Below are 53,880 nucleotides of genomic sequence, written 5' to 3' on the forward strand. Positions count from 1 at the left end.
ATGTCGTTGCGCGAGCCGTGTAATCGCGTCCCTCGCGAACGTCGTCGTGCCGGTGAGCTTGACGAGCCCCTGCTCACCGCCGAGAGCGGGTGAGACCTCCATCCGAATCTGTGTCCTGCTTTGTCCCGGCACAGGAGATTCAACCACGACCACGTTCGACCCACTCTTACCGCGAAAGAGATTCCCAAGGATTCCCATGGTGCGATCTTGTCAGACATGCCCCGCAACATTGCTAGCTGCAACCGCTAGACACGGCAGCGTTCCCGCAGGTATAGCTGTCGGCGCCTCCCGATAGAGTCTCGACCATGACATTCATGGGGGAACGTCGACGGTCGCGAGGGTTCGCAACCATCGATTTCGAGACCACCGGGCTCGTCCCCGAGAAGCATGATCGAGCGATCGAGGTCGCGGTGGTCCATTCTGACCCGGACGGCACTATCACCGGGCGGTGGGACACTCTCATCAACCCGGGGCGAGACGTTGGGCGCACCGACATCCATGGCATCAGCGCGAAGGAAGTACTACGCGCGCCCATGTTCGAAGACATCGCCGGTGAACTCGTCGATCTGCTCTCCGAACGCGTGGTCGTCGCACACAACGCGTCTTTCGATATGCGCTTCCTGCGAGCGGAGCTCGGGCGGTGCAGCTATGTCGTCGACCCGCCCCACGTGTGCACCATGCGCCTCGCGCGTCGGATTCTCTCTGGTGGGTGCCGACTGGCCGACTGCTGTGCGGCATTCGACATCGAACTCACCGGCGCTCACCGCGCGTCGGTTGACGCCTGGGCGACCGCCGAGCTTCTCGGCGCCTTCCTGAACTCGCCGACGGATGCGGATTGGGACTCGCTCCATGCGGCTACCACTCCCCTGATGCCCATGCCTGGATACCGCTCGCCCTGGCTGCCACGCGAATCGTCGGCCGCGGCATCCGCCAGCTTCGTCGAGCGGATCATCGATCGCGTGCCGGACGTGTCTAACTCCGACGAGCAAGCCGAGTACATGGCGCTGGTTGAGATGTGCTTGCTCGATCGCTATCTGGCGGAGCACGAAAAGGATGCCCTGGTAGAGCTGACGGAACGTCTTGGCATGGGGCGGTCGACGGTTCGCGAGCTTCATCTGCGCTACTTCAACGCACTGGCGGCGGTCGCCTGGGGAGACGGCGTCATCACCGAAGTCGAACATGCCGACCTCGTGACCGTCGCTCGAATCCTCGAGCTTCCAGATCGAGCAGTCGACGAGGTTCTTGCTCAGGGCGTGCCGGTGAGTTCACCCGAAGTTGCCGCCACATCAGCATCGGAGAACCGCGCGTTCACGCTGGTTGCCGGGGACCGTATCGTTCTCACGGGCGACATGAGCCGGCCACGCTCAGAGTGGGAAGAGCACCTTCGGCGAAGCGGCTTCGAGCCGTGGTCGGCGGTCACAAAGAACGTTCGGCTCGTCGTCGCAGCCGACCCTGACTCACTCTCCGGGAAAGCGCGGAAGGCGCGGGACTACGGTATTCCGATTGTCGGAGAAGCTTGGCTCATCGACACGCTCGGGTGACACGTGTCGCAGAAAGCTCAGGATAATCGGCGAGGTAGACGGAGAACGAGTCGCCCGTTGGGAGCACACCGTGGAGTGGCCATTCGCGATCTTCACAGTCCGGTTCTTGTTCCATGACGCAGCCAAGACCATGGTCTGCGTGGGTTCTCTTCGCCGTGTTGCTTGACAACAACAACCGCGAGCCCGTCGCTCGACTGCACTTCAATGGTCGCCGGAAGTATCTCGGCCTTCTCGACGAGAACAGGGAAGGGACGCGGCATCCGATCGAGTCGCTCGACGAGATCTACGAGCACGCAGGAGAGATCCGTGACGCGGTGACGCGGTACGCCTAGTGTTACGAACGTGCTGAGTCGGGAGGCAGAGCAGGCGATCCGCGCGGACGTGTTCCGTTGGCTCGATGAGCAGTTCATCGGGCGCGGTGGCTACGAAATCCACCACACCGTGCTGCGCTCCTACACCTACCAAGGCGAGCGAATGCCGCTCCTGGATCCGCAGCGGGGCATCCGCAACCCTGCCGCCTTTTCGTCGACGCTCACCATCCGTACTGTCGGAAGCGCCAATCCGTATGACGACGCGGAGTCCGATGACGGCTGGGTCACTTACTCGTATCGGCAGGGCGACGGCGGCGATAACACCAAGCTGGTGCGAGCGTGGGCGAACGGCGACCCCGTCGTGTACTTCCGAGCGGTGCGCCAGGGGTATTACTTTCCCTACTACCCGATCGTGATCGCTGAAAACGATCCGGTTGCGCGGGCGGTGCGGTTCCCTCTCGAGCAGAGCCTGCAGTTCCTCGGGGATCCCGCAAGCTACACCGACGCGCAGCGGTCCTACGCCGAGACAGTAGTGCGCACTCGGCTGCATCAGCCGATCTTCCGCGCCCGCGTGCTGCACGCGTACGCATCGGCGTGCACGGTGTGCGATCTCAAGCATCCGGAGTTGCTGGATGCAGCGCACATCGTTCCGGATGCCGCTGAACACGGCATCCCGCACGTGACCAACGGGCTTGCGATGTGCAAGATCCATCACGCCGCCTACGACCGCTCGCTCATGGGCATCACTCCCGACGGTGAGGTGCGGATCGACCGCGAGCTACTCGATGAGGTCGATGGGCCGATGCTTCGCCATGGGCTTCAAGACATGCATGGACGCCTGATCCGGATGCCGGCATCTCCCAAGGCCAAGCCCGATCGGGAGCGGCTGGCGGAGCGGTTTGCCGTGTTCGCTGGGCGGTAGGGCAAAGGAACTGCCCTACCGACTCAGACCGTCTTTCTGAGAAATCGCTCCTCCATGTGCCACTCGAGGAACCGACGATTCGGGCGGTCAGCGGGACGGTCTGGCACGGCAATCTCAGTCCCTTCTCGCGCGTAGAACCAGTCACCGTTACCGAAGCGCTCTCGCAACGCCGGACTCACCCGCAGCCGGTACTTTTCGTCTACGCCGACATAGCCATGGTCAAAGAGCGTGTGAACGTCTGACCGAAGGAGAAGCCCATTGTCGACCCGGTGTTCGCCGCCCTCCGACACAGGAAGCACGTGCGCCGCTTGCAGAACGGGACGGACTCGGTCGCCCGTTACGGCGCAGCGGTGATGAAAGTTCTCTTCTATGACGGCCTTGAACGCTTGCTGCCCAATGCGCGGGATAGTGACGATTGGTTCGCCGCGAGTGTGGCCGTAGATGACGTGGGTCGCCGCATCCGTCAACTCGCTTCTGGCGCGGTGCTTCAGAACGGCCTCAACGACGGAGTGGCCGCCGCCGACCTCCCCGATGCTGTATGTGCGTCCGCGCACGATATTCATGGCGAAGTCGTTCGGCGCCGCCAGCAGCTGGTCCTGCGGGAAGAACTGCACGGAGTTGAGAAGTACACATCCGATCTCTGGATCCTCGAGTGGCTCGAACGGCTTGCGCCGATAGCGCTCAATGCGCGCTCGCAGCTCGTCGACGGAGCGCACGCCGTTCTCCGTACCGAGCAGGCTCCACGCCTGGCTCACGTGCATGCGGGCGAAGCCCGAGAAGAGTCCTACACCGACGATGCGGTTGCTTAGTCCGGGCACGGTGCGATCTAGGTGCGTTTTGAAGAGGAACGGCTCCCCAGCACGCAAGGCTCGAAACCCCTGTGTGGGACTGGGAAACCAGAAGTTGACCTCGTCGTGAGCGAGTGATTCCGCGCTCAGCTGCCGGTACCACTCGATGTCCGTGACTCCGACGTACGCCTTCATTCGCTTCTTGCCCCCAGTGAGAGGGAGCATAGCGCGACGGTGGCGCCCACAACTGGCTCTATGCATACAAGGCGGTCAAGAGAAGTACGCACCAATGCCGCGGCATCTGGCCGAATACCTCGACCTGGCCGCCGTCCCCGGAGTGGTCCCGTGTCGCGGGTTGCCGCCTAGCCCTACCGCCCGACGATGCCGGCTGTGCCGCCGAACACCTCGTAGGCTTGGTCGAAGATGAGGTCGACGATCGCGGTGATGTCGGCATCCGTCATGCTCGCTCGCTCGAAGGCGTATGACGGAGCTTCGGCGCCGCGTGGAACGAGCCAGACCGACCGCGAATCTACGAGCAGACCCGGAACGTCCATTTCGTCCATATAGGCGCGCACCTGGCGGAAGTCCGGTGACGTCATCCACTCGCCGCCGACGGGTCGCCGCAGCGAGAGCTTCACTTCGACAGCGCCGAGCGGGATCCCATCGCACAGGATGGCGTAGTCGACGATTCGGCGCGCCAGCCGGAACTGCCGCTCGGGCACCAGCCGCGGGAGCGGAACGCGGGCATCGCCTCTACGTTCGTTGACGAATCCGAGAAGCGGGTCGACGATGTAGTCCTCGACCCGTGCCTCGACCGCGAGCATGCCCGCGGGAATGCTCGACCACGTGGGGAGATCGATGTCGACGATCGCGGGAAGCTCCACAGGACCCTCGGGAACTTGGGTGATCCGGTCGACGAGTCCCTGCTCGTCGACCCTTGCCGCCGTGAAGGTGAGCCGCGCGATCGCGCGAGGCGAGAGGTACTTTCCCCCTTTGCCGCGAAGGAGCAGGTGGCCATCAGTTGCCGCCTTGAGCTCCTCGTAGGCGATCGGCTCGATCTCGACCAGCGGCGTCAGATAACACCACCACTGATTCGGGTCGAACTCGTCATCAGGTGAGCGCTCCACCCCTGTCTCGAGGAACGGGCGCGACGCGATACGAGCGACGAAACAGGCCGCCTTCCGCGGGGCGAGGAAGTACACGAGCGCGAGGTCACCGACGTCCGCGTTCTTCGGCGCGGTCCATTGCAGGTCGTAGAGCCCAACCCCTCCCTTCTGTCGGGAGTCGTCGAGTTCTTCGGGTTCCGGATAGGACGCCTCTGACCCGATGAAGATCCATGCTGCACGAGGTCGCTCGTCGGTCGGATCGCCGACGTCGAGGTACCCTGCACGCGGCGGCTCGGCAATGCCGCCGCTGTCCCAGGCATCCGCAAAGGCGCTCACATCGCTCGTGATGCCCATGAGCTGCAGGTTGTCCACCGAGCGCTCGAAACGAAGGCGCGGCCATACGGTGATCCCGTCCAGATCGTCGGCGGCATGGCCCAGGGCCAAGACACTGGCGTAAGGCAAGGGCTGACGGTTAAACCAGTCCTCGATCGAGGCGTCGCTGAGCGCATCCTCATGAGCCGGCTCATAGAACAGAACCGAGATCCGGACGCGCGATTCCCCCTCTTGCAGTCTCGCGACGAAGATACCGTCCCACCCGTCGAACACGACGGACGTGGCATCCCACTCGATATCGGCGTCGTCACGCGCGAAATTCGCGACTATACCTTCGAGCGCCGGATGTTGCTGCCCCTGAATCCACGTACTGGACACGCTCATGACAGTGCTCTCCTCCGACGATCGGTAACCTGCCTTCTTGCTATCGGGTCAGCGACGGAGTGTCTCTGTCAGTTTCGGGAACAGTCGGTAATCGCCGCGTTTCGCATCAATCCCGCGGCGTTGCATGGATGACGAACACATCGCGTGGAGCGACTCACGGAGCACTGACACTGGGAGGCGCTCCCACCGCACGCCGAAGCGCCTGACCGTACAGGGCCGGGTCGTCGCGGGTCATGGATGACACGACGAGATGCTGAGACGTGATCCTTCGGGAGAAGTCGATGCCGTAGGGAAGAACGATGATGGATTCGATGCCGTCGCGCCACGCTCCGATGAGATCGGAAAGGCCCCTTCGTTCGGGTGCCTCATCGAGTGGTCGGGGCAAATCGTGCAGGGTCTGCATCCATTGCCACAACGCATCGCGGTCGATGCCTTCGCTTCCGTACTGCGTCTCCCACATCGGCGGGAGGTGGGCGGCCAGATCGGCAAGCGCGGCCTGAGGATCAATCCGCGCGGCATCCCGGTATTGGATTCCTCCGCCATCCACGTACCACGCCCAAGCGGCGTGCCACGTCTCGACCCAGCGCTCAGACCAGACGTCCGGCGACGGCGATTCTGGCCTCATCGAGTTCCCGGGCGTGGGCGGCGGCGCCAGCGCGGGGATGTCCATATCTCGAGCGATGTCCCACACGTCGCGGACGAACAGCAGCGTGAGCAGGTTGTTGGGCTGATCGACGCTGATCACCATGTCGTGGGGCCAGGGCTCGCCCGACAGCTCGTGCACAGACCGCATGTCGCCTCCTTGATCACACCTGGGCGCTCTGAGCCCCGATGGAGACTGAGACTGAGACGCCGTCTACACAGTGTGACGGACTTAGAGACGCGAAGCTCGACCGCGTTCTCGGGAAGCTAGGCGAAGACCTCGACGCGTGCGGCCACGCCAGGAACGTTCCCGAGGCGGGCGTCACAGGTCACAAGCGTGGCATTCGTGAGTTCGGCAAGCGCGAGGTATCCAGCATCGTAGGTTGTCACGTTCGCCCGCAGCTGCCACGCCCGCGCCGACAGAAGGTGCCACGGCCAGAGGTCGATCGGAAACTGGGCGAAGAGGTCGCGCGCGGCATCCGTTTGCACTGTCGAGATCTTTCGGCCCCGCTCCAGGCCACGCAATGCACTGTCAACCTCGGTGGGCGAAAGGTGCGGCGCGAGCAGCGTCGCATCCGCGAGACGGGCCGCAATGCGGTCTCCAAGCTCGCCACCTGACGCGACCATGGCCACAACGGCTGATGCGTCGAGCACCACGAGCGCGGATGCCGCGCGGTCGGCATCCGTTGTCACCGACGCCCCTCGTTGACAGCGGCGACGATCTCGCCCGCTGTCAGGGCGGGATTCACACTGGCGCCCAGTCGCGCTCGCACCGCTGCGTCGGCCGCGCTGGGCGTGCTCGCGATGCGGACGAACTCCGCGCTCAGGAACTCCTGCAGCGACCTGCCCGACCGCGCCGCGCGGGCAGCGAGCTCGTCGCGCACCTCATCGGGCACGTTGCGGATCGTGATGTTCACCGGCATGGCATCAGGGTAGGCGCGGATGCCTGCATTCTGCATGCATTCCTCCCCCATCGCGTACTTGTTCTCTCGGATCCCCAACTCACTCCACCTGCGATCTTGCTACTTCGGTAGCATCCAAGAGTGGTGCATGTGAAAGTCAGCCTCAGTCTCAGCACCGATGACCTCGCGTTCCTCGACGACCAGACGCGGGCCGGCGTCTATTCCAGTCGATCCGCGGCGGTGCAAGACGCCGTGCGGGTGCTGCGCGAAGAACGACTCGCGGATGCCTACGCCGACGCCTTCGCCGAACCCGCCGACGACGCGTGGGATGCGGCATCCGGCGACGGACTTGCGCGGCCGTGACGGATCCTGTGCGCGCGTTGCGACGCGGTCACGTCGTGCTCGTCGATCTCGATCCAGCCGTCGGATCCGAAGCCGCGCGAACTCGCCCGGCCATCGTTGTGAGCAACGCGACAGCGAACCTCAGCGCTGCGCGCACCGGGCACGGGGTGATCACGGTCGTGCCGGTGACGTCGAACGTCTCGACGGTGCATCCGTTTCAGGTGTTTCTCTCGCCGGAAGAATCGGGACTCCCCCGGCCCAGCAAAGCCCAGGCCGAACAGGTGCGCGCAGTGTCGATTTCGCGTGTGAGCCGCGTCACTGGCCGCATCACCGCTGAATCGCTCGGCGCTCTCGACGACGCGTTGCGGCTGCACCTGTCTTTGTAACGGCGCTCAGCCCACCCACACCGTCGCGAGCACGAGCGCGGCGGGCGCCAGAGGGAGGACCCATCCGAGGAGCGCGTCGGTGCGGCATCCGTCTGTTCGCTCGAGGTCGCGGCGGGCGCGCCATCCGGTCACCACCCAGACGGATGCCGAGGCCGCCAGCACCAGCAGTGTCACGACGCGAACGGATGCCGTGACCTCGAAACCTGCGAGCAGTGTCGTGATCTGCGCGAAGGCGATGACACCCCACGGCACGATCGCGACGGCGGATCCGAGGGCGAACGCGGGACCGCCGAAGCGGCCGGTCGCGGCGCGGTGGTCGCGGACGATGAGGAAGAGCGCTCCGGCGGCGCCCAGCGCGTAGATCGGGACAAGACTCGTGACCTCGGTGATGCCGTTCAGCTGCGCTACCAGGAACGTTCCGACGCCGGCGAGTTGCGAGTACTCGATCCAGCGCCAGGTGTGGCGATCCGCTGCGGCATCCGTGGCGTGACGGCGGCGGACGACAGGGACGACCAGGAGGAGGCGCATCGCGGCGACGAAGAGCAGGAGCGTCGCGATCGCCGCGGCCATCTGGACGCCGGGCAACACGACGGGCGTCGGCGCGACGACGATGATCATCCCGCCGTCGGCCGGTGCGATTCCGGGTGGGGTGAGGGTGAGCGTGATGAGGGGCGCGAAGCCCGACTGCAGGTTCGAGGCGACGAGGGCAACGACGGCGAGGATGACGGCCACGGCCGCGACGGCGAGGTCAGCGCGCGGCACGGGCGGGGTGCCCGTCGGTGCGTCGTTGCGCGGGCGGGTGGGGTTGTTCATGCCGCTCCTTTTCCGGACCTGGGTGCACCGATGTCGGTCTGGCGTCGAGCTTAGGTCGGTGCGTTCGCGGGCGTCGGTTCCTCCCCAGGCGGCTTGGGAAATGACCTGTCCACAGGCTTTTTTCGGGTCGGTGCCGGCGGGCGATGAATGTCGGAGGTCGGTGAGAGAGTGAGCGTATGAACATCCTCACGGCGATGCGCGAGCGGCTTGACCGCCTTGCGGTTTTCGCTGAGCTGGATGTCGAGCCTTCGAGCCTTCCGTCGGGCGCCGCTGCGCTCAGTGATGCGTCGGTGCTGGAGGTGCTGCGCGAGGTCACGGGAATCGCGAACGATGCGGAACGTTTGCAGTCGGTGGTCGCAGGCGTCGCTGCGCAGCGATCGAAGCGCGAGAACGGACATTCCGGGCTTGCCGCTACGCAGGGGCACGCGTCACCCGTTTCGCTTGTGCAGTCGATCACCGGCGGCACGCGCGCTGACGCACTGCGGCAGGTTCGTGTCGGGCAGTCGTTGCTCGATGGTGCGGACGCGGGTGCGGGTGGCGCCTCGGGTGCTGAGCCGGCACCGGCGACGGATGACTCCCCCCACGCGACCCGCGCGCCGTGGCACGCGCCGTTGCAGGCCGCCCTGTGGGCTGGGCGGTTGACGACGGCCCAGCACGATGCGATTCGCAGTGGTCTGGGTGAGCCCGAGGCTGAGGGTGTAGACCCGGCATCCGCCGTGCTCGCGTGGTCGGTCGCAGCCGAGACCCTCATCGATGAGGCGGTGGCTGGGGCGTCCGTTGAAGAGCTGCGGTCGCGGGCCCGGCAGTTGCGAGACATCCTCGACCCGGTCGGCGCCGAGAACCGGTTCCAGGAGCGGTATGAGAAGCGGTCGCTGCGCACATGGATCGACCAACACGGACAGCACCACGGCCACATCGTTTTCGACGATGAGATGGCGCTCTGGTTGCGGTCGACCTTCGCCGCCGCGCTGCGCCCCCGGCGGGGTGGCCCCCGGTTCATCTCGGATGCCGACCGCGCCGCAGCGAAGGAACTCTCGGACGATCCGCGCAGCAACGAGCAACTCGAATACGACCTGTTCGTCGATCTCATCCGTGCCGGGGCACTCGCCAACGCCTCCGATGTCTTCGGGGCACGTCAACCCGGGGTGCGGATCGTCATGGTCGGCGATGCGACCGGGCCGCGGGATCCGATCGGGCGGCTCATCAAGACCGGGCACGCCGAAGACGGCGGCGACGCCCTTCCCGGATCGGTCGTCGACCGCAACATCTGCATGAACGGAACCGTGACCGTCACCGTCGATTCCGGCGGCAACCCGCTCGATGTCGGACACGAGCAGCGCCTGTTCACGACGAAACAGAAGATCGCGCTGGCCGTGCGCGACGGTGGATGCGCCGGTGAAGGATGCCCCGTGCCGGCCTCATACTGCGAAGCACACCACATCGACCACGTCGCCACAGAGAACGGCCGAACCGACATCGACCGCGGCATACTGCTCTGTCGGTTCCACCACATGCAGCTCCACAACAACAGGTGGAAGATCATCCGCGACGGCCACGGCGCGTTCATTCTCGTGCCGCCCGCGGGTCATCTGGGCCCCGGCGGCGAACCGGCGACGCCACGCGCACTGCGAACGAAAGCTCCCTGGGCATGGGCGTGGGATCCGCCGCCACCACCCGACAGACCACCCTGGCGGGAGGGAAGACCCCCGGCGAGTGGAGAGGTTGCGCTCGCCAGGCATACGGAGGCCACGCTCGCGGGGTGACCACACGGCATCGAACGACGCGGAGGGATATCGAGACGGGGATGCGTGCCTTCCGAGCCGTGAAAGACCCGCTCAGCGCACCCGCACGGGAGCCGCGAACTGGGTGACGAAGCCAGGATGATCCATTGGCATCGCCAGCACCGAATCCGGCCGGCGCGCTGCAAGGTCCTCGAATCCTCGGTCAGCGAGAAGCCCATCGCGGATGCCGAGCAGCTCCGCCCGCCGCAATGGCCACGGCTCGTGCGCATTGGCTGCCCAGATCGTCCGCCCCAGGTGCCGCTCGTGAAAGCCCCACCGCGCAGTGAGGAAGCGCGACAGCTCGTCATCCACAACCTCATCACCGACCCGCACACGCAGTCGCGTTCCCGGGCCGCGGGCCGCGCCATCCACCCGCCGGCGCCGACAGCGGTACTCGACTGTATGGGCATCCTGCGCGTCGGCATCCATCGAATCGACGCGATGGCCGATGCTCGCCCACCGGTACGGCAGCCCGAACAGCGCATTCGCCGCCAGCACCGGGATGAGGTGCTCAGCCTCCAGGGTCAGGAACACCACCCCACGCCGGCCCTCGTCGTCGATGCCGTACGTTCGCACGTTGATCTCGTTGAACGTTCCGAGAAAGCGCACCGGCGGGGCGGGCAGGAACTGGAACTTCGAGAGGACGAACGGAACAAGCCCGATCCACCCCGACCCGTCGAACACGTCCGGGCGCACCCCCGGCGGCAGCAGCGGCGCCAAGCGCGCGGCATCCACCCGCCAATGCAGGAAGATGGCGCGCGACCAGCGCTGCGCGATGACCGCCCGACCCGGCAGCGGCGGGGCATCGTGCGAGAAGGCCATGCCCCCATTCTTGCGTTGCGCCGTCGGCGCGGCTCCATCCGCTCGCGGCGGCGACGGAATCAGCGGACCATCCGCACCGAGCTCAGCAGCGGACGGTGTTCATCTTCACGACGAAGGCCGTCGAGCGCGAAGCCATTGCGCTCGTAGAACCGGATCGCGCGGGGGTTGCGCTCGGCGACCCACAACATCGCACGGGCGTCGCCGAGGACAGCATCCAGCAGCGCCTGAGCCAGCCCCGTGCCGTACTCGCTCCCGAGGACGTAGATCAGCAAAAGCTGTCGCTCACGCGGAACGTCCTCGCCCTCGGCGCCGTGCGCCTCCCCCGCCATCGCGATGCCGACGATCTGCCCGTCCCGGATGCCGACACGAAACACGGCGCCTGGCGGCGGATCCTGCAGGGTGCCCCGCCACCACTGCCTGCGCGACTCCGCGTACTCGGGCGTGAAGAAGTCGTCGGGAAGGAGATGGGTGTAGGCCTCCTGCCAGCTCTGGACGAGTACTGCAGCCCACGCGTCGGCATCCGTTGCGTCGGCGGCGCGTATCGTCCAGGTCATCCGGCCATGGTGCCACGAGTCGGCGCGACGACGGGGATGATCGGGCTACCCGACCGGCTCCAGCTCGAGCAGAGTACCGGGACCGACGTCCACGACCACCGAGTCGGCGGGCGTCACACCGTCGGGCGCGGCGATCCGAAAAGTCGTCGGCCCCAGGTCCGCCGTGCACACCGGCCCACCTTCGCTTTCGAGCTCGATGCTGAACTGGCCGGGAGCCGTCTCGTCCAGCGACACCGGAGCATTCGGGCATGAACTGCTGCCCCACGTGATCACGAACCAGTCCTCGCCGTTGTCTGCCCATACGACCGCCGGCTTCGGATCCAGCCCGTCGAACTCGACGCTCGACGCCTCAGGCGGTAGGTCCCGGAGTTTCTCCGAGTAGAACGTGCCGCATCCGGTGAGCAACAGCGCTCCCGCAAGCAGACCCGCGGCCACTGCCGCCACCCGATGCCCCATTGACCAATACTCTCGCCTCGCCACGCCCGATTGACCGACCGATATCAAACCGAGAGCTGACTGGTCGTCGCCCGCGGCAGTGGACGGCGGGCGGGTCAAGATTCAACCGCGACGCGGGGCCATGACGCCCAGCCGTCGGAGAGCGCTCGCAAGAACGGGCGCGCCGCCTCGACCCGGACGGCGGGAAGGTCCGTGACGCCGCGCCCACCCCGACTCGTGCCGTCCGGGTTCGCGAGCGTGAACTCGATCCACGGTTCGCGCCCCTCGGTGACGCTCTCGCGGTATCGCCCACCGACGACCGCGAACACGTGCCGCTCGAGCTCGTCAGCCTCCGCCTCCCACGTCGAGTCGCACGCATCGCAGCCGCACATCGGGTAGAAGAAGTCATGAAGCAGGCCCGCGTGCACGAAGACTCCCGGATAGTCGGTGTAGACCAGCGTGAGACCAGCGCATCGCGGATCGTTCGGCTCAATGCGCACCGCCCGCACGAAGGGCCTGCTCGGGCGAAGGAGATCGCCCACGACATCCGGACCCTCCGTGATCCGCACGTCATAGGTCTCAGCGAGATGCGCCACGAGCGCATCGGCGACCGTGTGGAGCGGAGCGAACCGTTCGAGGTGCGTGTCGACCGAATAGGTGTCGGTTGGGGGTGAGTCCTCCCAGCGCTTCCCGTACTCGATGACCTGGCCGTCGGCGTCACGGAACACCGGCGAATCGATCGACGGGCGTCGGTAGGAGCTCACCCGGCCATTCTTCCCCCGATACATCAAGGGTCAGCTTCTCCACAGCCCGCGCGATCCCGGATGCAATGTCGGAGGGTCCTCATAACATTAGAACATGTATTCGAACCACGTCCCCGGGGTGAGCGAGGCGGGCAACGCCACGCTCGCCGCCATCGTGGCGGATGCAGAGGGCATCGAGGTGGCGCTCTCGGCTGCGCAGGTGGCGCGGGTACGGATGCTGGCGCGGGCCGGCCACCTCGCCGAAGATCTCGCATCCGAGTCCGCGCAGCGCGTGCGCGAGCACGACATGATGCTCCGATCGATTTCTGCGGAGCTCGCGGGCGTGCTGCGCACCAGCGACCGGTCGATCCAGCGGCAGATCGGAGAGGCCCGCACGTGGGTCGATGACTATCCCCTCACCCTCGACGCGTGGGAAGCCGGACTGATCACCCGCGCGCACGCGACACTGATCTCCGAGTTCGGCAGCATCCTCCCCGCCGATTCCCGGAGCGAGTTCGAGATCCTCGCTATCGAGATCTGCCTCGAAAAGACACCCGGGCGCGCTCGTGTCGACCTGCAACACCTTGCCGAGCAGCTCCATCCCCGCACCCTCGCCGAGCGACACATCGATGCGCGGCGCCGTCGCCGGGTCGGCGTCAACCAACTTCCCGACGGGATGTCAGAACTCGTCACCGTGCTTCCCACGCTCCTCACCGATGCCATCTATGATCGCCTCACGCAGCAGGCCCGTGCCGTCGTCGATGCGCGTAGCACCACGGCCGGTCGCGCACTCGGTCCCGCCGCGGCAACCGCACAAGCATCCAGCCCGTACCTGGACGCGGGCACACACGACACGGATGCCGAACCCGACGTCCGCAGCATGGACGAGATCCGCGCGGACGTACTCGCCGACATGCTCCTGACCGGCTCACCACTTGCCGATCCGACCATCGACGGTGATGGCATCGGAACGCTCGGCGCCATCCGCGCGAAGGTTCAGATCGTCGTACCTGCCCTTGCACTTCTGGGGCGCGACGACGCGCCCGCCGGCGACACCGGCACGATCGACCTCGTCGGAAGTTCCCCCATCGACCCCGCCACCGCCCGTCGCCTCGCCGGGGCAAGCGGCCAGTGGTGGGAACGCATCGTCACCCATCCCGTAACCGGCGCGGTGCTCCACACCGACACGTATCAGCGCACCGCCGCCATCGACCGGCACCTGCGCGCCCGCGACAAACACTGCCGCTTCCCCGGATGCCGCATGCCAGCCATCCGTTGTGAGGTTGATCACACCATCGACCACGCACTCGGCGGCAGAACCGACGTCTGCAACCTCGCTCACCTGTGCCAACGACACCACTCGATGAAGCAGTTCACGGCCTGGAAAGTTCGACAACTTCCGGGTGGTGTCCTCGAATGGACCTCACCCCTCGGCCGCATCTACACGGAACACCCCACAAGCCCCACCGTGCAGTTCGTGCCGTCTCCTCCACCGGGACCACCAGCACCTGCGCCCGAGAACGTCGCGCCCAGTGCACCCGACGATCCGCCCGCGCCCTTCTGAATCACGCGCACCGTTCGGAGTTTCCTCTCGGCCGTCGCGGATGATGCAGACCGCTTGACATCCGTGTAGCGATCTGGCGTGCTGGGGAGGCGCGCCCGCGCCGAGAAGGAGAACCAATGCGCCTGCTGTTGACCTCCGGCGGAGTGACCAATCCCAGCATCCGGGCCGCACTCGTCGACCTGCTCGGCAAGCCCATCGAGGAGTCGACGGCCCTGTGCATTCCGACAGCAATGTACGGGCATCCGTGGCTCGGACCGGGAGTGAAGGCGTGGGAGTTCGCGGCCGGCCAGGAACCCGGCAACCCGATGGTTTCGCTCGGCTGGAGATCCGTCGGGCTCCTCGAGCTGACGGCGCTGCCGAGCCTCCCCGACGAGCGATGGATGCCGCAGGTGCGCGACGCCGACGCCCTGCTCGTCTCAGGCGGTGACGCGATCTACCTTCACCACTGGCTACGCGAATCGCGGATGCTGGACCTGCTCGACGACCTCGACGACACCGTCTGGGTTGGCATGAGCGCCGGCAGCATGGTCATGACGCCAAGGATCGGCGAGGAGTTCGTCGGCTGGCAATCCCCGCTCGGCGACCGCGGACTCGGCGTCGTCGACTTCGCAATCTATCCACATCTCGCCGTCGGCGATCGACCCGGCAACTCGATCGAGGTCGCCTCGACCTGGGCATCCAAGATCGACATCCCCGCGTATGTCATGGATGACGACACAGCGATCGTCGTCGACAGCGACCGGGTCGACGTCGTCTCGGAAGGCGTCTGGCACCGGCTCAACGACGAGGACCGCGCGTCGAGAAGAGGATAAACCTCTCGAAATTGTTATCAGATCTGATATGATTGCTCCCATGGATGATGCGACGTCACGGCTTCCCGAGGGCCTGAGCGAGGTGCTCGAGTCGGCTGCGCGGCTGCAGGCGCGCGTGCCGGATGCCGTTCTCGTCGGCGGAGCCGCCGCCGCTCTCTATGCACGCCACCGCATGTCGACCGACCACGATCACATCATCGAAGATCTCCAGAACCGATACGAACAGATCCTCGATGCCCTGGAGCGGGAAGGCGACTGGGTCTTCAACAGAGGTGTCCCGGGCAAGATCATCCTCGGCGAACTCGGCGGCATCGAAGCAGGCGTCCGTCAAATGATCCGCACCCGGCCGCTCGAGGTGCAATCGGTCACCGTGCCGACCGGCTCCACCATCACCGTTCCGACCCTCGACGAGATCGCGCGAATCAAGGGCTTCCTGATCGTCAAGCGCAACCAGATGCGTGACTACCTCGACGTTGCCGCGCTGTCGTATCGCTTCGGACCCGAGCGAATCGGCGCGGTGCTCTCTCGGATCGACGACTACTACACCGACCCGACGCACCCGGAAGACCGGCCTGTGCAGTCCCAACTCGCCAGGCAGCTGATCGACCCCTCACCGAAAGACCACACCCGCATCCGGGATCTGGCCACCTACAAGCAGCTCGAGCGGCGCTGGCACGACTGGGAGAACGTCGTCGCCGACTGCCGAGCGCTGGCCCCCTACGTCGCCGCATGAATACCGAGAGGAGCTGAGGATGCCGCTTCGATTCCGCAACATCGACGTCACCCCCGACGCCCCCGTGCGCGAGTGGGGGTTCGAAGGCATGCTTGCCGCGCTCGATCGGGGCTACGCGCCTCACTGGTCTCGGCTCGCATCAGCCGTGGCATCCGAACCGGGTCTGCGCGAGGTGTTCGAGGAGTCGGCTGAGGCCGCGGAGTCTCGTCAGACCGTGGCGCTCGTGCGCGAGATGATTTCCCACCGGCAACGGACGACATCCGAGATCGCCCAAGAACGGCTCCGGTCGGCGCAGCGAGCCAGCGGGCTCACGCAGCGAGAGCTCGCCTCTACCCTCGGAACGTCCGCGAGCCGGCTGAGCACATATCTGAGCGGGCGCGTCACGCCCGCCATGGATGTGCTGGTCGCGGCCGAGGAACTCGCCGACCGAGAAGTCGCGCTTCGCAACGCGCGCGAACTGATTCTGCGGTAGGTGCTGCACGAGTCGTCCATCACGAGACGGATCCACGGCGCTACGGCGCGTCGAAGCTCCACCCGTGCACGCGATGGATCATCGCCGCCTTCGGATAGGTGCCGCCGGGTCGGCCGATCTCGAACAGGTCGATCATCAGGAACAGCGGATAGTCGGGAGCCTGCGCGATCCGCCGCACGACGCGGCCCTCGCACCCGATCACGGTCCCGCCGCTCCCCCACATCACCGTCCAGGTGTGAGGAGAGCTCGCATCGAACGGCACCGTCACCTCAGCCATATCGGTGCGCATCCGCGGATCATGATGCGCCTTCACGCCAGACCGCGCGACCGTGCTCTCACGCACGGCATCCGCATCGATCTCGAAGATGCAGATCTCTCCCGAATCCGTCGGCGACCGATGCTCGGTGCCCACGAGCCACGCCGCGAGCATGCATCCGTCGTCACGCGTGGCCGACACCGTCAGGTCGATGCGTCCGCCCGCGGGAGCGAACAGCAGCCGCAGCGGCGCCTCGGTGCGCACGCGCACGTCGTCGCGGTGGCGGTGGGTTCCGGATGCCGACCCGAGCGGCCCCGAGAACGTGCCCGTCTGCAGGTTCGACACCCGCAGCGGGGCATCCTCGGGCCGCCAGTCGAGCTGATCGTGCTCGATCCGCAGCTCGACGCCCTCGGGCGTGATGCGGTAGCGGGCCTCCGAGCGATCGGGAGTCGTCCAGTGCGGCAGGTAGTGCGGCACCCACCGTTCGGCCGAGAGCGCACCATCGAACCGGTCGTCGAAGTCGGGGGCGCGATCCGGCCGCGGAGGCAACCGTTCGACGGCGGATGGATCGGAGGTCACGTCCCCAGCATCGCGCCGACATCCGACATGACGCGCGCGATGAGTCGGGCTCAGGTCGCGTTCCACAGAGCTTGGTAGTACTGCATCCGTTCCGGATCCGGGTCGATGCCATACGCGGTAACGAGCGCGTCCTCCCACCCGGGGCCATAGTTCCACTGGGTGCTGAGCGCCGCCGAAGCGAGGTCTCCCCACCGATCACCAACGCCGAGCGAGCCGAGGTCGACGTGGCCCGACCAGGTGCCGGCATCCGAGATGAGCGTGTTCGGCGCGCACGCGTCACCGTGACACACGACGATCCGGTCCACCGGCGGCGGCTCGTGCAGCGCTGCGGGAACACGGATGCCGCGCGCCGCCGCGTTCGCCAGGCGCGTGGGAACATCCCACCGAAACGGGCACTGCGCGACCGGCAAGGCATCGTGCAGTGCCCGCAGCCCCTCGCCGATCGCCCGAACCGCCGACGCGGGATCGGAGCGCCACCGCGGCGATACCGCGCTCTCGCCCGCCAACCCCTCGGTCACCAGCCACGCGTGCGTCGCGTCGCCCCCGTACTCGACGACCCGCGGCACCGGCGTGAACGGCGCAGCCCACCGCAAGCGTTCAGCCTCAGCGTCAGCTGACCACTCGGGGTTGTGCGGCTCGTACTTGATGAAACGGATGCCGTCAGCATCCGTCGCCCGGAACGTCAGGCCGCCGAGGTCGTTGATCCAGGCCGGGGTCAAGACCGCTCCGCGGGCCAGCTCCCGCACCCGCGACGGGATCGAGATGTGGGGCGCGGGAATGCTCACACGACCACGGTACGGGTGGACCGACCGCGGAGGAGTCAGCCCTCGACGTAGGTCGCCAGGTTCCCGAGGGTCTGCGCCCCGCCTTCGATCGCGTGATACTCCTCGACTGCGGTGTCGCGCAGCTGCTTCGTGGGGAACACGGTCGACAGCGTGACCCGAGTCTGCGCTCCCACCTCGTCGAAGGTGAACACCGAGTCGAACGCATTCGGATCGCCCGCATACTCCCCGTGCAGCAGCACAATGCGCTCAGGTGCAACGATCTCACGCCACCGGATCCACTCCGCATAGTCAGTGCCATCGGGTCCGTGCATCGTGAAGATCCACTCCCCGCCCTCGCGGAACTCGAACTCCCGCGTCGATGTCGTGAAGCCGTCGGGCCCCCACCACGCCGAGAGATGATCGACGCTCGTGAACGCCTCGAATACGACCTCGCGAGAAGCGCTGACGAGCCGTTCGACCACGACGGTTCGGGCTGCCTCGGGCTCGGCCCCCGCGGCGGGCGTGTGCTGGTCAGTCATCCGTGTCTCCTCTGTCTGTCGTTGACGGATACTGTGCCAGCCGCTGCACGTAGGCATCCAGTCGGTCGAAGCTGCCGTTCCAGAACTGCTCGAAGCCGCCCGTCCACTCGTGAACGGGCCGCAAACCTTCGGCATCCAGGCCGTACAACCGCTGCTTGCCGGCACCACGAACCTGGACGAGTCCCACCTCTCGAAGCACGCGCAGGTGCTTGGAAGTCTGGGGCTGCGTCATCTCGAGATCCTCGGCCAACTCGGCTACCGCTCGCTCTCCGTCACGCAGCAGCATCAGTATGTCGCGCCGCCGCGGTTCGGCAATCGCGTTGAACGCGTCGGAGGTGGTTGCGGCTCGGGCCATATCGCAATCATATGCCTATATAGGCAATTTAAGCGAGGCCGAACGAGACCTCAGCCATCCGTCCGCTCGTCCGGGACGATGACCACCATCGCGATCTCGCTCTCGGACCACCCGCGCGACTCGAGTTCTGCAGACAGCGCCTGGCTAAAGACCTGGTGCGACCGCCTTCTGGCAAGCACCGTAGCCTCGGGCGCACCGTCAGCGCTGATCACCTCGCATGCCTCGCGAAGATCGGCCCGCAGTCGAGACACCGTGGAGCTGCCGAACGCGGCGCGCAGATCATCGACCGCGGGCAGACCCACCGACCAGCCGTCCACGCTGTATCCGGACTCGGGCCCGTTTGGCGACATCCGCCCGCTCATGCCTCGCGCCACTGCCATCCGTACGACCGCCACGCCTGTCGCGGCGACCGCCAGAATGCCGACCACGGTCGTCGGGTAGATCGAGAACGCCGCCTGGTAGAGCGGCGAATCCATCCCCAGCGTGAGAGCGACGGCGATGCGTCCGGCTGAGAACGTGGCGTACCCCACGTTCACCAGCAGAAGCGTCAGCGCGCCGGTCTCACCGACGATCGGTGCGATGCGGGTCTCACGCGCCGTGAGTATGCATAGCAGCAGAAGTGCAGCGACCTTCACGAGCGCCGAGACGGGGAGCCCGATGAGCGCGGTCGTCGCCGCCACTGCCAACGCGGCGCCGGACACCACGATCGTGGCGCTGCGCAGTCGCCCCGACAGCGCTCGAAGGGCCAGCAGAATCCCGCCGGGACCGAGCACCATGAACGTGTCACCGACCACGAGCGCGAGAACGGTGCCCGTCGTTTCATAGATCGCGTACATCAACGTCGAGCCCACGGCGGCGATACCCGCAATGATGCTGAACCGAACGAACAGCTGCCCGCGTCCGGGCAAACCGATGCTGGGAAGAGTGGCGGCGATGATGACTCCCGCGACCGCGATGCAGATCACGAGCAGGCCGCCGATCCACGCCATGCCAGCCCGCCCCCTTCCTGGTTTCGTCAGAAATACCCAAGCCCGCCCGAGCTCATCATAGGGAACTGTCGGATGACGGCGGCAGACAGGATGCGGCAGCGATAGGTAGTTCTTACTCATTGCCGCCGTCGAGGGTGGACGGGAACATGTGAGCGTCCCTGTCCCCTTCTCTGGAGACCCACATGCATCGACCTCGCGCAACCCTTCTCATTCCGACCCTCGCAGTGGGTGCCGTGCTCTTTCTCAGCGGCTGCATGCCCTCCGTCAGCGACATCGTCGAAGACGCCACCGGCATCTCCGTCGACGAGAACGGTGCAACCATCGAAACCGACGAAGGAACCATCGAGGTGGGCACGACGACCGAGGTGCCTGCGGACTTCCCCGCCGAACTGCCCCAACCCAACGGCCAGCTCGTGAGCGTCGTCACCGCGCCCGGGTCGTGGAATCTCACCTACGAAGGTGTCGAGGGCGATGACGTAGACCGGCTCGTCGACACCTTCATCGGGTCCGGATACGAACTCATCACCGATGGCACGGCGGGCGATGGGCGCGCCGTGTCGCTGCAGAGCGGCTCGTGGGTCGTCGCGCTGATCTGGGACGGCGCTGAAGGCGGAAGCAAGCCGTTGATCTACGGAGTCTCAGAGCGATGACGCGGCGCATCCGTCTGTCGGCCCGCCTTGTGTCGATCGCGCTCATCCCCGGATTCCTCCTCGTCGGGTGCGCGTCGGCGGAACCGAATGCAACGCCCACCCCGACCGACACGATGCTCGAGATGGCCGAAGTCGATGTGCCGGATGCCACGACCGAGCCAGCCGCGATCGGCGGCGGCGCGACCGAGGGCGAGGCCATCCCGGTTCCCGAAGGCATGCCCGACGTGACCCTGTACGGGTGTGAAGAGCAACTCGACTACGCGGTCAACGAGACAGAGTTCGACACCCAGTGGGTATGGGAATTCGAGTGCCGCACACCCGACCCGTTCTGGCGCACCGTCGATGGACTCTCAGCGAATCCGGCGTGGACCAACACCAGCGACCAACGCAGCGGGAACGACGACTTCCTCACCGAGGCGCTGCACTACATCGCCGACATCGGCGGCGTAGCGGGAGACGTCGACCTCAAGGCGTTCGGCGACGCGGCAGAACTCGAGGTGACCTACACGGTCACGCTCGCCAAGCCGTAGCGACCCGGACAGTCGGGGCGGGGACGCAGGCAGCCATCGGGAAGCTCCTGCAAGCCATGGGGAGTACCCCGCCCCGACTTACTCGACGTGTGGGAAGACGACTAATCGGCGGTCCGATCCAAGAGGCCGGTCTCATGAAGCGCGTCACGCAACTCGTCGCGTGATGAGACCCCGAGCTTCCGGTACACCGACTGCAACTGGTTCTCGATCGTCCGCGACGAGACACCGAAGCGCTCGGCGATCTCGCGGCTGCGGGCACGACTCGCGGCGGCTATCGCCACCTCCCGCTCTCGCTGCGAGATCAGGGGGGCATCGCGGCGCTGCAACAGCGGCGCATCCACGCCGTCAGCGGCCATCATCGCGACCCGCTCGAGACGATGGCGTGTCTCGGCATCTGTCCGCATTCGACGGGCAAGCTCAACAGCATCCAGCGCCGTGGGCGCCATCCCGCCGGCGACGAGCGCCGAGGCCGCTGTGGGCATGCTGGTGGGGATTCGATCACGCAGCGCGACGGCGACATCGCGCAGCGCCGTATATAGGCGCATCTCGGCAGGCACCTGTTCGCAGATCGCCTCGAGCATCCCTGCAGCTCGGTCGGCATTCCCAATACGGATGCAGACACCGAGCGAGATTGCCGCGACGAGTTGGAAACCCACTCCCATTGCTTGCTCGGCTGCTGCCTCAATCAACGCCGCCGCGCGAGCCGAGTCGCCAGCGGCGTAGGCAAGCCAGGCTTCGCACTCCGCAGCCATCAGCAACGCCTTCGGCTCCGACCGCTGGGCAGGATCGATCGCGTCGAGGAGACTTCGCGCGCCGACGAGATCCCCGGACTTTGCCGTCAGGTCGGCGCGGATGGCAAGAGCAAGCGGCATGATCGCGAACGGGTCGCGCCAGCGAAGCTGATCGACCGCCAGGGCTGAGAGTCGGCGCGCCTCAGCCAGACGACCGTTATAGCTGCGGTGTTCGGCTACCGTGCTCGTCCAGATGCCAGCGCCCTCGCCGGTGGTCGCGCGGCGTTGCTCGGCGAACTCGACAGCACGCTCATGCTCGCCGCGTGAGAGCAAGTCGAAGTAGGTTTCGAATCCGATCATCGCCGCGGCGAACGGATCGAGCACCCCGAACCTCGCCTGTACGTCGGACAACAGGGAGGCTGCCTCCACGGCGGCGGCGGTGCGGCCGTTCATGGACTCGGTCATGATCGACGCGACCGCGCCGCGTACCCGCATTTCTGGTGATTCATCGCCGTCGGACTCGCCAGTGCGCTCATGCATCTGCCCGACAAGCCCCCGCCAGAGGCGCAACTCGGGATCGAGGGTTGCCGCCACGGTCGGAGGAGCAGACGCCTGCAGCTTCTCAGCAGCCCGGATGGCGGCGGCGACGTCGAACCGGCGGAATGCGAGATGTTCGCCGCGCCGACTGACCAGAAGTGCGCGATCGCCCCACGTCACCTCATGGGCAGAGGTATCCGCGGCCTGTTCCGCATCACCCGTCGATGAACCGGCCCGCATCGAGCCCGTCTCGGTGAGAGCAAGCGCCGCTTCGAACGCAGCGTCTGCGACATCCAGCTCGCCCAGGCTCGATTTCGCGCACGCAAGAACGAGATACGCCCGGAAGCGTTGAGCTGGGGCGAATGCCGCGCCAGCAGCCCGCTGCGCGAGCGCAGCGGCGTGCTCGAAGCGAGCCGACCGGAACGCATGATCCGCCGCCCAGACAAGATCGGCGGCATCGACGGCGCCCGCGCCTTCGGACTGCAACACGATGGCCTTGAAGCGGCTCGCCGGATCCCTCAGCGATCGGAGGTGAGCTACCGCGTGCGAGCGCGTGCCGGCCGCGTCACTGCCGAGCGCGTTGAGACCTTCCGAGAGCAAAGGGTGAGCGACGCGCACGGCCCGCGTTCCCGCGTCATTGATCAGAAGTCCGCGCGCCGCAAGCGCTTCGAATACCCGGCGCGGCCAGGGAGAGGACGCATCCAGGGTGTCGAGATCGAGCGGCTGCGTGAGAGAGGCGAATCTCAGTGCGGCGCGATCGTCCGCGTCGAGAGCGGCGATCACAGCATCGACGGTCTGCAGCAGACCGGGCGGCGTTGGGCCGTCGTCAATCTCGACAACACCGTCCGTCACCCGCACCGCGCCCTCACGGTCAGCAGTCTCCACGAGCATCCGCACGTAGAGCGGGTTGCCTTGCGTTCGTCCCGCCAGCCGGGAGGCATCGGCACGACGACCGTTCGCGCCGAACCGGTAGAGCAGGAGTTCTTGAATGTCGTCGACTGCCAGCCCCGTGACCCGGCGTTCCTCGGCGAAGCCCTCGAGAAGCAACTTGGCCAGGGGTGCCGGAAGGGTCTCGCCCAGGCGTGCCGTTGCGATCATCGGCACTCCGAATCCGCGGACGAGCTGGTACACGACGGCAGCTGAAACGTCATCGAGCCGCGGCGCATCGTCGACGACGAGCACGAACTGCCCGGAGCTTCGTCCGATGCGCGAGATGAGCGCAGGCACGGCACCGGATGGCTCGAGGGGCAGCCCGAGGGCTGTGAGAGTCGGCGAGAAGGCGGCGAGCGGGACCGCCGCAAGCTCAGAGAGGGCGATGATCGACACGGCGGTTCGCTCGGGCATTCGCTCTGCCACGAGACTCGCGAGCGCGGTCTTGCCGATGCCCGGGGGGCCCGTCAGGATCTGAGCGCGCACAGGTAGCTGCCCGAGCAGCGCCGCCAGGCTGTCGGCATCCGTGTCTCGGCCCACGACTGGCCAGACACCCGGCGGCGCACTGCTCATGGGAACCCATAGTGGCATCGGCGCGACGATGCGCGCGCTACGTCGTGCCGCTAATGTGATGCCGTGCGAAAGCTGATGGCGGCTGTTTTCCCCAACCGACCCGAACGTCATCTTGCCGACCCTCCCCGATGCCTGCACTCTGCAGGTGACACTGTCGGGGATGACGGCACCCCAACTGCAGTCCGCCGGTCTCAGTGCCGACACTGACGTCGTCACTGTTGGGATCGGCGGCAACGATCTTGGCTTCTCATCGATCGCCACTGCCTGCATGCGCCTTTCCGTCGATTGCGACCCGCTTACCTCGCCGACAAGGTCGGCGCGTTCGACAACTGCAAGGACTACTTCGATGACGAGGCGACGTATCCGACGGCATACCTCTCCGGTCGCATTGCCGACTCGGTGGCCCCGCGCCTTGCAACGACATTCGCTGAGATCCGCGCCGCCGCACCCAATGCCCAGGTCTTCGTCGTCGGCTACCCGCAGGTCGCTCCCAACAACGCGACTGACGCCTACGTCACCGACCCGTTGACCCCAAACTCCGTGCCCTACAACGGCGTGGAGCTGCAGTTCCTGCACGACATCGAGCAGCAGCTCGACGACGCGATCGAGTCGGCCGCGACGGACGCGAACTTCACCTTCATTCCCACGTGGGACCAGACCGCGGGCAACACTCTGTGCACCCCCGACCCGTGGATCAACGGCATCACGCTCTACCTCAACAGCGAATCGACGTGCGACCCGGGCTACCTGCCCGCCGACGGCAACACCGACATCTGCGTCGAGATCGGCGCCCTGCACCCCGACGAAGGCGGCGTGCTCGAGGTCGCCAACATCGTGCAGGAGTCGATCTCGGACTGGGCCGCGACCCGCGGAATAACCGCAAGCGCCAGCGATGTCACACAAGGCGGGCAGGTCGTTCTCTCGGGCGGCGGCTTCGGGCCGAACGAGACAGTTCAGATCGAGCTGCACTCAACCCCGGTCGTTCTCGCATCGATCCCCGCAAGCGCGACGGGCACTTTCTCTACGACGGTGACGATCCCGGCGGGCACAGCCCCCGGCGCTCACACTCTTGTGGCCCGAGGCCTCTCCGTCGCAGCCACGTCACAAGCACGCGGCGCTGACCTCGGCATCCCGTCCCGCCCGCGTGGACGCCGCCGTCAGCGGCGCTGACGCGCGAGCACAATCGCGATCGCCGCGCAGAGCGCCGTGCTAGTCGCCACCAGCACCGCCCCGAGCGGTCCGATGCCCTCGCGCCCGATGAACACGAGATTGAGTGCCAGGCTGATCGCACCCGCCAGCGCCGGCACCCACGCGCGCCGCGCGGAGGGCACGAAAAGCAGGGCGAGCGCGGCAGCCAGGACGACGAGGTTTCCCGATATCCGCAGCGACTCGACCTGATCGATCGCGACATGCAAGACGATGTCGAAGACGGTCATCGCGGCGAGAATCGCGGAAAGCACCAGCTTAGCGCGGGATCGGGTTTGCACATCTGAGTTTCTCATCGTCGGTCTCCTCTCCACCGCCGAGAGGTCCGCCCGCCTCCGAGAGAAGCAGGAGAGGATGGATGCCGTGAAACTGGCGATCGTTGGCCTCGTGCTGCTCCTGGCCGCCGCAACCGCGATCGCGACAGGCCTTGCCCGCCCCGATGACGCGATGGTCGTCGCGGAACGGGTATGGCCCATCCTCCTGTTCGTCGTCGCGGTGACGATCGTTGCCGAGCTCGCAGCGGCAGCCGGAGTCTTCGACGCCGCCGCACACCGGCTCTCGCGCCTCGGCAAGGGACGAACCGCCGCGCTGTGGGCGATGGTCGTCATCCTCGCCGTCGCGGCCACGGCGTTCCTGTCCCTCGACACCACCGCGGTGCTTCTCACTCCGGTGATCGTCGCTGTCGTGCGGGCTCGGCGCCTCGACCCGCTCCCGTTCGTGTTCGCAACCGTCTGGCTCGCGAACACGGCCTCACTCGTGCTGCCGGTCTCGAACCTCACCAACCTGCTCGCTGCCGACCTGCTGCACCTGGGTCCGTGGGAATTCATCGCCCTCCTCGGCCCGTCGGCGGGGATCGCTATCGTGGCGACGGTCGGCGTGCTGGTGCTGTTCTTCCATCGACGCCTCCGCGGAACATATCCGTCGGTAGCAGCCCCCGAGACGGCCGATCCGGTCCTGCTTCGCATCGCAGCGATCGTCGTCGTGGTGCTGTTGCCGCTTCTCGTCTCGGGAATCCCTCCCTGGATCCCCGCCTGCGCGGCGGCGCTTGTTCTGCTCGGCGTCTTCGCCTGGCGGCATCCGCGGGCTCTGAAGTGGCGCCTCGTCCCCTTTTCGCTCGTGATCTTCGCGGCGGGGCTCTTTTTCGCGGTCGGCATTCTCGAGACGCTCGGTTCGGGCGCCCTGATCGGCTCGATCGCGGGCTCGGGCACGGACCTGCTGTCGCTGTGGCGCCTCACCGGAACGGGCCTCGTCTCGGCCAACCTCATCAACAATCTGCCGGCCTATCTGCTCGTCGAACCGGTAGCTGGATCTCCCGAGCGTCTCGCGGCTCTGCTGATCGGCGTGAACGCGGGTTCACTCATCACGCCGTGGGCGTCACTCGCGACCCTGCTGTGGCATCAGCGGCTGCGCGCCGATGGCGTCGAGGTCAGCTGGACCCGATTCGTGCTCATGGGCCTGCTCGCCGCGCCGGTTGTCTCGCTGGCAGCTGTCATCCCTCTCGCGCGCTGACCCGTCTGACAGCGTCAGTCGTCGTCGCTGGCATCCAAGCGACGGATGAGCGTGACGGGAGCCGTAACCCGATACGAGGCATTGATGAGCTCAGCGACCTCGAGCCAGTCGACGTCGACGTCTACGTCAAGCCCCAGCCATCCCGACGGGCCCAGGTATGCCGGAACCCAGAACCGTGGATCCTGCCGGAGCGCCGGCTCATCCACCGGGTCCGGCTTGATGAGAACCGCGGTGTCGTGCCCAACCCACTCCCCGTCGACGCGCTGCGATCCGCCGAAGATACAGAACGTGCGCTTGGTGAAGAAGTGCGGCCGCCCGTGCGACACCTTCTCGTCGGCGCCGGGAAAGCCGAGCGCAATCGCCCGAACGCACGCGAGGTAGGGGTCTTCCTCGTCGAACATGATCGGATGCGCCACGTCGACATCCTCACAGGCAGGGACGGCCGCCGCATCCGTCTCGTCTACGGCAGGAGGTTCGGGATCGCGAGCTCACGCATCTGGTCCCATGGTTCTGTCCATCCCAGACGATCGAACAGTCCGTCCAGGAGCATTGCGGTGAAACCCCAGACCAAGTGCTCGCCCGTCGCGGTTCGCACCTGGAACGCCGGGGCGCGGTGAGTGCGCGGACCTCGGTCGATGACGGTGCAGCCGCGATTCGCGGGGTCGAGCAGGTCGGCGACGGGCGCCCGGAAGACTGCCGCCGACTCGCCAACATCGACAGCTCGCACGGGCGACGGCTCACGCCACCACGCGAGGACCGGCGTGACGCGATGCGACGAGTACGGCAGCGGAACCTCAGCGAGGGTGCCCAGAACATCAACGCCGTCGGGGTTCACACCGGTCTCTTCCTGAGCCTCGCGCAGGGCGGCGGCGACGGGACCGGAATCATCGGGCTCGAGCCTGCCCCCGGGAAAGGCGACCTGTCCCGCGTGCGAACGCAGCGTCGTCGCCCGGGCCAGCAGAAGCACGTCGAGGTCGCGGGATACAGCTGCAGCACTCGCGCGGTGAGCGCTCGGCGCGTCATCCAGCACACCGAACAGGATGAGGACCGCAGCCCGCCTCGCGTCGGGGTCGTCCGGGAACCCGAGGAGCGCCGCCAGACTGTCGCGGGGGCCGACCGTCGGATCTGACGAGACCAGATCGAGCAGCTGCCGACGGGCGCGGTGATGGTCAGCGGATGCCGCCGCTTCACCGGAATCGCCTGTCATCTGTCCAGGCTACGACGGGCAGACCCGAGGAACACCCGACAGATCGAGGCGGTCACCGACCGGCGTACTCAAGAATGCGCGCTAGTCGAGCTCCACCCGGAGAGCCGACGCTGCTCGAAGGCATCGATCAGGATGTCGAGGGCGAAGCCGAACTCGGCATCCGCATCACACTGCCCTGCCGCGCCCGGTGCTGTCATCGCCATACGCACGATGTTGGGAAAGGATGCCGCGAACGACGCCAACGCGGCATCCTCGGAGACGAGTTCGCCTCCCGATTCCGCCGCAGCCTCGGATGCCGAGGGCGTCGGAAGCACGTCTTGTGTGAACCCCCACATGCGGGTGCTGAGCGTGTGCATGGCGTGATGGACGAGATCCGCCGACAAGCCGCCGCGGAACATGATCCCCATGAGGCGGTCCATGTAGGCGAGCACGACCGGCGTTGCAAGGGTGCGTGTCTGAATCGCCTCGAACGACCAGGGGTGTGACATCATCGTCTCCCGCGCAGCAAGTATCTGCTCACGCAGCACGTCGCGCCAGTCAGCGCTCGAGGCGGGGCCGTACGCACCGGACAGCGCAGAAGACGGGTCAGGGTCTGCAAGCTCTGGTGCCATCTCGATGACGAGCCGATCGAACATGAGGTCGATCAGCTTCTCGCGATTGTCGACGTGTTTGTAGAGCGCCATCGGTGTCACCTCGAGCGCCTGTGCGAGGCGGCGCATTGTCATAGCCTCGAGCCCCACCTCGTCTGCCAGCTCGACGGCAGCCGCCGTCACGCTCTGCGTCGTGAGCGCGCCCCGGGAACTCCCCGCCATCACGATGAGCCCCGCTGTCGCGAAGACTCACTGCGGACTCGCGCGGAACTTGACATGTATACAAGGTACACCTACAGTCGTCGACAGCGCGGTATACCGCGTATACTAGCTCGCAGAAATGAGATCACAATGCCCCGAATCCGTGCCCTCGCCCTCTGGGCCGGCTCCCTCTACCTCGTGACCCATGTCACCTCGGTCGCCGCAGCATTCGCCTACGCCGAGGGCATTGCCGAGTCATCGGCGGGGCTGCTGCGCGCCGGGATCACCCTCGAGCTGATCCTCGCGATCGCGTGCGTCGCCAATGGCACCGTGCTGCTGGCCGCCCTGCGCCGTTCCGGACCGGCAGCGGCCTACACCTTCGCCGGCCTGCGCACGCTCGAAGGCGCGATCATCGCCGCCGGCATCCTCCCCATGCTCACGCTCGTCTTCGTCCTCTCCGGCTCCGTCCCGGGAGCCGACGTCGCAGTCGCACCCTCTCCCGACACGTCGGTCGTCGCGAGCCTGGTGGGGATGCACGCCGCATCGTTCCTGGTCGGACAGGGACTCGTCATCGGCGTGAACACCCTCGTGCTGTCGTGGCTGCTGTGGCGCTCACGCGCTGTCGTGCGCGGAATTCCGGTTCTCGGCGCCGTCGGCGCATCCCTCGTCTTGGTCTCCGACCTTGCACAGCTGTTCGGGATCATCGACCAGACGAACGTGCTCGCGGGCCTCGCGGCGGCACCGATCTTCGCCTTCGAGTTGTGGTTCGCCGGCTATCTGCTGTTCGTCGGATTCCGCCCGAGCGTGCAGCGCGCACAACTGGACTAGGAAGGCACTTCCCGGTCGACCATGTCGTCAGCGTGCTCGGCAACCCAGTCCATGAGCGGACCGAGGCGCAGCATCAGGTCGCACCCGAGCTCCGTGAGCGAGTACTCGACCCGCGGGGGAACCTCGGGGTACGAGGTGCGCTGCACCAGGCCATCGCCTTCGAGGGTCTTCAGTGTCGTCGCGAGCATCTTCTCGCTAATGCCGTCGATGCTTCGGCGCAGCTCCCCCCACCGCGCTGTGCCGTTACCCAGCGTCAGCAGCACGAGGACGCCCCACTTCGACATCACGTGGTCGAGCACGACCCGTGTGGGGCAGGCCGCCGAGAAAGCTCGCTCCCGAACGTCACGTATTTCCGCAAGACTTACTGACACGTGGGTACCTTACGAAAAGGTGGGTACCTTACGCAAGGAATGCTTGATTTCGAATCCAGGTTTCTGATCACGAGCGCCACAGCGGCGTCACGATCGAAAGGATTCACTATGGCCATTCTCGTTACGGGCGCCTCCGGACATCTCGGCGGCCACGTCGTCACCGCACTTCTCGAGCGCGGCGTTGCGGCATCCGACATCGTCGCCGGCGTGCGCACGCCCGACAAGGCAGCTCCTCTGGTCGACCTCGGCGTGCGCGTCGCGCCGCTGAACTATGCCGAACCCGCTACGATCGAGGCCGCCCTTGACGGAGTTGATCGCGTCCTGCTGATTTCGGGTTCCGAGGTTGGAACCCGGCTCGCGGGTCACCTCAACGTCATCGAAGCGGCGAAGAAGGCCGGCGTCGAGAAGTTCGTCTACACGAGTGCACCGAAGGTGACATCCGCGGACTACGCGCTCGGCGCCGAACACCGCGCGACGGAGGAGGCGATCGCTGCCGCGGGCCTTCCCGCCGTCATCCTGCGCAACAACTGGTACCACGAGAACTACACGCAGGACGTTCTCGGCGCTGCAGCCTCCGGTGTCATCGCCGCAGCAGCTGGCGAGGGGCGCGTTGCCAGCGCGAGCCGCCGCGACTACGCCGAGGCTGCTGCCGTCGCTCTCACCGAGGACGGGCACGTCGGTCGGGTCTATGAGCTCGCGGGCGACGTGGCTTGGACCTACGACGAGCTCGCCGCCGCGGCAAGCGAGGTTCTCGGCACGGATGTCGCGTACGTCTCACTCTCTGCCGCCGACAAGCAGGCTCAGCTTGAGCAGTTCGGCCTTCCCGCCGATGTCGCCCAGTTCGTTGCGGGAATCGACCTCGCGATTGCCGACGGAGTTCTCGCTGACACCGACGGAACGCTCGCGCGCCTCATCGGACGGCCGACGACGACGCTCGTCGAGGGCCTTCGCACGGCGGTCGCCGAGGCGCAGCCCGCCGCGTAAGGCCTCGCGGGTCCGGCATTCCCCTGCCGGACCCGCGTCGTCAGTCGATCGCTCGCACCGGTTGACGAAGAATCGTCTTCAGCTTCTCGGGAGCGACGCGACGCGGATCGCTGAGGTAGATCTCGTGGTGTGGACCGTTGAATGTCAGACCCCGCGCCGGCATCAGCTCGGCGTGCAGGCGATGCAGGGTCGGGGTTTCCGCGTCGTAAGACCCCACGTGAAGGATCTGGAGCGACAGCCCCTCGTCTATCGTGACCGGACTCACCTGGCCGATCGGAAGCTCGGGCTTCTTGCGTGCTGCCGTCTCGAGTCCGGCACGGATGTCGGCATCCGTCACCGCCGGCGGCAACGGGATGAGCATCGTCCAGTCCCACCCATCCTTGCGGCGGTCGACGAAGCTCGACGGGTCGGCACTCGACCACAGCCCCTCGAGCGGCCCGACCACGACGTCGTCCCCCGTGCGACCGCGGAAGGCGAACTTGATGGCATACCCCGACGCGTAGAGGGCACTGACGGCATCCGTGTACGCCGGCGACGTGTTGGGGTCGCCGTGGCCGTGGATCGCGAGGTAGGTCATCGGCGGCACCGTCACGCGCGTGAAGTCATGCCTTCCGGGCGCGTAGAGGTCTTTCCGATCCTTCTTGAGGTCGTACTTCACGCGCTCTGCCCCACGTCCGCGGTCGACCGCGCCGCAGCGCGGCGGACCGCGAGAGCCCCGACGAACCCGAGCAGCAGGAACACCGTGGCCACCAGCAACGACCAGCGGGTGGCATCCGCGAAGCCGTTCGACAGTGCCGTCACCGCCGCCGTGGTCTGGTCGCCGAGCGGGCTGCTCGCTCCCTCGGCGCGCAACTGGCTGATCGTCGTTCCCGCGGACTGCCGTGTGGTGTCGGCGAGTTGGGTTGCTGTCGAGCCGGTGATGCCGGCATCCGCCAGCGCGGCCGGGAGCGTGAGCGCGAGGGCAACCGCCAGCGCCGCTCCCGCGAACGCCGTCCCGAGGGCCGACCCCACCTGCCGCACGGTGCTCTGGGTGGCAGATCCCTGACCTGAAACATCGACCGGCACATCCTGCAACACCGTGCCGGTCAGCTGAGCGGATGCCAGTCCCAGGCCCAGCCCGTAGACCACCAGCGGGATGGCGACGATCCACCCCGAGGTGTCACCGGTTATCAGCAGCGCCAGCACAGCGATACCGGCTACCTCGAGCGCGAGTCCGATCAGCACCGTCCCGGGTGAGCCGAAACGTGCAGCCAGGTGCCGGGCCGATGCACCCGAGAAGAACGCACCGAGTGCCATCGCGGCCAGAACCAGCCCGGCGCCCATGACATCCAGACCGAGCGCGTTGACGAGGTACAGGGGCAGCACGAAGATGATCGCGAACTCCCCCACCGCGACCATGGCTGCCGTCACGTTCCCCCAGGTGAAGGTCGGCAGGCGGAACAGGTTCAGATCCAGGATCGCCGACCGTCGCACCTTCTCGCGGTGGCGCTCCCACAGCACGAACAGCACGAGCGCCACCACAGCGATCGCGAAGGCGATGGGCACCACCGAGACCGGAGCGTCCGCCGGCCACTGCCACCCGAAGATCGAGAACTCGCCTGTCGGCGCCCACCAGCCCAGCTGGGGTCCCTCGATGACGGCGAACACCAGTGCGCCGAAGCCGATGGCGCTCAGGAGTGCACCGTCGACATCCGCTCCCGGTCGACCCTTCGCGCCCTTGGTTTCGGGGACCGTCAGCAGCCCCGCGATGAAGACCGCAGCGCCCAGGGGGATGTTCACGAGGAAGATCCAGTGCCACGACGCCCACTGGGTGAGAGCGCCACCGGCGAGCGGGCCGACGGCAGCGGCCCCCGAGATCACCGCGCCCCACACGCCGAACGCGGCTCCCCGGTACCTACCGCGGAACACGGCGTTCACGGTCGAGAGCGTCGAGGGCATGATCAGAGCCGCACCGATCGCCTGCACCGCGCGTGCCGCGATCAGCGGGCCCGCGGCATCCGCCATCGCGGCCAGGATGCTGCCGCCGACGAAGACGACGAGGCCCACCTGGAACAGGAGCTTGCGTCCCCACCTGTCGGCGAGCTTGCCCGTCGAGAGCAGGAGCGCTGCCAGCAGAACCGCATAGAGGCTGTTGACCCACTGCGCATCGGTGAGATCGAGCCCGATATCGGCGATGATGACCGGAAGCGCGACGCCGACGATCGTGCCATCGAGCACGATCAGGCCGAGGCCCGTCGACAGGACCGCGAGAGCCAGCCATTCGCGGCGGGTGGGTGGTGTCACGCGAAGATCGGTGCTGGTGCTCACGATCCGAGCCTGGCACAGTGCGCGCACCCCGACAACGCGCGCCCGGCGATCGCTGGGCACCTGTTCCGACCTACCGAGATACAGCGGTTTCGGGCCGTGCCGTTCGATCCGGGGACCTGACGGTTACCCCTGGGCACGTCGTTGTGGGTCGAGAAATGTAACACCCGCCGGATGCCCCGCGCAAGGATCCGAGATCGCGACGTCACGACGCGGCGGCACCAGTTAGGGGAGGTAGGAGGTCGCCGCCGCGCCGTGGTCTGAGGACCGTCTACACCGGCCCAGCCATGAGGGTGACCGTTGCGGACTGGGTTGTACCCGACGCGTCGGTCCAGGTGATCGTGACGGAGTCACCGGGGTTGTGGCTCTCGAGAATGCTGCTCAACGAATCTGCACCTGTGACCGCGATTCCATCGATCGCCGTGATCGTGTCGCCTGCAGCCAATCCCGCCTGCTGTGCAGGGGTTGCCTCGTACACTCCCGAGATCGTGACGCCATCCTGATCCGCCGTGGCACTCTCAGACCAGGTCGATCCGCCGGCACCTTGTCGCGTGCGCGCGCCGGGCAGCACCACCTGCGTCGTCGAAGCAGTCTGGGCGATTCCGACGCCCAAGAACGCGGGATACCCGAGAACAACCCCGTCTGACTCATCTCCCGCAACGATCTGGTCCACGATGGCAAGGGCATCATCGATGTCGATCGCGTATCCCACACCGCCGCGGTTCGAGGCCGCCGTTGTCATGCCGATCACTTCTCCTTCGGCATCCAGCACGGCACCTCCCGAGTCTCCGGCCACCACATCGGCAGCGATCTCGATCGTCCCGTCGAGGGTCTCGCTGTCGACGGCGCCCTCCGCCGCGGTCGTCACGCTGGCATCCAGCTCGGTGATCTCACCATCGGCCGCCATCAGGATGCCGCCGCCATCCGCATTTCCAACGGCGGTGACCTCATCTCCGACGGCGTCTGCGTCGTCATCGTCGAGCGTCACCGTCGCAAGGCCCGACGCTCCCTCGAGCTGAAGCAGCGCGACGTCGTCATCGGCATCCGTGCCAACGACTGTCGCGGTGTAATTCTCCCCGGTACTGGCGATCGTGACCGTAATCTTGGTCGACGACTCGACGACATGGTTGTTGGTCAGGACGAGACCGTCGCTGGTGAGCACCATGCCGGTTCCTGCAGCCGCCGAGGAGGAATAGCCGAGGACCGTGTCGATGAGTACCACCCCGGTGGACTCGTCTGCGGTGGCCTCCGTTGCGTCTGCCACCGTCGTCGACGAGCCGTAAGCGTCAGCACTGTACCCGTAGGTCGACGACCCGCTGCCCGAACCGGACCGCGGCGCGACGTCGGAGGTTCCTCCCATCGTTCCGGGATACCCGACGACGGCCTCACTCGATGCCGACGGGTCCCCCGGCGCAGCGCTCGCCGCATACGGGATAGCGAACGCCGCTGTAACCATGACCGTGCAGGCGGTGAGCCCAGCCATCGTGATCTTCGCCGAGCGCCGTCGGTACCAGGGCCTGGCGGCTCCGGCTTCGGTATCGGCGTTGACAGGGTGATCGGCTATCGGTGCTGCACTGTGGTCCATCGTGAATCCTCGCTCTCGAGGACCATCACACCGAACCGGTCCGTGAGTGAGCCTGCAGTCAGTTCAGGATCACCTATGGATCCAGGATCACCGATGGATGCGGGTCACTGCGTGAAGGCGGGAACCTCGACGGGGGCGGCGAGACCGATGAAGGCGACGATCTGGTGTCCACCGGGGTTCGTCTGCAGCGGGACTTCCTCCCAGTTGTTGGCGATCCAGAGGTTCCCCGACGGGTCGGCGATCAGGCCGGTGTTGCGCACGAGTCCGTCGAACGCGTAGCCCGCATCCGGTGAGATCGGGTCCCCCGTCGACAGGTCACCGGGGCACGTCTCGGGAGAGGTTCCGCAGAACGCCGATACCCGCTGGTCGGAGAAGTTCGCGACCCACACGTTGCCGTTTCCGTCGGTTGCGATGCCCCACGGCCGGGTGATCCCGCCACCGGTGAACGGGCCGGAGACCGTCTGCCCGTCGGCGTCGATCAGCGCGATCGACCCCGCCGGTCCCGACGAGATCGGGCGGGTCGGGCACGGGAGGGTCGTGGAACCGGAGTTGGCGACCCACACGTTGCCCTCCGGGTCGGCAGCGACGCCCATCGGCAACACGAACTCGTCGCCCGCGAGCGCAGCACCCCCCACAAGGGTCCCGTCATAGTTGAAGACCGCCACCGAGCTGCTCGCGATACCGCTCACGACAACGTGCGTGCCTGTATCGACCACGCCGAACGCCTGGTCAAGGCCGGCATCCAGCGTCATCGCCTTCTCGGGGTCGCCACCGGGATACACGGTGACGGTGCCGGTCTGGCAGTTCGCGTTCCAGACATCGCCCGCAGCTGTGATGTCCATACCCTGCGGCCACGCGAGCTCACCCGCGGTGAATCCGGTACCCGCCGGCGAGAGCGGCTCCCCCTCGATCGAGAAGAGCGACACGCTGTTGTGTGTCGGCTGCTCGGTGCATCCTTCACCGGCGAAACCGAAGTTGCTCACCCACAGCTGTCCGGACGGGTCGAACGCGATGCCGAATCCCGAACCGCTCAGACCGCCTCCCGTGTACTTTCCGACCATCTCGCCGTTGGGCGCGAATTTCAGCAGCAGATCACTGCCACAGGTCGGGTCCTGCGGGTCAGCGCCGTACTCGTAGTTGTTGTTGACCCAAATGTTGCCGTCGGGGTCGATGGCGAAGTTACCCGGGCCGTCGAGGGTCTGCCCGTCGCCGTCGAAGCGCAGCGCGAGAGTCCAGGCCGCTGGGGCTGCCATCAGGCCCGGCCGGTCGCCGGCCACGGTCAGCGACAGGTCGTACAGCTCAGAGGGTGCAGCGCTCGGGTCCCGGGCGATCTGCGCGAACGCGCGGAACGTGTCAACGGGCCGATCGTCGGACCGCGCGCTCGCGGCATCGACGAGAACCCGGCACGCGTCGGTATCGAGCACGCACGCACTGAGGATGTTGGTGAGCGAGGTGAATGTCGGCAGCGCCTCGGTCTGCGTGCCGTTGGGTGCCGATGTGAGCACGGCGCCATAGTCGCCAGTCTGCGCATCCACGAGATTCGCGTACATCGCGGCGGCATTCGGCAAACCCGGAGAAGAGCCCTCGACCCCCTCCGGCCCGGTGAACTGGGCAAGGGCGTAGCCCGCTGCGACAGTCGTGCGCTCGTTAAGGACGACCGCCGTAGCATCGGAGGGGATGACGGCAGCGAAGGTCGAGGTCATCGTCGTGTCGTTACCGCCAGGGGCGGTCGCGAGCAGGTAGACGAGATCGTCGTCCCGCGAAACAGAACCGAGGTCGACGACGAAGTCCCCCTCACGGTCGGATGACGTGGAACCGATCTGCGCCGCCGGCTCGCCCTCAGTACCGGCTGACCAGACCGACACATCCCACCCGGACACGGGTGCGCCGTCAACGACCGGAACGACCGAACCACTCACCGCGGAGCCCTCAGCGTCACCGTCGGCGGTCGCCCAGCAGCCGGCCAAAGCGAGCACGGAAGCCGTCACGACGGCGACAGCGCCGAAGAGCCGTCTTCCCGGGGTGTTGGTGCTCGTTCTGGCTTCGGACCCCGTCGGGTGGGGCTGGTTCTGGCGCACAACGTTCCGCATCGAGTTCACTCCGTCAGGTGTCTGGGTCCCGTCATCGGGTCGGTCCCACGGGGCAGATTAGCAGCGCCCACCCTTCGGCGTGGGCGGCAGCCGGATCGAGATTCGGTCACGAAATCCCCTGTGCTTTCTGTGTCAACCACCGTGTGCGTGTCCGCGTATCGAGCAGGAATCGAGAAGCGCGCGGCTACACGATCCCCGTATGTTCGATGTCACCGGCACCAGAAAGGAACCACGATGGCCGACAAGCGTGACACCTCATCGGATGGCTTCAGCGACGCCGAACGCGAGGCGATGAAGCAGCGCGCCGCGGAGCTGCGCGAGCAGGGCGCAGGCGGAACGGGCTCGGTAAAGAAGAAGAAGGAGGCGCAGGCGTGCGTCGATGCCATCGCCGCGCTCACGGGAACCGACAAAGCCGTCGCCGAGCTACTCCATCGGATCGTTCAGGATGAGGCTCCCCACCTCGATCCGAAGACCTGGTACGGGTTCCCCTCGTATGCCCGCGATGGCAAGGTCGTCGTGTTCTACCAGCCGGCGTCGAAGTTCGACACCCGCTACGGCAGCATCGGATTCAACGAGGATGCTCTGCTCGATGACGGCGCGATGTGGGCGACGGCCTTCGCCGTTATCGAAGTGACCGACGAGGTGGAAGCCGCCCTGCGCGATCTCGTGCACCGCGCAGCCGGCTGACGCGCGCGTTTCGCCGCGCCGCCGCGGTGCGAGGGCACTACGGTCAATGCCATGGCCGCCCCACGCACCCGCCGTGCCCGTGTTGCACGGCGCCGTGCCCGGCGTGTGGCAGCGTCGGGAAGTGACCTCACCGAAGCCGAATGGGTACTCATCCGCGATGCGTGGGGAAGGTGCGCGTATTGCGGACGCGCGGGTCTTGCCCTCCAGAAGGATTGCGTGCTTCCGATTTCGCGGGGCGGCCGCTACACCATCGAAAACGTGGTTCCGGCCTGCGGCAGCTGCAACGCAAGTAAGTGCAACGCAGAGGTCACGAGCTGGATGCGTCGACGACGGCTCGACGAACCGGCGTTCCTCCTCGCCTGGGCTCTCATTCTGCGCGGGCTTCACGAGCGGCACGAGCCGCCCGACGCTGACGCCACCACTGCCAGAACCGGTCCAGCATCCGCTTGACCCAGCCCGACAGCCTGCGCGCCCAGTGGAACTCGGTGCCGAGCACCGCGAGCCCGAGGAACACGATCAGCCAGCCCGGGCCCGGCAGCGGAACCAGGACGAGTCCGCCGAAGGTCATGATCGTGCCGACGACGGCGACGCCGACCCGGTAGGCGATCTCGATGCGCGGATGCCGCGCTACCCACGCGCGCGCTGCGCGCAGCATCCGTCTGATCGGGCGGTCCTCGCGCTCGGCGTCAGCGATCTCGGCACGGATCTCACGCTCGAGTGAGCCGGATGGCGCTGGGTCGGAGCTGTGGGACGCAGCCTCGGGGCCTGTCGAGGACATGCCCGGACGCTAACACGCGCGGCGACAAAATCGCTGGGAAGCCCGACCTCACGCTTGACCTTGTCACTGTGACAAGCTTTTGACTGGGGTCAGGAGGTGCCCCGTGACCACACAAACCCCAAACGCCGACCGGCTGGACGCACTGCTGCGAGATGCCTCGGCATCGACGCGGCTGCAGGCAGCTCTCACCGCGGGATCTCTCCCCGATCCGAGCTTCATTGAGGTCCTGATCGCACGATGCGGGGTGGAGCCGGACTTCGCGGTGCGTGACACCCTCACCTGGGCGATCACCCGGCACGACAGCGACCAGACGGTACCGCTGCTTGTGACCGAGGCGCGCAGTCTGAATCCGCAAGCACGCAGCCAGGCGCTGCACACCCTGTCGAAGGTGGGAGCCGCTGACGGCTGGAAGGCGATCACTCCGCAGGCCCTCGCGGACCCGGATGACGAGGTAGCGCGGTCGGCATGGCGTGCTGCTGTCGTGCTCGTACCTCCCGGCCTCGAATCCGAGCTCGCCGACGCACTCACCGGTCAGCTCGGCCGAGGCAATGCCGAGATGCAGCGAAGCCTCAGCCGTGCGTTCGTCCGACTGGGCGAGGCGGGATCGAGGGCGCTCGAGCGGATCCTCACACATGAACTCGGCGACGACGCGCTGACGCACGCCCTCGCAACCCAGCGACTGTTCGACGACCCCGACGAGGGATTCGGGGCGGCCGTCTTCGAGGCGAAGCGAATCCTTGCGCTCCGCAACGCACCGGCGGTACCCGACGACGCCGAGGAGGAGGGATCCCCCGGATGAGAATCGGCGAGGTCGCCCGGCTGTCGGGCGTGAGCGCGCGGATGCTGCGGCACTACGACCGCATCGGACTGGTGCAGCCCAGCGAGCGGACCCGCGCGGGTTACCGCGACTACGGCGATGACGATCTGCGCCGCCTGCTTCAGGTCGAGGCGCTGCGCTCACTCGGCCTGGAGCTGCGGCAGGTCGGGAACGCCCTGCAGGACTCCGGAGCAACGCCCACCGACATCCTCGATCGGGTGATCGCCGGCACGGTCGAGACGATCGCGCGAGAGCAGGAACTGCTGAGGCGGCTGCGGCACCTGCGAGAGCAAGAGCCCGAGGACTGGACCGACGTGCTGCACACGGTGGCGCTGCTGCAGCGGCTGGGGTCTGACGACGCCTCGCAGCGGCAGCGTGCCGCGCTCGAGAGTCCCGGACCACCGATGGTCTCGGCACTGACAGATGCGGTGCTCGCCGAGGATGATCCGAACGTCGCGGGAGCCCTGCAGTGGGCGCTGGCGCGCGCTGCGGACCAGGCGACCGTAACGGCGCTGGGCAGCGCTCTCGGCTCGGGCGACGGTGCGGTACGGCAGCGCGCCAGCTCCACGCTCGCAAAGATCGCATCGTCGCCGCGAACGGATGTCGCGCAGGTCTTGCTCGCCGCCCTCACCGACGGTGACCCGGTTGTCCGCGGCGGCGCGGCCCTCATCCTGGGCGGGCGTGGAGCGCCGGAAGCGGCTGATGAACTCATCGCGATGATCGTGCGCGGCGCTGATGACGTCCAGGCAGCGGAGTCGCTCGCGCACATCGCGCGCTCGCACGGCGGGGATATCGAGCACAGGCTGGATGTCGCGCTGACCACGCTCGCCGACGATGACGCTCGACTGCGACTCACTCAGGCTCTCGGTGAGATCGACTCAGAGTCCGCGACCCGGATCCTCCGGCAGCTGGTGGACGATCCCGACCGGCGAGTGCAGTTGACCGCCCGGTACCTCGCGAGCATGCGCGGTGCCGGCACCGACGCCCACCGATAATCTGGGCGCTGACGCCGCGCGATGGCCCGCCGCGGGAAAGGATGCCGCCCAGCCGTGGTCGATTCACTCCCCCGTTCTCGGCTCGCGATCGCCGTTCTGCTCGCCGTCTTGGCCGGCTACATCGACGGCATTGCCTTCATCTACCTCGGCGGCTATTTCGTGTCGTTCATGAGCGGCAACACGACCCAGTCCGGCGTCGAACTCGCCGGGGGCGATCTGGCGGCTGCCGGATTCGGCTTCGCCGTGATCGTCGCGTTCGTCGTCGGGGTCATGGCTGGGACAGCGATCCGATCACCGCGACGCGACCGAGGCTGGATTGTTCTGCTCGGCGTTGCAGTGATGGTAGCCGTGGGTGCGGCTCTGGCATCCGCTCCCCCGGTCGACGCCAACGCGGTGACTGGCACGGCTCTGCTGGCCGTCGCCCCCACCGCGCTCTGCCTCTCGCTCGCGATGGGGGCGGTGAACACCGTCTTCAGCGGCAGCGGCGGGCCGTCATTAGGCATCACCTACATGACGGGCGCCCTCGTGAAGATCGGCGAGGGCATCGTCGGCGCGTTGCGCGGCGGTGAGCGCACCGGGTGGCTGCGCTATCTCGCGCTCTGGCTCGCGATCGCCGCCGGCGCAATCGGCGGCGCGATCGTGTATGCGGTTTTCGGACCGGCAGCGCTCTGGTTCGCCGCACTGTTCGCGGCAGGCGTCGCCGCCGTCAGTTCCAGAGCGAGAGCTTCTCGGGGTTCAACACCAGCCTGACCTCGCGCACACTGCCGTCGCTCACCTCGAGCGTCACGACGCCGATGATCCGCGCGTCGAGCCACATGGCGAAACCCAGCCCGTCGGGTGTCTGCTGCGGGCGTAGCTGCACCTCCGGGCGCTTGCTGGCAACGCCCAGAAGAAAGCGGGCGACGTGGTCAGCGCCGATCACGGGCCTGCGCGCGGCGCTCACGTGACCGCCGCCATCCGAGCGCAACACGACTTCGGGGTCGAGCACGGCGACGAGCGGATCGAGGCGGCCCGACTGGGCGGCTGCCGCGAACGCCCAGACCACCCTGTCGTGTTCCTCGCGTGAGACCCGACGCGCTCCGGCGGTCTGCACTCGACGACGAGCGGATGCCGCGAGCTGGCGACAGGCGGCATCCGTTCGCCCGACCACCTCAGCGACCTCGCGGAACGGCATCGCGAAGACCTCGTGCAGCACGAACACGACCCGCTCTGCCGGTGTCATCGACTCCAGCACCGTGAGGAGCGCGCTGGAGACCGATTCGTCCAGGCTCACGCGGTCAAGCGGGTCTCGCGCGTCAGCGGTCGCGGATCCACGGGGATCTGTAAATGCCGTCACGGGCACCGGCTCGGGCAGCCACTCGCCGACGTAGTTCTCGCGCCGTGCCCGGGCGCTCCCGAGCATGTCCAGGCAGATTCTGCTCGCCGCCCGAGTCAACCAGGCGCGCGGCGAAGCGATCGACGCCCGCTCCTGGTCGGTGAGGCGATACCAGCGCACGTATGTTTCTTGCACGGCATCCTCGGCCTCGCCGACCGTGCCGAGCATCCGAAATGCCAGCGATACGAGGTGCCGACGTTCGGCGATCGCCTCGTCGTCGAGCGTCTCATCAGACATCAGTTCTCCCCGGTCCACCGTACTGATCAAGCCAATCAGCGAACGTCTGCGACCCGAGGCGCGAGCCGGTCCCCGGCAGCAATCCGCCGTTCGCCATCGCCGTACCCAACCCGCCGGGAAGACGCACCTCGACCACCCGCGCCCCCGAACCGATCTGGCGCAGGTACTGGCGGGCGAGGTCAGCCATCCGCTCCTCGCGCGGGCCCGCGAGGTCGGGCGCGTCGCCGTGGGCTCCGCCCTCGACGATCTGCAGCAGGGCAGCAGCGACCTCGGCAGCCGCCACCGGTTGCGACAGCATCCGCGGCACCAGGTGTGCGCCGAGGACCTTCGCCTGGGAGAGCACCTGAACGGCGAACTCATGAAACTGCGTAGCCCGCAGAATCGACCAATGCCCGGCGGATGCCGCGACCCGTTGCTCCTGCAGGAGCTTGCCCGCGTAGTACCCGTGGGGCGCCTGCGCCGCACCGACGATGGACAGCGCGACATGGTGAACATCGGCGCCGCGAGCAGCCGCCAGCAGATTTTCGGTCACCGTTCCGAAGAACTCCCGGGATGCCGTCGCCGACAGGGTCTGAATCGAGGCGACGTCGATGACGGCATCCGCTCCATCGATCGCGGCTCGCGCGCCCTCTCCTGTCACCAGATCGACACCGGTCGAGCGCGACAGGATGACGACGTCGTGACCGGCTCTCGTCGCGTGCTCGACGATGTGGTGTCCCACCGTTCCGGTTCCGCCTGCGACGGCAATGCGCATGATCTCTCCTCGTCCGCGCGGTCACGACCAGGACGCACGCTCTCATCATTCAGGACGACGTGGCTCACGAGAATGTGAGGTAGCTGCTCGCTCAGCCCTCGACTCGGAAGATTGTCTGACTATAGTCAGAGATATGAACGCACGTTCCCCCGACCCGGTTCGCGCCCGCGCGGAGCTTCGTGCCTTCAACAGAACCGTCACCGAGCGGATCGGCATCCTCGAAGATCATTACCTCGACCGTGGCCGGTCGCTGGCTCTGAACCGGCTGCTCTGGGAGATCGGTACGCACGGCGCGGAGGTGCGAGAACTCCGAGCGCGGCTCGGACTTGATTCGGGATACCTCAGCCGCATGCTCCGAGCCCTCGAGCAGGAGGGCCTCATCGTGACCGGCGCATCCGGCGACGACAGCCGCGTGCGGCGAGCAGAGGTCACGGATGCCGGCCGCGCCGAGATCGGCATCCTGGATCGCCTGTCGGATGATCTGGCCGACGCGATCCTCGAGCCGCTCACGCCGAAACAACGAGAGCAGCTCCTTGCTGCCGCAGCGACAACGCGCCGGCTCCTGACCGCTTCAGCCATCGAGGTCTCCCCCGTCGATCCCGACGAACCCGCAGCCCGGCACGCGATCGCGCAGTACTACGCCGTTCTGGCAGAGCGGTTCGACATGGGATTCGACCCCGCCACCGCCCGACCTGCGCCCGCCGATGCCCTGCGTCCCCCCGCCGGGCGCTTCCTCGTCGCGACACTCAAGGGCACCGTCGTCGGGTGCGTCGGCGTCAAACTTCACGCCGATGGCGTCGGCGAGATCAAACGCCTCTGGGTCAGCACCGAGGCCCGGGGCATGGGCCTGGGCAGGCGCCTGCTCACCGCGATCGAGGATGAGGCGCGGGATGCCGGGTCCACCGTCGTGCGCCTCGACACCAACCGCGCGCTCACCGAGGCCATCCAGCTGTATCGCTCTGCCGAATACCTCGAGATCCCCGCATTCAACGACGAGCCGTACGCGCATCACTGGTTCGAGAAGCGCCTCACCGACTAGGGGCTCGACCTACGGCCCGGCCACGACGAGCGGAACCGACAGCAGCCGGTCGTCGTCGCCAGATGGCGCCCCCCGCCCGTCGGTGTTATTGGTGAGCAACAGCAGTTCGTCGCCGTCGACGGCGGAATCACGGATGCGGCCGAACTCGCCGATCCACAGCGGCTGCGGATCGCCGATCAGCCCCTCGGGGCCGACATCGAGCATCCATACCCGCTCGCCGCGCAGCGCCGCGACGAACAGCGTGTTCCCGACGGCTGCCATTCCGCTGGGGCTCGCCTGATCGGTCGACCACGTGACGATCGGATCCACGAAGGCCGGATCACCCGCCGCTCCCTCATGGATCGGCCAGCCATAGTTTCCGCCCGGGATGATGCGGTTGATCTCATCCACCTGGTCTTGACCAAACTCGGTGGCCCAGAGGGTGCCATCGTCGGTCCACGCCAGACCCTGAACGTTGCGGTGGCCGAGAGAGTAGACGGCAGTACCGAACGGGTTGCCCGGCGCAGGTGAGCCCTCAGCATCGATCCGCAGGATCTTCCCCGACAGCGAACCCAGGTCCTGCGAGGCATCGCGGTTTCCGGCATCCCCCGTCGCGACATACAGATATCCGTCAGGACCGAACGCGATACGTCCGCCGTTGTGCGTGTTCGCCTTCGGGATGCCGTCGAAAATGACCTGCTCGCCGCCGAGGCTGCGTTCACCCGCAGCCCCCAGAAGCGGCATCCGGATAACGCGATTGCCGTCCCAGCTCGTGAGATACGCGTACAACCAGCTCTCGGCATCCTGCTCCAGCACCGCAAGGCCGAGCAGACCGCCCTCGCCGGTAGCGCTGACACCCGAAACGCCGCCGATCGTGCGCACCGCACCGCCGGCGTCGATCTCCACGATCTCGCCGCCGCGCATACTCACGATGCGGGTTCCGTCTGGGAACGGTACGACCGACCAGGGCACCCGCAGGTTTGCCGCAGCGGCAGTCGGTGCGCCGGCCGTTCTCCACGTCGCTGCCATCGACGACGCGCTGGGGGTGGGTGTTGCCGCGGGCGTCGTCGCCTCGACGCTTGGTGTTTGCAGGCGTTCGGATGCCGATTCGACGCACGCGGTCAAGGTCAACGCCGCAGCGATGAGCGCTGCGGCGGCCGTGCCCCGAACCGCGCGCACGTTCATTCAGACGAGGATCGCGAGAAGACTGAGCGCAGCAGGAAGAACACGAAGAGGGCGACGACCGCCACGACCGCAAGCTTCACGATGAGCAGCGCAACACCCCAGAGCAGTTCCACGAGAATCCATGCGATCACGATCGCCGCGATGACTCCGAGGATCGTCCAGAGACTTCCTTTGTTCATACCTCCAGCCTACGGATGAGCAGACCGCCATGGGCCGCCCCCGGATGCCGCCCGACCGCCCGCGTGACCGTGTGACCGCTACGCTCGGGAGCGAACGGGGGAGCAAACATGTCGAACGACACACCGACCGGGCCCGACGAGTCGCCCACATCTCCCGCGAGCTATCCTCCCCCTGCCGCAGCCCCACCCGCACCTGCTTACGCGCCACCCCCGGGTTACACGCCTGCTCCCGCGCCGCCCGACGCTCGACCACAAACGCTGGCAATCGTCGCAATGGTGCTCGCAGGCGTCGGGCTCGTCATGGCCTTCATCCCGTTCGTGAACTGGTTCGCCGGACCCGTTCTGCTGGCGGCGTTCATCGTGAGCCTCGTCGCCCTGATCGGAAAGAAGTACGGCGGCAAGGGCCTGAGCATCGCAGCGCTCGTGACCTCGGTCGTCGGCTGGATCGTCGCCTTCGTGATGATCGTGATCTCGTTCTTCTGGATCGGGGGCATGGCGGCTCTGCTCGAGCCGGATCAGGGTCCGGTGGCTGAAGCAACCGCGGTACCACCCCAGGACGACGACCCAGCTGATGACACCGTCGTCGCCGAAGACATCGTCGTGCTCGAAACCGCGATCGGACGCTACGAGTCCGACCCGGGGTCGTGGTGGTACGTCGCCGTGATCGACAATCCCAACGAGGACTACATCTTCGACTACGCCAGCATCGATGTCGAAGCTATCGCCGACGACGGCACGATCATCGATGTCGCGAACGAGTACCGCGTCATCCTCTCCGGCCAAACCGCCCTGGTCGGCGACTTCATCGACGTGGGCGACGCCGAGATCGCAGACCTCAACGTCGTGCCTCCGGGGGCAGCGGATGCCCTGTATTCACCGTTTGCAGAGACCGGACAACTCACCCTCGGCGCTCTGACGTCGGCATCCGATGAGGTGTCAACCACTGTCACAGGTACTATCAGCGGCGACTTTGCCGAAGATCTCGAGCTCGTGCAGGTGACCGTCGTCGCCCGCGACCCATCAGGACAGATCATCGGCGGCGCCTGGACATACGTGGACGAGCTGCCCGCTACGGGCGCTGACGTTCCGTTCGAGGCGATCTTCTGGGATCCTCTTCCCGAGGGCACCGTCTTCGAGTCCTACGCGTCGCTCTAGCGAGGAGAATCCGTGCCGACGTTCACCGTGGAACTGCTGCGTACCGGCGGCAACAACGTCGGCATCCCGCTCTCCGACGAGCAGATTGCCGAGATCGGCGGCGGCAAGCGCCCACCCGTGCGTGTCGTCCTCAACGGATACGAGTACCGCACCACGGTCGGGGTCATGCGCGGGCTCTCGCTCATCCCGGTCAACGCGGCGACCAGGGTGGCTGCCGGAGTCGCCGGCGGGGAACAACACAGCGTCACCGTCGAGCTCGACACCGCCCCGCGCGACGCCGAGGTACCCGAAGACCTCGCGCTTGCTCTGGATGCTGCGGGCCTGCGAGTGGCTTTCGACGCCCTGGCGCCATCACGCCGCAAGGAGCACGCTCGATCTGTCGATGAAGCGAAGGCCGCCGACACCCGCGCGCGGCGTGTTGCGAAGGTCGTGGAACAGCTCCAGGGCTGAACCGCGCCACGCCCGCGGCGGAGCTCAACGCCTCTCACGTGCGTGCCGCTCTGATCACCACCCGACGATCGCGAGTCCGATCACGCCAGCAGTCACGCCGACAAAGACGAGAAGATCGGTCCACGTTGCCACCCGCTCGGCGGCGTTCTTGCCCGGCTTGAAAACGTGCCGCACGCCGGCAAGCAGCAGGAAGATCGCCCCCGGCACCGCCAGGAGCACTCCCCACACCGGCAGGAAGGGAATCGCAAGCGCTGTCACCCCCATTCCGAGGTTCGCGTAGCCGAGCTCTTGGACTACCTGGTTGGCATCCGCTGCATCGACGCCCAAAATCTTGCGCGTGCGGTCGGGTTTCATCACCTGGCTGAGACCGGCCAATGTCAGACGGATGCCGACACCCCAGAAGCCCCACCACAGCCCGAAGACGAGCAGGGGGTTTCCTCCGGACACCAAGAGCTGGATGCCGCCGGAAACGACGGGCAGAATCAGCGTTTGCAGCAGGATGATGAAGGCGTACACGGGCACACTCCCAGGTCGGGCCGCGACGATGCGGCTCTCATGCCAACGCTAGCGGCGCACGCGGCAGAATGGATGCCGTGATCCGTCGAGCCGTCCCGAAGGATGCCGCAGCGCTGCATGAGCTCGCTGCCGAGACGTTCCCCCTGGCATGCCCGCCGGAGTCGACGGCGGACGACCAGCGCGCGTTCATCGACGCCCACCTGAGCGAAACGTCTTTCCTGACCTACCTCGCCGATGCCGACCGCATCGTGTTCGTTGATGATGTCGAGGGCAGGTTTTTGGGTTACACGATGCTCGTGTTCGGCGAACCGACTGACTCCGACGTCCGCGTCGCCCTCGGCGATGACCGTGCGCGCCCTGTCGCCGAGCTGTCGAAGTGCTATGCCCTCCCCTCTTCTCACGGATCGGGAGTCGCCGCGCGCCTGCTCGAGCGAACGATCGGCGAAGCGCGCGAGCGTGGCGTCGGGCACGTCTGGCTTGGCGTGAACCAGCAGAACCTTCGCGCGCAGCGGTTCTATGCCAAGCACGGCTTTGTTCCGATCGGCACAAAACGCTTCCTCGTGGGAGCGCGCCTCGAGCATGACTATGTGCTCGCCGCGCCCGTTTCCGGCATCCATTCAGAGGAATAGATCAACGCCCGCGGAGGTTGAGTAAAACATGCAGCGATTCGGAACACTCTCGTTCGGCCACTACGGCCCCGTCGGCGGCGGGCACATCCTGACTGCGCAGGACTCGATGCTTCAGGCGATCGATCTGGCGCAGGGCATGGATGACCTTGGCGTCAACGGCGCCTACTTCCGCGTGCACCACTTCGCCAGGCAACAGTCCTCACCGATGCCGCTGCTGGCCGCGATCGCTGCCAAGACGCAGCGCATCGAGGTCGGCACCGGCGTCATCGACATGCGCTACGAGAACCCGCTGTATCTCGCTGAGGAAGCGGCATCCGTCGACCTCATCAGCGAGGGACGACTCGCCCTCGGCGTCAGCCGTGGATCACCCGAGACCGTCGTCCGTGGCTACGAGGCGTTCGGCTACACCGGCTCGAGCGATCCGCGCGGTGCCGACATCGCCCGAGAGCACTTCGACCTATTCCTCCGCGCGGTCGAGGGTGAGGGACTGGCCGAGCGCGACGCGATGAGTCCGTTCGGCGGCGGATCCGGGATGCAGCGCATCGAGCCACACTCCCCCGGACTGCGCTCGCGCATCTGGTGGGGCGCCGGCAACCGCGACTCCGCGCAGTGGGCAGGACGCATGGGCGTGAACCTGATGTCGTCCACACTGCTCACCGAGGACCGCGGTCTGCCGTTCGACGAGCTGCAGGCCCAGCAGATCGACGCGTTCCGCACATCGTGGCGCGAGGCCGGCCACCCAGGTGAGCCGCGCGTTTCGGTGAGCCGCAGCATCTTCCCGATCACGACGGCCGAGGACGAGATGTACTTCGGAGGTCGACAGGACGGCGACGGCGTCGGCTACATCGACGGTATGCGCTCGACGTTCGGCAAGACGTACGCGGGCGCGCCGGAGGTGCTCGTCGAGCAGCTGCTGGCGGATGCCGCCGTGCAGTCAGCCGATACGCTCATGCTCACGATTCCGAGTCAACTCGGGGTTGCGTTCAACCTGCGTATCGTCGAGGCCTTCGCGAAGCACGTCGCGCCCGCGCTGGGCTGGAAGTCAACGCGGCATGCCGTCACTGCCTAGCTCGTAGCCCCTCGCGTCAGTTTTCGGTCTGAGCCATCAGCCAGTCGCGCAGGGCCGTGATCTCGTACGCCGGCTGAAACGAGGCCATGTGCTCACTGTTCATCGCCCCCGACCCGTCACTGGCCTCAAGCACGGTGCCCTCGGCGAACGTCAGGAAGTGGGCGCCGTCCCTCGTCGACAACAGCTCCGCGGCCGCTGCCGCCTCCTCGTCCTCCGACCACGTGGCATCGAAGACTGCCGTGTTGTATGAGATCCCAGCCGCGTCGAGCATCGCCTCGACATCCGACTGACCACCCGAGGCCTTCGCATCACCCGCTGCGGCCGTATACACGAACTTCTCGCCGGCCAGCCCCGAGAGCGTCGTGACGTCCCACTGGCCCGACACGATCATCTCCGCCGCGAATAGATCGGGATATGTGGCGGCCAGGTACATGATGGTCATCGCTCCCATGGACTGCCCGGTCCCATAGACGCGGTCGGTGTCGACCGCATAGGTCTGTGTGAGATCCTCGACCAGGCGCGCAGTCATCTCGACGTACTCGGTCATCGTGTACGAGCCGTGATCGTCGAGGATCACCTCGGGGTAGGCGGGCACAGCGACGATGCTCTCGTTCTTGGCCTGCTCGCTGTCGCTGGCCCAGATCAGCGCCCCGTACTGGGAGAGTCCTGCAGTGGCGTCGCTGCCCACTTGGCTCGAGTCGGGGATGTACACCACCAGCGGGTAGGACTTGGACTTGTCATACCCCTCGGGCAGATAGATGTTGTAGGTCAGCGTCTGCCCGGTATCGGGGTCGGTCCATTCGATCTGGCTGAACTCGCCCGCCACCTCCGCGACCAGCTCAGCGAGCGTCGGCGACTGCGCACTCGCCGTGGTGACGCTGGGCGTCGACCGGTCTTGTGCGACGGTCGTGGCGCTCGTGCTCTCCTCGGTCGATGCGCTGACGGTTCCACAGGCTGTGATGCCCACGGCGAGGGTCGCAGCCAGCGTTGCGGCTGCCAGACGGGAGATGAGGGGTGTGATCACTGTCATGCCACTCACTCTGCTCATCCGCGCTATGCGGATGGCCAAGCGAATCTATGAACAAGCTATGAGTGAACGGTGCTGGAATGCACCGTGCTCTCGACGAAGAACCGGCCGCCTCCGACACGTCAGCGACACGGTGTTGCGCAGTCGGGACGTGGCACCGTCGGGGCCGAAGCACGGATCCGATAGCGTTAATCCATGGGGTCGGCGGCGTCGGGGCGGCTCGAACTCGCGGTGGCGAGCATCCAGCGCACCCCGCGGTGGTGGGCGTGGGTTCTCGTTGCTCTCGCCCTGTTCGCTCTGTCTCGCCTGGGCGTCGCGTTCACGCCGTTCGGAGGCAGTGTCGCCGCGTGGTGGCCGGCCGCCGGCGTCGCAGCGTGGTTCGTGCTGGTCAACCCGCGCCAACGCCGGTGGGCGGCGTTAGTCCTCGTGTTCGTCGCCACCGGGCTTGCAAACGCCACGGGAGAGCGTGACCTCGTCACCTCCGTCGGGTTCGGTCTGGCCAATGCCATCGAGGCCGGAGTGTTCGCAGCTCTGCTCGATCACCGGGCGACGAGGCGTTTTCGGCTTCGCTCCGTTCGCCACGCGTGGCGCTTCGCTCTCGCGGTGCTTGCGGCGTCGAGCCTGCTCGGTATCCTCGTGGGTCTGGTTGTTCTCGCCGATGGCCGCGAGTTCCTCCCCGCTGCGACTCAGGCAGCGGCATCGCATGCTGCAGCGATCCTCATCATCGCGCCCTTCGCCGTTCTGCCACCCCCGACCTATCTCCGTATCCCGCGCATCGAGGTCATCGCCCAAGTCGCCGCGCTGACCGGGATCCTCGTGTTCCTTGCCGTCGGTGGGGCCGGTCTTCCGTTGACCTTCTTGCCCGTGGGCATTCTGGCCTGGGGATCGTTCCGATTTCCGAACTGGGGCTCCTATGTCGAGACCCTGTTGACAGGTGTCGCGGTTCTCGCCATGACGGTCGCGGGCATCGGACCGTTCAGCGAGCCGGGACTCGATCCCCGCACTCAGGTGCTGATTGTCGCGCTGTTCATCTTCATGGCCGGGCTGTACAACCTGTTCCTCTCGACAGCGAGCTACGAGCTGAGCGCTGCGAACCGCACGAGCCGGGACTTCGCCAAGCTGTTCACCGGCGGCTTCATCGATTCCCGAGTCGGCCTGGTCATCGCCGAACGACGTGGCGCCACGTGGCGGGCGCTGCTCGCGAACTCGGCGGCCCGCGGCGTCCTCCGGTCGGAACTGCGTCAGGACGATGTCTGGGTGCACGGCCCCATCCGCGAACACGTCGAGAACAGTCTTCGCACCGGCCATCGTGCGACTTTTGAGACCTCCGACGGCGGGGTCATGACCATCGACGCGTCGACAGTCACCGGCGACGACACACGAGTTGCCGTGCAGGTTTTCGACATCACCGACAGCGTGCGCGCCACCCAGACCCTCCTCGACGCCGAACGCGCACGGGCGACGGCCCTCGCGGCCAAGCTCGATCTCGAGCGTCGTCAGAGCGACTTCGTGGCCACGGCGAGCCACGAGCTTCGCACCCCGATCGCGAGCATCGCCGGGTATCTCGAACTGATCGAGGAATCCGACGAACTGCCGGCGCAGTCGCGGGAGTGGATCGAGGTCGTCCAGCGCAACACGGCACGTCTGAGCTACCTGATCGACGACCTGCTGATCCTTGCGCGTGTGCAGGAGCGCGCGGATCGTCACTTTCTGATCGCGGAGGTCGCCGTCGCCGACCTCGTCGATGAGGTCCTCACCCGCTACTCACCGTCGGCGCGGCAACGAGGCCTCGAGCTGAGCGTCGGCGACTGCGATGGCCTTGTCCAGGGCGTCCCCTCCGAACTCGGCCACGCCCTGGCGAGTCTCGTCGCGAACGCAGTGAAGTTCACGCCGCGCGGCGGTCGCGTGCGCGTGGAAGCGTCGCACGACGACTCCACGCTCGTTGCCGCCGACGGGTCTGCCCTATCGGCTGTCCGCATCACCGTCCGCGACACCGGCCCCGGGATCGCCGCGGCAGACCTTCCCCACGTCTTCGACCGCTTCTACCGGACGAAAGAAGCGGAGGAGGCGCACGCCCCGGGAACCGGTCTCGGTCTCGCGGTGGCGCAGGAGCTTGCGCACGCCAATGGCGGGATCGCCGAGGTGAGCTCACCGAACCGCGAAGGCGTGATCGCGGCACTGATCGTCCCCGTGGCAGACGAGTGGATACGACCGGCGCCATGAGTAGAGTGCTGGTGCTCGGCGGAACCGGCTGGCTCGGCCGGGAGCTGGTGTCTGCCGCGCTCGCACTCGGCGCCGATGTCACCTGCGTGGCTCGCGGCGAATCGGGCACCGCACCGGAAGGTGCTCACTTCGTCGCCGCCGACCGTCGTCGCCCGGATGCGTACCGCGAGCTCGTCGGCGACTGGGATGAGGTCATCGAGCTGTCCTCCGAGCCCGACCTTGTCGTTCCCGCTGTCACCGGGCTTGGTTCGCGCGCGGCGCACTGGACACTGGTCTCGACGGTGTCGGTGTACGCAGCCGATGACGAGCCGGGAGCGGACGAGAGCGCGGCGCTGGTCGAACCTGTTGATCTCTCGCAGTATGCCGACGCGAAGGTCGCCGCTGAACAGGTCACGGCCGCCGCCCTCGGCGATCGACTCCTCATCGCACGGCCCGGCCTGATCGTCGGCCCCGGCGATCCGAGCGACCGATTCGGCTACTGGCCGGCACGCCTGGACCGCGGCGGCCCCACGATCGTGCCGGTCATGCAGAATCGGTTCGTCCAGGTCATCGACGTCGCGGACCTGGCGTCGTGGCTCGCCGCGGCGGGCTCTGCAGGCCTGACCGGCACGATCAACGCCGTGGGTCGGTCCCTCCCCATGACCGACTTCTTCGCAGCGGCACGCGCCGTGACAGGTTTCCGGGGAGAGCTGATCGAGGTGACGGATGCCGCGCTCGAGGCGCACGGCATCCAATATTGGGCGGGTCCGCGCTCGCTGCCGCTGTGGCTTCCGTCCCGTGCGACCGGATTCGCGCAACGCGACGGATCTGCCTACCGTCGCACCGACGGGACCGCTCGGCCGTTATCGGACACACTGGCGCGGGTTCTGCAGGACGAACGCACCCGAGGCCTCGACAGGGCCCGTCGCGCTGGACTGACCGCCGACGAGGAAAGGAGCCTCATCCGAGCCCTCGCCGGGCGATGACCGGGTGAGGAGCGGAAGCCGTGCTGCGCGGCGCTCCTCAGTTTCCTGCGCGATCGGCGCTCCCCCGCGGCGGATCCACGGTGACGTCAAGCCGCTCCAATCCGCGCAGAGAGGTCCAGGTCAACGCTTCGCCCCTCGCGGCGTGCTCCGAGGCGCGGACCGCGCGCTCGTCTGCCCAGCTGTTGAGGCGATGACCGCTGTGCCCCCGCACGTGCTCAAGCACGACATCCGGCATCCCCGCTGCCCGGCGCGCATCACGGGCCGCGATCAGGCGTTCCAGGATCTCTCGGTTGGCGACAGGCTTCTTGGCGCTCGTCACCCAGCCGCGGCGACGGTGCCCGTCCATCCACGACGAGTAGGTGTCGATCGCGTACTTCGAGTCGGCCTGGATCACGAGCTCGGTAACGTCAGCGTGGTCGGTGATTGCGTAGAGCAGGCCGAGCAATTCGCCGATGTTATTGGTTCCTTCGGGGAGGGACCCCGCCGCCCAGTTGCCGTCCTCGCCGACCCACGCCCATCCGGCGGGTCCGGGATTGCCCTTACACGCACCGTCGGTGGCGACGATGTAGCGGTCGGTCGGATGCGGGTTCATCGGCTCTGGCACGCGCTCCAGTCTCGCAGGCGCCCGAGCGCATGGGCGCCGACCGCTCGCGCTTCTTGCAACTTCCCACGGTAGGAAACATCACGTGCGTAGGAAGGATCAGCGCGCGATCCTCCTGCGTCCGCGATTGTTCCTGCGCTGCGGAGGCCCGTGAGCCAGAATCCGGCGGAAGAGCCCCGCCTACCCCCGGTGCTCGCGGTAATACTCGAGGAGCGCGCGGGTCGAGGCATCCTGGGCTGCAACGGCGTCCGCGTCGCCCTCGATCGCGGGAGCGATCTGCAAGGCGAGCTGCTTGCCGAGCTCGACGCCCCACTGGTCGAAGGAGTTGATGCCCCAGATCGTCCCCTGGGTGAACACGATGTGCTCGTACAGGGCGATGAGCTGGCCGAGTACCGACGGGGTCAAAGCGGGCGCGAAGATCGACGTCGTGGGCCGGTTACCGGGGAAGGTCCGCGCGGCCACGAGGACGCCGGTGGAGCCCTCGGCCTCGACCTCTTCGGCGGTCTTCCCGAACGCCAGTGCCTTG

General features: G+C 66.9%; 62 protein-coding genes (1 of these 62 only partly in view). 28 read left to right on the plus strand and 34 right to left on the minus strand.

The genetic code is table 11. The features are described 5' to 3' along the window. Positions 1 to 305 precede the first annotated feature (305 nt). The 3 genes from AADH62_RS12820 to AADH62_RS12830 all read left to right on the plus strand — a co-directional run bounded on the left by AADH62_RS12820 (position 306) and on the right by AADH62_RS12830 (position 2,774). Positions 306 to 1,541, plus strand: coding sequence for an exonuclease domain-containing protein (locus AADH62_RS12820; protein WP_341579811.1), 1,236 nt, complete (start codon positions 306 to 308; stop codon positions 1,539 to 1,541). A 113-nt stretch (positions 1,542 to 1,654) separates the two neighbouring features. Beyond that, on the plus strand, positions 1,655 to 1,873 hold the full coding sequence (locus AADH62_RS12825; RefSeq protein WP_425355690.1) for a hypothetical protein: 219 nt from the start codon (positions 1,655 to 1,657) through the stop codon (positions 1,871 to 1,873). Between the two features lie 10 nt (positions 1,874 to 1,883). Next, complete coding sequence (locus AADH62_RS12830; RefSeq protein ID WP_341579812.1) at positions 1,884 to 2,774, plus strand: HNH endonuclease; 891 nt, start codon at positions 1,884 to 1,886, stop codon at positions 2,772 to 2,774. A gap of 23 nt (positions 2,775 to 2,797) precedes the next feature. Here AADH62_RS12830 and AADH62_RS12835 read toward each other — a convergent pair whose 3' ends face one another. The 5 genes from AADH62_RS12835 to AADH62_RS12855 form a co-directional block, all read right to left on the minus strand. Continuing rightward, on the minus strand, positions 2,798 to 3,787 hold the full coding sequence (locus AADH62_RS12835; RefSeq protein WP_341579813.1) for an HNH endonuclease: 990 nt from the start codon (positions 3,785 to 3,787) through the stop codon (positions 2,798 to 2,800). 143 nt (positions 3,788 to 3,930) lie between these two features. After that, positions 3,931 to 5,385, minus strand: a complete 1,455-nt coding sequence (locus tag AADH62_RS12840; RefSeq protein WP_341579814.1) for a hypothetical protein — start codon at positions 5,383 to 5,385, stop codon at positions 3,931 to 3,933. A 154-nt stretch (positions 5,386 to 5,539) separates the two neighbouring features. Next, entirely contained in the window at positions 5,540 to 6,178 is a 639-nt protein-coding gene (locus AADH62_RS12845) for a hypothetical protein (protein ID WP_341579815.1), read from the minus strand. Between the two features lie 116 nt (positions 6,179 to 6,294). Continuing rightward, a complete protein-coding gene (locus tag AADH62_RS12850) occupies positions 6,295 to 6,720 on the minus strand; it encodes a type II toxin-antitoxin system VapC family toxin (RefSeq protein WP_341579816.1) in 426 nt (141 codons plus the stop codon). Beyond that, complete coding sequence (locus tag AADH62_RS12855) at positions 6,717 to 6,986, minus strand: FitA-like ribbon-helix-helix domain-containing protein (RefSeq protein WP_341579817.1); 270 nt, start codon at positions 6,984 to 6,986, stop codon at positions 6,717 to 6,719. Before AADH62_RS12855 ends, AADH62_RS12850 begins: the two co-directional genes overlap by 4 nt. An 84-nt stretch (positions 6,987 to 7,070) precedes the next feature. Between AADH62_RS12855 and AADH62_RS12860 the strand changes: the two genes are divergently transcribed. After that, positions 7,071 to 7,292, plus strand: coding sequence for a ribbon-helix-helix domain-containing protein (locus tag AADH62_RS12860; protein WP_341579818.1), 222 nt, complete (start codon positions 7,071 to 7,073; stop codon positions 7,290 to 7,292). Then, entirely contained in the window at positions 7,289 to 7,657 is a 369-nt protein-coding gene (locus tag AADH62_RS12865; protein WP_341579819.1) for a type II toxin-antitoxin system PemK/MazF family toxin, read from the plus strand. The genes AADH62_RS12860 and AADH62_RS12865 overlap by 4 nt, the downstream gene beginning before the upstream one ends. A 6-nt stretch (positions 7,658 to 7,663) precedes the next feature. On the opposite strand, the gene AADH62_RS12870 is transcribed toward AADH62_RS12865, so the two are convergent. Continuing rightward, positions 7,664 to 8,470 carry a hypothetical protein gene (locus AADH62_RS12870; RefSeq protein ID WP_341579820.1) on the minus strand — a complete coding sequence of 269 codons (807 nt, stop codon included), beginning with the start codon at positions 8,468 to 8,470 and terminating at the stop codon, positions 7,664 to 7,666. Between the two features lie 176 nt (positions 8,471 to 8,646). Between AADH62_RS12870 and AADH62_RS12875 the strand changes: the two genes are divergently transcribed. Continuing rightward, entirely contained in the window at positions 8,647 to 10,233 is a 1,587-nt protein-coding gene (locus AADH62_RS12875; protein ID WP_341579821.1) for an HNH endonuclease signature motif containing protein, read from the plus strand. A gap of 72 nt (positions 10,234 to 10,305) precedes the next feature. On the opposite strand, the gene AADH62_RS12880 is transcribed toward AADH62_RS12875, so the two are convergent. The 4 genes from AADH62_RS12880 to AADH62_RS12895 form a co-directional block, all read right to left on the minus strand. Next, a complete protein-coding gene (locus AADH62_RS12880) occupies positions 10,306 to 11,073 on the minus strand; it encodes a DUF2071 domain-containing protein (RefSeq protein ID WP_341579822.1) in 768 nt (255 codons plus the stop codon). A 59-nt stretch (positions 11,074 to 11,132) separates the two neighbouring features. Next, positions 11,133 to 11,627, minus strand: a complete 495-nt coding sequence (locus tag AADH62_RS12885) for a GNAT family N-acetyltransferase (protein ID WP_292727414.1) — start codon at positions 11,625 to 11,627, stop codon at positions 11,133 to 11,135. A gap of 45 nt (positions 11,628 to 11,672) precedes the next feature. Continuing rightward, complete coding sequence (locus AADH62_RS12890) at positions 11,673 to 12,083, minus strand: hypothetical protein (RefSeq protein ID WP_292727038.1); 411 nt, start codon at positions 12,081 to 12,083, stop codon at positions 11,673 to 11,675. 95 nt (positions 12,084 to 12,178) lie between these two features. Next, on the minus strand, positions 12,179 to 12,826 hold the full coding sequence (locus AADH62_RS12895) for a DUF6226 family protein (RefSeq protein WP_341579823.1): 648 nt from the start codon (positions 12,824 to 12,826) through the stop codon (positions 12,179 to 12,181). Positions 12,827 to 12,920: 94 nt separating this feature from the next. On the opposite strand from AADH62_RS12895, the gene AADH62_RS12900 reads away from it, so the two are divergent. The 4 genes from AADH62_RS12900 (at position 12,921) to AADH62_RS12915 (ending at position 16,386) form a co-directional block, all read left to right on the plus strand. Next, positions 12,921 to 14,369: an HNH endonuclease gene (locus AADH62_RS12900; protein ID WP_341579824.1), complete on the plus strand. Its 1,449-nt coding sequence runs from the start codon at positions 12,921 to 12,923 to the stop codon at positions 14,367 to 14,369. 116 nt (positions 14,370 to 14,485) lie between these two features. Beyond that, positions 14,486 to 15,181, plus strand: coding sequence for a Type 1 glutamine amidotransferase-like domain-containing protein (locus tag AADH62_RS12905; RefSeq protein ID WP_341579825.1), 696 nt, complete (start codon positions 14,486 to 14,488; stop codon positions 15,179 to 15,181). Between the two features lie 40 nt (positions 15,182 to 15,221). Beyond that, positions 15,222 to 15,914, plus strand: a complete 693-nt coding sequence (locus AADH62_RS12910) for a hypothetical protein (RefSeq protein ID WP_341579826.1) — start codon at positions 15,222 to 15,224, stop codon at positions 15,912 to 15,914. Positions 15,915 to 15,933: 19 nt separating this feature from the next. Next, positions 15,934 to 16,386, plus strand: a complete 453-nt coding sequence (locus tag AADH62_RS12915) for a helix-turn-helix transcriptional regulator (RefSeq protein WP_341579827.1) — start codon at positions 15,934 to 15,936, stop codon at positions 16,384 to 16,386. A 40-nt stretch (positions 16,387 to 16,426) separates the two neighbouring features. Here AADH62_RS12915 and AADH62_RS12920 read toward each other — a convergent pair whose 3' ends face one another. From AADH62_RS12920 to AADH62_RS12940, 5 genes are read right to left on the minus strand one after another with little or no spacing between them, the layout of a single operon-like run. Beyond that, positions 16,427 to 17,221: a hypothetical protein gene (locus AADH62_RS12920; RefSeq protein WP_341579828.1), complete on the minus strand. Its 795-nt coding sequence runs from the start codon at positions 17,219 to 17,221 to the stop codon at positions 16,427 to 16,429. 50 nt (positions 17,222 to 17,271) lie between these two features. Next, entirely contained in the window at positions 17,272 to 18,006 is a 735-nt protein-coding gene (locus tag AADH62_RS12925) for an aminoglycoside 3'-phosphotransferase (protein ID WP_341579829.1), read from the minus strand. 35 nt (positions 18,007 to 18,041) lie between these two features. Then, positions 18,042 to 18,524, minus strand: a complete 483-nt coding sequence (locus AADH62_RS12930; protein ID WP_341579830.1) for an SRPBCC family protein — start codon at positions 18,522 to 18,524, stop codon at positions 18,042 to 18,044. Further along, positions 18,517 to 18,879, minus strand: coding sequence for a metalloregulator ArsR/SmtB family transcription factor (locus tag AADH62_RS12935; protein ID WP_341579831.1), 363 nt, complete (start codon positions 18,877 to 18,879; stop codon positions 18,517 to 18,519). Before AADH62_RS12935 ends, AADH62_RS12930 begins: the two co-directional genes overlap by 8 nt. 50 nt (positions 18,880 to 18,929) lie before the next feature. Beyond that, positions 18,930 to 19,868, minus strand: a complete 939-nt coding sequence (locus tag AADH62_RS12940) for a hypothetical protein (RefSeq protein WP_341579832.1) — start codon at positions 19,866 to 19,868, stop codon at positions 18,930 to 18,932. Positions 19,869 to 20,050: 182 nt separating this feature from the next. Here AADH62_RS12940 and AADH62_RS12945 point away from each other — a divergent pair, with 182 nt between their 5' ends. Next, a complete protein-coding gene (locus AADH62_RS12945; RefSeq protein WP_341579833.1) occupies positions 20,051 to 20,518 on the plus strand; it encodes a hypothetical protein in 468 nt (155 codons plus the stop codon). Then, on the plus strand, positions 20,515 to 21,048 hold the full coding sequence (locus AADH62_RS12950; RefSeq protein WP_341579834.1) for a hypothetical protein: 534 nt from the start codon (positions 20,515 to 20,517) through the stop codon (positions 21,046 to 21,048). Before AADH62_RS12945 ends, AADH62_RS12950 begins: the two co-directional genes overlap by 4 nt. A gap of 101 nt (positions 21,049 to 21,149) precedes the next feature. On the opposite strand, the gene AADH62_RS12955 is transcribed toward AADH62_RS12950, so the two are convergent. Further along, entirely contained in the window at positions 21,150 to 23,819 is a 2,670-nt protein-coding gene (locus AADH62_RS12955; RefSeq protein WP_341579835.1) for a LuxR family transcriptional regulator, read from the minus strand. 285 nt (positions 23,820 to 24,104) lie between these two features. On the opposite strand from AADH62_RS12955, the gene AADH62_RS12960 reads away from it, so the two are divergent. Then, on the plus strand, positions 24,105 to 24,989 hold the full coding sequence (locus AADH62_RS12960) for a hypothetical protein (RefSeq protein WP_341579836.1): 885 nt from the start codon (positions 24,105 to 24,107) through the stop codon (positions 24,987 to 24,989). Here the strand turns inward: AADH62_RS12960 and AADH62_RS12965 are convergent. Beyond that, on the minus strand, positions 24,977 to 25,321 hold the full coding sequence (locus AADH62_RS12965; protein WP_341579837.1) for a hypothetical protein: 345 nt from the start codon (positions 25,319 to 25,321) through the stop codon (positions 24,977 to 24,979). The two genes, AADH62_RS12960 and AADH62_RS12965, sit on opposite strands and share 13 nt — an antisense overlap. A 58-nt stretch (positions 25,322 to 25,379) precedes the next feature. Here AADH62_RS12965 and AADH62_RS12970 point away from each other — a divergent pair, with 58 nt between their 5' ends. Then, positions 25,380 to 26,534: an SLC13 family permease gene (locus AADH62_RS12970; RefSeq protein ID WP_341579838.1), complete on the plus strand. Its 1,155-nt coding sequence runs from the start codon at positions 25,380 to 25,382 to the stop codon at positions 26,532 to 26,534. A 14-nt stretch (positions 26,535 to 26,548) separates the two neighbouring features. Here AADH62_RS12970 and AADH62_RS12975 read toward each other — a convergent pair whose 3' ends face one another. The 3 genes from AADH62_RS12975 to AADH62_RS12985 form a co-directional block, all read right to left on the minus strand. After that, complete coding sequence (locus AADH62_RS12975; protein ID WP_341579839.1) at positions 26,549 to 26,950, minus strand: MmcQ/YjbR family DNA-binding protein; 402 nt, start codon at positions 26,948 to 26,950, stop codon at positions 26,549 to 26,551. Between the two features lie 44 nt (positions 26,951 to 26,994). Next, complete coding sequence (locus AADH62_RS12980) at positions 26,995 to 27,741, minus strand: CoA pyrophosphatase (RefSeq protein ID WP_341579840.1); 747 nt, start codon at positions 27,739 to 27,741, stop codon at positions 26,995 to 26,997. Between the two features lie 68 nt (positions 27,742 to 27,809). Next, positions 27,810 to 28,553 (minus strand): TetR/AcrR family transcriptional regulator, encoded by a 744-nt coding sequence (locus AADH62_RS12985; protein WP_341579841.1) that lies wholly within the window; start codon positions 28,551 to 28,553, stop codon positions 27,810 to 27,812. Between the two features lie 129 nt (positions 28,554 to 28,682). On the opposite strand from AADH62_RS12985, the gene AADH62_RS12990 reads away from it, so the two are divergent. Further along, entirely contained in the window at positions 28,683 to 29,360 is a 678-nt protein-coding gene (locus AADH62_RS12990; protein WP_341579842.1) for a DUF4386 domain-containing protein, read from the plus strand. Here the strand turns inward: AADH62_RS12990 and AADH62_RS12995 are convergent. After that, a complete protein-coding gene (locus tag AADH62_RS12995) occupies positions 29,357 to 29,731 on the minus strand; it encodes a helix-turn-helix domain-containing protein (protein WP_341579843.1) in 375 nt (124 codons plus the stop codon). The two genes, AADH62_RS12990 and AADH62_RS12995, sit on opposite strands and share 4 nt — an antisense overlap. Before the next feature lie 108 nt (positions 29,732 to 29,839). On the opposite strand from AADH62_RS12995, the gene AADH62_RS13000 reads away from it, so the two are divergent. Further along, entirely contained in the window at positions 29,840 to 30,715 is an 876-nt protein-coding gene (locus tag AADH62_RS13000; RefSeq protein WP_341579844.1) for an SDR family oxidoreductase, read from the plus strand. A gap of 40 nt (positions 30,716 to 30,755) precedes the next feature. On the opposite strand, the gene AADH62_RS13005 is transcribed toward AADH62_RS13000, so the two are convergent. The 4 genes from AADH62_RS13005 to AADH62_RS13020 form a co-directional block, all read right to left on the minus strand. Next, positions 30,756 to 31,373: a GyrI-like domain-containing protein gene (locus AADH62_RS13005; protein ID WP_341579845.1), complete on the minus strand. Its 618-nt coding sequence runs from the start codon at positions 31,371 to 31,373 to the stop codon at positions 30,756 to 30,758. Next, entirely contained in the window at positions 31,370 to 33,022 is a 1,653-nt protein-coding gene (locus AADH62_RS13010; RefSeq protein WP_341579846.1) for an MFS transporter, read from the minus strand. Before AADH62_RS13010 ends, AADH62_RS13005 begins: the two co-directional genes overlap by 4 nt. 268 nt (positions 33,023 to 33,290) lie before the next feature. Further along, positions 33,291 to 34,604 (minus strand): S1C family serine protease, encoded by a 1,314-nt coding sequence (locus AADH62_RS13015; RefSeq protein WP_341579847.1) that lies wholly within the window; start codon positions 34,602 to 34,604, stop codon positions 33,291 to 33,293. Positions 34,605 to 34,708: 104 nt separating this feature from the next. Further along, positions 34,709 to 36,694, minus strand: a complete 1,986-nt coding sequence (locus tag AADH62_RS13020) for an NHL repeat-containing protein (protein WP_341579848.1) — start codon at positions 36,692 to 36,694, stop codon at positions 34,709 to 34,711. 234 nt (positions 36,695 to 36,928) lie between these two features. On the opposite strand from AADH62_RS13020, the gene AADH62_RS13025 reads away from it, so the two are divergent. Then, the gene (locus AADH62_RS13025; protein WP_341579849.1) at positions 36,929 to 37,381 is read left to right on the plus strand and encodes a hypothetical protein; all 453 of its coding nucleotides are present in this window, start codon (positions 36,929 to 36,931) and stop codon (positions 37,379 to 37,381) included. A gap of 51 nt (positions 37,382 to 37,432) precedes the next feature. Further along, positions 37,433 to 37,831 carry an HNH endonuclease gene (locus tag AADH62_RS13030; protein WP_341579850.1) on the plus strand — a complete coding sequence of 133 codons (399 nt, stop codon included), beginning with the start codon at positions 37,433 to 37,435 and terminating at the stop codon, positions 37,829 to 37,831. Here AADH62_RS13030 and AADH62_RS13035 read toward each other — a convergent pair. Then, the gene (locus AADH62_RS13035; protein ID WP_341579851.1) at positions 37,749 to 38,159 is read right to left on the minus strand and encodes a TIGR02611 family protein; all 411 of its coding nucleotides are present in this window, start codon (positions 38,157 to 38,159) and stop codon (positions 37,749 to 37,751) included. The two genes, AADH62_RS13030 and AADH62_RS13035, sit on opposite strands and share 83 nt — an antisense overlap. Positions 38,160 to 38,262: 103 nt before the next feature. Between AADH62_RS13035 and AADH62_RS13040 the strand changes: the two genes are divergently transcribed. Genes AADH62_RS13040 through AADH62_RS13050 form a run of 3 tightly spaced genes read left to right on the plus strand, consistent with a single transcriptional unit; the run spans position 38,263 to position 40,721 of the window. Beyond that, on the plus strand, positions 38,263 to 38,958 hold the full coding sequence (locus AADH62_RS13040; RefSeq protein WP_341579852.1) for a HEAT repeat domain-containing protein: 696 nt from the start codon (positions 38,263 to 38,265) through the stop codon (positions 38,956 to 38,958). Then, entirely contained in the window at positions 38,955 to 39,971 is a 1,017-nt protein-coding gene (locus AADH62_RS13045) for a HEAT repeat domain-containing protein (RefSeq protein WP_341579853.1), read from the plus strand. Before AADH62_RS13040 ends, AADH62_RS13045 begins: the two co-directional genes overlap by 4 nt. A 54-nt stretch (positions 39,972 to 40,025) precedes the next feature. Further along, a complete protein-coding gene (locus tag AADH62_RS13050) occupies positions 40,026 to 40,721 on the plus strand; it encodes a YoaK family protein (RefSeq protein ID WP_341579854.1) in 696 nt (231 codons plus the stop codon). On the opposite strand, the gene sigJ is transcribed toward AADH62_RS13050, so the two are convergent. Both sigJ and AADH62_RS13060 read right to left on the minus strand, forming a co-directional pair. After that, complete coding sequence (sigJ, locus tag AADH62_RS13055; RefSeq protein WP_341579855.1) at positions 40,678 to 41,583, minus strand: RNA polymerase sigma factor SigJ; 906 nt, start codon at positions 41,581 to 41,583, stop codon at positions 40,678 to 40,680. The two genes, AADH62_RS13050 and sigJ, sit on opposite strands and share 44 nt — an antisense overlap. Continuing rightward, the gene (locus AADH62_RS13060; protein WP_341579856.1) at positions 41,576 to 42,337 is read right to left on the minus strand and encodes an SDR family oxidoreductase; all 762 of its coding nucleotides are present in this window, start codon (positions 42,335 to 42,337) and stop codon (positions 41,576 to 41,578) included. Before AADH62_RS13060 ends, sigJ begins: the two co-directional genes overlap by 8 nt. A 133-nt stretch (positions 42,338 to 42,470) precedes the next feature. Between AADH62_RS13060 and AADH62_RS13065 the strand changes: the two genes are divergently transcribed. Next, positions 42,471 to 43,376: a helix-turn-helix domain-containing GNAT family N-acetyltransferase gene (locus AADH62_RS13065; protein WP_341579857.1), complete on the plus strand. Its 906-nt coding sequence runs from the start codon at positions 42,471 to 42,473 to the stop codon at positions 43,374 to 43,376. Positions 43,377 to 43,385: 9 nt separating this feature from the next. On the opposite strand, the gene AADH62_RS13070 is transcribed toward AADH62_RS13065, so the two are convergent. Together AADH62_RS13070 and AADH62_RS13075 are read right to left on the minus strand one after the other, a co-directional pair. Next, positions 43,386 to 44,540, minus strand: a complete 1,155-nt coding sequence (locus tag AADH62_RS13070; RefSeq protein WP_341579858.1) for a PQQ-dependent sugar dehydrogenase — start codon at positions 44,538 to 44,540, stop codon at positions 43,386 to 43,388. Beyond that, positions 44,537 to 44,719, minus strand: coding sequence for a hypothetical protein (locus tag AADH62_RS13075; RefSeq protein WP_341579859.1), 183 nt, complete (start codon positions 44,717 to 44,719; stop codon positions 44,537 to 44,539). The genes AADH62_RS13070 and AADH62_RS13075 overlap by 4 nt, the downstream gene beginning before the upstream one ends. A 108-nt stretch (positions 44,720 to 44,827) precedes the next feature. On the opposite strand from AADH62_RS13075, the gene AADH62_RS13080 reads away from it, so the two are divergent. Both AADH62_RS13080 and AADH62_RS13085 read left to right on the plus strand, forming a co-directional pair. Further along, a complete protein-coding gene (locus AADH62_RS13080) occupies positions 44,828 to 45,874 on the plus strand; it encodes a hypothetical protein (RefSeq protein WP_341579860.1) in 1,047 nt (348 codons plus the stop codon). 12 nt (positions 45,875 to 45,886) lie between these two features. After that, positions 45,887 to 46,324: a YdeI/OmpD-associated family protein gene (locus AADH62_RS13085; protein WP_341579861.1), complete on the plus strand. Its 438-nt coding sequence runs from the start codon at positions 45,887 to 45,889 to the stop codon at positions 46,322 to 46,324. A gap of 54 nt (positions 46,325 to 46,378) precedes the next feature. Here AADH62_RS13085 and AADH62_RS13090 read toward each other — a convergent pair whose 3' ends face one another. Beyond that, the gene (locus tag AADH62_RS13090) at positions 46,379 to 46,840 is read right to left on the minus strand and encodes a hypothetical protein (protein ID WP_341579862.1); all 462 of its coding nucleotides are present in this window, start codon (positions 46,838 to 46,840) and stop codon (positions 46,379 to 46,381) included. 68 nt (positions 46,841 to 46,908) lie between these two features. Between AADH62_RS13090 and AADH62_RS13095 the strand changes: the two genes are divergently transcribed. Together AADH62_RS13095 and AADH62_RS13100 are read left to right on the plus strand one after the other, a co-directional pair. Then, complete coding sequence (locus AADH62_RS13095; protein ID WP_341579863.1) at positions 46,909 to 47,469, plus strand: GNAT family N-acetyltransferase; 561 nt, start codon at positions 46,909 to 46,911, stop codon at positions 47,467 to 47,469. 28 nt (positions 47,470 to 47,497) lie between these two features. Then, a complete protein-coding gene (locus tag AADH62_RS13100; protein WP_341579864.1) occupies positions 47,498 to 48,538 on the plus strand; it encodes an LLM class flavin-dependent oxidoreductase in 1,041 nt (346 codons plus the stop codon). A gap of 16 nt (positions 48,539 to 48,554) precedes the next feature. On the opposite strand, the gene AADH62_RS13105 is transcribed toward AADH62_RS13100, so the two are convergent. After that, complete coding sequence (locus AADH62_RS13105) at positions 48,555 to 49,568, minus strand: alpha/beta hydrolase-fold protein (RefSeq protein WP_341579866.1); 1,014 nt, start codon at positions 49,566 to 49,568, stop codon at positions 48,555 to 48,557. 192 nt (positions 49,569 to 49,760) lie between these two features. Here AADH62_RS13105 and AADH62_RS13110 point away from each other — a divergent pair, with 192 nt between their 5' ends. Together AADH62_RS13110 and AADH62_RS13115 are read left to right on the plus strand one after the other, a co-directional pair. Next, the gene (locus AADH62_RS13110) at positions 49,761 to 51,788 is read left to right on the plus strand and encodes an ATP-binding protein (RefSeq protein WP_341579867.1); all 2,028 of its coding nucleotides are present in this window, start codon (positions 49,761 to 49,763) and stop codon (positions 51,786 to 51,788) included. Further along, complete coding sequence (locus AADH62_RS13115) at positions 51,785 to 52,753, plus strand: NAD-dependent epimerase/dehydratase family protein (protein WP_341579868.1); 969 nt, start codon at positions 51,785 to 51,787, stop codon at positions 52,751 to 52,753. The genes AADH62_RS13110 and AADH62_RS13115 overlap by 4 nt, the downstream gene beginning before the upstream one ends. A gap of 37 nt (positions 52,754 to 52,790) precedes the next feature. On the opposite strand, the gene AADH62_RS13120 is transcribed toward AADH62_RS13115, so the two are convergent. Together AADH62_RS13120 and pgi are read right to left on the minus strand one after the other, a co-directional pair. Beyond that, positions 52,791 to 53,345 carry a ribonuclease H gene (locus AADH62_RS13120; protein WP_341579891.1) on the minus strand — a complete coding sequence of 185 codons (555 nt, stop codon included), beginning with the start codon at positions 53,343 to 53,345 and terminating at the stop codon, positions 52,791 to 52,793. A gap of 189 nt (positions 53,346 to 53,534) precedes the next feature. Continuing rightward, on the minus strand, positions 53,535 to 53,880 hold the 3' end of the coding sequence (gene pgi / locus AADH62_RS13125) for a glucose-6-phosphate isomerase (protein WP_341579869.1). It continues 1,334 nt past the right edge of the window; 346 of the gene's 1,680 nt are visible here — the last part of the coding sequence; the start codon falls outside the window, past its right edge; the stop codon is at positions 53,535 to 53,537.

This window comes from Microbacterium schleiferi (assembly GCF_038150145.1).
Taxonomy (GTDB): Bacteria; Actinomycetota; Actinomycetes; order Actinomycetales; family Microbacteriaceae; genus Microbacterium; species Microbacterium schleiferi_B.

What these genes read in the sequence shown, in the direction of transcription:
- AADH62_RS12820 (WP_341579811.1), top strand. Translation starts at nt 306, where the DNA reads ATGACATTCATGGGGGAACGTCGACGGTCGCGAGGGTTCGCAACCATC.
- AADH62_RS12825 (WP_425355690.1), top strand. Translation starts at nt 1,655, where the DNA reads ATGACGCAGCCAAGACCATGGTCTGCGTGGGTTCTCTTCGCCGTGTTG.
- AADH62_RS12835 (WP_341579813.1), bottom strand. Translation starts at nt 3,787, where the DNA reads ATGCTCCCTCTCACTGGGGGCAAGAAGCGAATGAAGGCGTACGTCGGA.
- AADH62_RS12840 (WP_341579814.1), bottom strand. Translation starts at nt 5,385, where the DNA reads ATGAGCGTGTCCAGTACGTGGATTCAGGGGCAGCAACATCCGGCGCTC.
- AADH62_RS12845 (WP_341579815.1), bottom strand. Translation starts at nt 6,178, where the DNA reads ATGCGGTCTGTGCACGAGCTGTCGGGCGAGCCCTGGCCCCACGACATG.
- AADH62_RS12855 (WP_341579817.1), bottom strand. Translation starts at nt 6,986, where the DNA reads ATGCAGAATGCAGGCATCCGCGCCTACCCTGATGCCATGCCGGTGAAC.
- AADH62_RS12870 (WP_341579820.1), bottom strand. Translation starts at nt 8,470, where the DNA reads ATGAACAACCCCACCCGCCCGCGCAACGACGCACCGACGGGCACCCCG.
- AADH62_RS12875 (WP_341579821.1), top strand. Translation starts at nt 8,647, where the DNA reads ATGAACATCCTCACGGCGATGCGCGAGCGGCTTGACCGCCTTGCGGTT.
- AADH62_RS12880 (WP_341579822.1), bottom strand. Translation starts at nt 11,073, where the DNA reads ATGGCCTTCTCGCACGATGCCCCGCCGCTGCCGGGTCGGGCGGTCATC.
- AADH62_RS12885 (WP_292727414.1), bottom strand. Translation starts at nt 11,627, where the DNA reads ATGACCTGGACGATACGCGCCGCCGACGCAACGGATGCCGACGCGTGG.
- AADH62_RS12890 (WP_292727038.1), bottom strand. Translation starts at nt 12,083, where the DNA reads ATGGGGCATCGGGTGGCGGCAGTGGCCGCGGGTCTGCTTGCGGGAGCG.
- AADH62_RS12900 (WP_341579824.1), top strand. Translation starts at nt 12,921, where the DNA reads ATGTATTCGAACCACGTCCCCGGGGTGAGCGAGGCGGGCAACGCCACG.
- AADH62_RS12905 (WP_341579825.1), top strand. Translation starts at nt 14,486, where the DNA reads ATGCGCCTGCTGTTGACCTCCGGCGGAGTGACCAATCCCAGCATCCGG.
- AADH62_RS12910 (WP_341579826.1), top strand. Translation starts at nt 15,222, where the DNA reads ATGGATGATGCGACGTCACGGCTTCCCGAGGGCCTGAGCGAGGTGCTC.
- AADH62_RS12915 (WP_341579827.1), top strand. Translation starts at nt 15,934, where the DNA reads ATGCCGCTTCGATTCCGCAACATCGACGTCACCCCCGACGCCCCCGTG.
- AADH62_RS12930 (WP_341579830.1), bottom strand. Translation starts at nt 18,524, where the DNA reads ATGACTGACCAGCACACGCCCGCCGCGGGGGCCGAGCCCGAGGCAGCC.
- AADH62_RS12935 (WP_341579831.1), bottom strand. Translation starts at nt 18,879, where the DNA reads ATGGCCCGAGCCGCAACCACCTCCGACGCGTTCAACGCGATTGCCGAA.
- AADH62_RS12940 (WP_341579832.1), bottom strand. Translation starts at nt 19,868, where the DNA reads ATGGCGTGGATCGGCGGCCTGCTCGTGATCTGCATCGCGGTCGCGGGA.
- AADH62_RS12945 (WP_341579833.1), top strand. Translation starts at nt 20,051, where the DNA reads ATGCATCGACCTCGCGCAACCCTTCTCATTCCGACCCTCGCAGTGGGT.
- AADH62_RS12950 (WP_341579834.1), top strand. Translation starts at nt 20,515, where the DNA reads ATGACGCGGCGCATCCGTCTGTCGGCCCGCCTTGTGTCGATCGCGCTC.
- AADH62_RS12955 (WP_341579835.1), bottom strand. Translation starts at nt 23,819, where the DNA reads ATGAGCAGTGCGCCGCCGGGTGTCTGGCCAGTCGTGGGCCGAGACACG.
- AADH62_RS12965 (WP_341579837.1), bottom strand. Translation starts at nt 25,321, where the DNA reads ATGAGAAACTCAGATGTGCAAACCCGATCCCGCGCTAAGCTGGTGCTT.
- AADH62_RS12970 (WP_341579838.1), top strand. Translation starts at nt 25,380, where the DNA reads ATGGATGCCGTGAAACTGGCGATCGTTGGCCTCGTGCTGCTCCTGGCC.
- AADH62_RS12980 (WP_341579840.1), bottom strand. Translation starts at nt 27,741, where the DNA reads ATGACAGGCGATTCCGGTGAAGCGGCGGCATCCGCTGACCATCACCGC.
- AADH62_RS12985 (WP_341579841.1), bottom strand. Translation starts at nt 28,553, where the DNA reads ATGGCGGGGAGTTCCCGGGGCGCGCTCACGACGCAGAGCGTGACGGCG.
- AADH62_RS12990 (WP_341579842.1), top strand. Translation starts at nt 28,683, where the DNA reads ATGCCCCGAATCCGTGCCCTCGCCCTCTGGGCCGGCTCCCTCTACCTC.
- AADH62_RS13000 (WP_341579844.1), top strand. Translation starts at nt 29,840, where the DNA reads ATGGCCATTCTCGTTACGGGCGCCTCCGGACATCTCGGCGGCCACGTC.
- AADH62_RS13015 (WP_341579847.1), bottom strand. Translation starts at nt 34,604, where the DNA reads ATGGACCACAGTGCAGCACCGATAGCCGATCACCCTGTCAACGCCGAT.
- AADH62_RS13020 (WP_341579848.1), bottom strand. Translation starts at nt 36,694, where the DNA reads ATGCGGAACGTTGTGCGCCAGAACCAGCCCCACCCGACGGGGTCCGAA.
- AADH62_RS13025 (WP_341579849.1), top strand. Translation starts at nt 36,929, where the DNA reads ATGGCCGACAAGCGTGACACCTCATCGGATGGCTTCAGCGACGCCGAA.
- AADH62_RS13030 (WP_341579850.1), top strand. Translation starts at nt 37,433, where the DNA reads ATGGCCGCCCCACGCACCCGCCGTGCCCGTGTTGCACGGCGCCGTGCC.
- AADH62_RS13035 (WP_341579851.1), bottom strand. Translation starts at nt 38,159, where the DNA reads ATGTCCTCGACAGGCCCCGAGGCTGCGTCCCACAGCTCCGACCCAGCG.
- AADH62_RS13045 (WP_341579853.1), top strand. Translation starts at nt 38,955, where the DNA reads ATGAGAATCGGCGAGGTCGCCCGGCTGTCGGGCGTGAGCGCGCGGATG.
- sigJ (WP_341579855.1), bottom strand. Translation starts at nt 41,583, where the DNA reads ATGTCTGATGAGACGCTCGACGACGAGGCGATCGCCGAACGTCGGCAC.
- AADH62_RS13060 (WP_341579856.1), bottom strand. Translation starts at nt 42,337, where the DNA reads ATGCGCATTGCCGTCGCAGGCGGAACCGGAACGGTGGGACACCACATC.
- AADH62_RS13065 (WP_341579857.1), top strand. Translation starts at nt 42,471, where the DNA reads ATGAACGCACGTTCCCCCGACCCGGTTCGCGCCCGCGCGGAGCTTCGT.
- AADH62_RS13070 (WP_341579858.1), bottom strand. Translation starts at nt 44,540, where the DNA reads ATGAACGTGCGCGCGGTTCGGGGCACGGCCGCCGCAGCGCTCATCGCT.
- AADH62_RS13075 (WP_341579859.1), bottom strand. Translation starts at nt 44,719, where the DNA reads ATGAACAAAGGAAGTCTCTGGACGATCCTCGGAGTCATCGCGGCGATC.
- AADH62_RS13080 (WP_341579860.1), top strand. Translation starts at nt 44,828, where the DNA reads ATGTCGAACGACACACCGACCGGGCCCGACGAGTCGCCCACATCTCCC.
- AADH62_RS13095 (WP_341579863.1), top strand. Translation starts at nt 46,909, where the DNA reads ATGGATGCCGTGATCCGTCGAGCCGTCCCGAAGGATGCCGCAGCGCTG.
- AADH62_RS13100 (WP_341579864.1), top strand. Translation starts at nt 47,498, where the DNA reads ATGCAGCGATTCGGAACACTCTCGTTCGGCCACTACGGCCCCGTCGGC.
- AADH62_RS13105 (WP_341579866.1), bottom strand. Translation starts at nt 49,568, where the DNA reads ATGACAGTGATCACACCCCTCATCTCCCGTCTGGCAGCCGCAACGCTG.
- AADH62_RS13110 (WP_341579867.1), top strand. Translation starts at nt 49,761, where the DNA reads ATGGGGTCGGCGGCGTCGGGGCGGCTCGAACTCGCGGTGGCGAGCATC.
- AADH62_RS13115 (WP_341579868.1), top strand. Translation starts at nt 51,785, where the DNA reads ATGAGTAGAGTGCTGGTGCTCGGCGGAACCGGCTGGCTCGGCCGGGAG.
- AADH62_RS13120 (WP_341579891.1), bottom strand. Translation starts at nt 53,345, where the DNA reads ATGAACCCGCATCCGACCGACCGCTACATCGTCGCCACCGACGGTGCG.